This window comes from Rhizobium sp. WYCCWR10014 (assembly GCF_001657485.1).
In the GTDB taxonomy this organism is placed as follows: Bacteria; Pseudomonadota; Alphaproteobacteria; order Rhizobiales; family Rhizobiaceae; genus Rhizobium.
Genome location: NZ_LXFU01000051.1, coordinates 400,106 through 456,651, shown reverse-complemented (window position 1 = coordinate 456,651; position 56,546 = coordinate 400,106). Strand labels below are relative to the sequence as shown.

Below are 56,546 nucleotides of genomic sequence, written 5' to 3'. Positions count from 1 at the left end.
ACGGGGCGACGTCGATGACGATCTTTCCGTTGGCGGTGTGGTTTTCGATTTCGGCATAGGCTTCGCCGACAGTCTCGAAGCTATAGCGGCGCGGGTCGAGGAGAGGAGCGATCTTCGCGGCCTCGGCAAGGCGCTTTGCCTCGCGCAGGATTGCCCCGTGATGCGCGCGGCCCTCTCCGGTCAGGATCGGCAGAAGCGTGAACACGCCCGAGTAGCTTGCCGCCCGGAAGGATAGCGGCCCGAGCGAATGGGTGCCCCATCCGAGGCAACTGACGACGTGACCGAACCTGCTCACGGCGTTGAACGCGGTATCAATCCCTGCCCCGCCGACGGTATCATAGACGACATCGAAGCCGCGTCCGCCCGTGTGGTCCTTCACGTACTCCTCGACGGTCGTCTGATGGCGGTCGATCGCGGTCGCGCACAGCTCTTCGATCTGCCTCTGCTTCGAGCCCTTGTCTATAGCGAAGACCTCGGCTCCGAAGGCGCGTGCGATCTGGATTGCTATGTGACCGACGCCGCCCGCACCGATTACGAGTACCTTTTGCCGTGCCTGCACCGCTGCGCGATCAACCAACCCTTCCCAGGCGGTTATGAATACCAGGGGCAGTGCCGCGGCCTCGCGCATGGTGAGGTTGGTTGGCTTGGGAGCCAGAAGATCGGCATCGACCGAGACGAAAGTCGCCAATGAACCCTGCAGGCCACCAACGCCGCCAGTCAAGCCGAAAACCTCGTCCCGCGGCTTGAACGCGGTGACGCCAGGACCCACTGCCTCGACGACCCCGGCTAAGTCCATTCCAAGGATGGCGGGTAACGGGTGGCGGGCGTGCGGAGCCTGTCCGCTCTTGATCTTGAGATCGAGCGGGTTGACGCTGCTCGCCTTGACGCGGACGAGAACCTCCCCCGCCGCGGGAGCAGGACAGACCATGCGGGTCCGGACAAGGTCCGAGTTAGTCTCTGTGAGGACGAGTGCGTCCATTTCGGTAGGCGTGGTGGTCATCATCGGTCCGCCCTTCATGCGTTGCCGACAATCCGGCGACGGACACAAGATGGCAGAACACGACGGCCACCAGCCAGTGAATCGCCGTGAATTCTTGTGTAACGGTCAAGCAGGCGCCCGCGCAACGGCAAGCAAGTCCCGGTCAGGACAGTTCGGCCAGTATCGCCTTCGCCGCGCGCAGGTCCGCGGTATCGAAACCTTCGATGAAACGTTCATAGACCGTCGCCAGAAGGTCGCGCGCTTTAGTTCTTTCGTCCCGCCCCGCGACCGCTTGAGAAAGGCTCACGGCCGCTCTCAATTCCAAGGAAAGTGCGTCCTGATGTCGTGCCAGTTCCAAGGAATGGAGATAGCAGTGCTCGGCTTCGTCGCCATGTCCGCACCCAGCAAGGATTTCACCTTTCAGACGATAGAGCTCCGTAATGTACCAGAGCTCGTCCTTTTCCTCGCTTGCGGCAATGGCTGCCTCCACTAGAGCCCGCGCTTCGGCGTGCTCGCCGAGCGAGGCGAGACCCTCGGCCAGGAAGCAGACAAATCTGACGTTGTAAAGGTTGAAAAGCTTGACCTGCCGCAGTTCGTCCAGCCCGCTGCGCAGAAGCGCAACGCCTTTTTCGGGATGTCCCCGCTGGATCAGCAGGGCCGCTTTCCAGCAGCGGCCGAAGACCTCCCAAGGACCAAGGCCGTTCAGTTTGGCCAAATCAAGCAGCTCTGTGATCGCGCAATCGGCCGCCGTGAGGTCCCCAACATGAACCAGTATTGGACATGACCATCGGGCCAATGCTTCGCAAAGCGAAATCGCGTGGCCGGAGGTGCGTGCCGCTTCCACGGCGGCATCGGCGGCGCGCACGGCCTGATCAGGTAGGCCCTGCATCCACAGGAGCTGAGCGGGCTGTATTCGCGCCGAAACGGACTGACCAAATCTGAACCGGACGTACCCGCCGGGGGGAAGCTCGGTCGAGACATCGTGCTCCAGCATGAGATCGGCGTGGCGACGGGCACCCCGGAAATCTCCCATGCAGAAGAGCGTCATGCTCAGCATGCGGTCGCCGATAAACCTGTCGAGGCTGTTACGAGCAAGCCTCACGAACCGCTCGGCATTGTCGCGCGATGCCCGATATTCGCCCATACCCACCTGCGCGATCCACAAGCCCCACAGGGCTTCTGCCTGCGCGTCGACATCGCCCAGCTCTTCGGCAATCTCCAGTGCCTTTGCGAACGCGGCAGGAGCCTGTGGAGCGAACCCGACCTTGAAGGCCTGCGAGAGACCGAGCGCCCTATAGAGCTGCATGACCTGACGGCCGCGCCCATCCCGCTTTTCCCCTGGGTCGAAGGCAAGGAGTGCGCGGCGCACACACGTCAGGCACTCATCGACCAGCGACAATTGATACCAGAGCGGAATGGCCGAGACAGTGACGCCGACCCCTACCTCGGCGTCGCCGTTGTCGGAATACGCCCAGTCGAGGACGTGGCGGACGTTGTTGATTTGTGCCCCATACTTGAGCAGCCAATCCTCGCTTGACAGGGTTTCCACTTCCTCTGCCGAATGCTCGAGGGTCGCACACAGATATCTCGCAAGGCGCCGGACGACGAGGCTTACCTCCCCTTCCTCCTGCAATTTGCTTGCAGCGAAGGCACGTGTCGTATCGAGCAGTCGGTATCGTGCCGCCTTGCCGTGCGTATCAACAGCTAAAAGGGACTTCGCCACGAGTTGCGCGAGTTGCCCCGGTACATCGCGTTCGATTGCGAGTGGATCGAAAGCAACGGCTGCCGCTGCCTCCCGCCCGAATTCACCAGCGAACACGGCCAGCCCTCGCAACACCGCCTGCTCCTCGCGCGAAAGCGCACCGTAGCTCCAGTCGATCATGGCAGCAAGCGTCTGGTGCCGTGGAAGCGCGGTGCGCCGTCCACCCGTCAGCAATCGTAGCCGATCGTTCAAAAGCTCCGCTATTCCTCGGGTGCCAAATGCCTCGACCCGACCGGCAGCGAGCTCGATTGCCAGGGCAATTCCGTCGAGCTGACGGCATATGTGGGTGACAATCGGAGCTTCGTCGTCATCGAACGTGAACTCACTTCCGGACGAAGTTGCCCGGTCCACAAAAAGGCGGATGGCGGAAAATGCCAAGGCATCGGCAGCCGTAAGGCCCGAGCCAAGCGGGGGCATATCGAGAGCGGGAAGCCTGTAGACGCTTTCCCCCTCCACCCTCAATGCCTCTCGGCTGGTAGCCAGAATGCCGATACCCGGAGCCTCCCGGAGCAGGATCTCCGCTAGTCCTGCGACGGCCTCCAGAACGAGTTCGCAACTGTCGAACACCAGAAGCATACGCTTGTCACGCAGGTGGGCGGTCAACAGGGAAACGGTATCGCCCGTAATCTTCGGGAGCCGAAGCTGTGATGCAAGGACGGAGGGAAGCGACGAAGGATTCCCGAGCGGTGCCAGATCCAGGAAGCACACGCCATGCTCATACGACGAAGAGAGCTCTTCCGCCACACGGATGCCGACCGTTGTCTTTCCGATCCCGCCAGGACCGACAATGGATACAAGACGAGACCGTTGAACCCGTCCTTCAAGAATTTCGATTGCCTCCTCCCTTCCGATCGGTCGCGTCAGTTGCCTTGGGAGATTGTTCGGAGCTGCATCCCCGGCAGGCCCATTCGGCAGTTCAAGATGGAAAATTGGAGCGACGAACCGATAGCCCCGCGAAGGCACGGCGGCAATGTAGCGCGCGGTTGAGTGGTCTTCGCCGAGTGCCCTACGAAGCACTGCGATCTGCGCTCTCAGATTCGATTCCTCAACTATGGTATTCGGCCAGGCCCTCGCGATCAGTTCGTCCTTCGTCAGGAGTTCGCCAGGCCGCTCGGTCAGCGCGATGAGGATTTCGAGCGCCCGCGAGCCGACTGCCACCGGCTCCTGGTCTTTGACAAGGAGGTGACGCCCCGGGTACAGCCGGAATTCGCCGAAGGATGTCGCTAAATTCGGCGCAGCGGTTGCGTTAAGTAGTGCATTCCCTTCCATTCTGATCTGCCCTGACAACGGAGCGGCGCCGGCTTGAACACCGAGTAATGCCGCGCATTCTGATCGAACCAGTAGAGTTCCAGGATGACATCACAATACAAACATCGCTTGAAAAATGTAGGGTAACGGCGCAGCGGGCCGTCCATCTTCCTTTTATGGTGATCAGTACATGCCCATGCCGCCGTCAAGCACCAAAAGGCCCAGCGAGATACAACACTGTGCCTTCACGTTATTACAATATCTAAACCCGTCAACATCGCGCTCATTTGCCACAAGATTTCGGCCCTCTCCGGGTCGATCGCATACGGCCGCACCCCGAAGGGGCTATCGGTCTGAACGGACGCGATATCGCAGTTCTCGCAGTAGACCCCGCCTGATGAACTCAGCGCCGGGGAAGTTGCGCACCAGACTGACGTCGCCGCCCCCTGCTCCGGGGTTTTCTTATCCATCGTCGGATCGATCACGGGAGTCCCATCCGCTTCGAGCGCGCCGAAGGCGTCGAACTCGGATCGGGATAGATGGCGAATACCGGGGGTGACAATCATTCCGGGATGGACAGAAAAGGCACGAACGCCATGCCCACGCCCGCGCCTGTCGAGCGATACCGCGAAGAGAGCATTCGCTGTCTTGGATTGGCCGTAGGCCATCCACTTGTCGTAGGGACGGCGCGCGAAATCGATATCTTCGAGATCGACATCGGACATCTGATGGCCCCGGGACGACAGGACGACCACTCTGGATTTCCCGGCGGCGAGCAATGCTGGCCATAGCCGCACGGTGAGCTCATAGTGTCCAAGGTAATTGATCGAGAAATGGCCCTCCCTACCACGTTTGTCGCGAAAGAGCGGCTGTGCCATTATTCCTGCGTTTAGAACCAGAATGTCGAGCCGACCCTGGTGCTCAAGGAAGGTTTTAGCAAAGGCTTTAACCGATGCCTGATCCGCGAGGTCGAGCGGCCATACCTCAATCCCGCCGATCCCGTTCAATGCCGTGCGGGCGGCGACGGGGTCAAGAGCCGAAACATGTACGTTCGCCCCCGACATTCGAAGCGCGCGGGCTGTCTCCAGCCCAAGACCGGACGAACCGCCGGTGACTAGCGCAACCCGCCCCGTCAGGTCCAGACCGCGAGCGACCTCCATAGCCGACGCGGCGGCCCCGAAACCGGTCAGCAGTGGTTGTTGAACTCCTTGCATTCCGCCCCCACGATTTTAATCGCGACCGACGATCGGCGCTGGGGCACCGTATCTCTCTTGCTGCTCGCTGTCGCTAAGGTGAGGTGAAACGCAACAAGGCAGTCGTTGCTGGGGCTACGTCGGCTCCCGACTTTGGGCTGGATTACCCTCAACAAATCTTCAACGCTCGCCAATTGCCGTCGCAAGATCTCGGCTCGGCGCCAGGGTACAAACCGTGAGAATAATAAAAAAGGCCGGGGCGAATTCCCAGCCCCTAGCGGGAATGTGGAACACTGTCGCAAATCGAAAGTCAGGAGTTCTGGGACGGATCACGCCGGCAGTGGATCACGTGCAGTGCGAATTCGTCGAGTTCAGCCCCGATCTGATCTGGCCCTCAATGTACTGAGCTGGAAGATGGCGCGTTTACGCGCGTGGCGGCCAGCCCGACGTAAGTGCCGATCAGAACAGTCGCCATCTCCTCTAGCGAGCGACAGCCGTCGTCGTAGAGGTCGATCGCGGCATCGCACAAAAATGACGACGCTTTGTCGTCCCACTCCACCTTGTAGTGCCGATACCATTCACGGACCGCCTTCGAAATCAGCAGGTAGTCTTTCTCTATGCACCTGGACATGCGTTACCCCAGACATGGAGGCGGCAGGCTCGCGTGGCTATGACTGCTTCCTAACGAGATAGTGACGTCACCATGATCCCAGACTAGCAAAGCCAGGACACCCACGGGACCTGCCTCGTCCGTGGACGGGACAACGCCGTTCGGCCGTCTAACGGCGACCAATCTCCGCCTCGACCTTCTTCCGTGAGTTTCCAGCGCTCTTCACGGCCTTCTTAACCGCATCTTTCGAGACGCCTTGCTTCGTTGCTTCGTACTTGACCTCGTGATCCTGGCCGCCGGCCACGCGGGCTCGATCCTGTGCGCGGCCGCGGGATGTCGGTGTCTGTGCCATCGGGGCTTCTCCTTCAAATGAACGTCCGCAGTAGAAACTCATAACGATTCCGGTGGTTCCCGCGAGATAATGGATGATGATGATGCGCTTGAAGCAGTTGCGGAATCCCCTAAGCGAGGTGCCCGGCATGGTGCTGGAGGAAGGAGGTTACTGTGGCTCTCGAACTAAACAATCTCCACCGCTTTCCACTACTGCCGGGCGCAATTCGACCAGCGAAGACGGCGGAATCAATTTGGGAGAGAAATTCCGTAAAGTATTGAAAAATGATTCGTTTTGAGTCGGAACGAATCACCCTGACACGTCTTTGAGTCGCGGATTAGTGATTCGGAGTATTTGTCATGCCGTCAGGACAGCGTGCGCAGTGGAAAGGCTTTTTGAAGTTCGGCGAGGTAAGCTGCGGCGTCGCTCTCTACACGGCGGCCTCGACTAGCGAGCGCATCACCTTCAACACCATCAACAAGGCCACGGGCAACCGCGTCAACCGCATCTTCGTAGATAGCGAGACCGAAGATCCGGTGCCGAAGGAAGCCCAGACCAAGGGCTTCGAGATCGAGAACGGCCAATACATCATCATCGATCCCGAGGAAGTTTCCGCCGCTATCCCTGAGAGCAACAAAACGCTCGAGATCGAGGCGTTCATCCCGCGCTCCGACGTCGACGACGTCTACTTCGACAAGCCGTACTACCTGACGCCCGACAAGATGGGCGGAGACGCGTTCGCGGCTCTGCGCGATGCGATGAAGAAGTCGATGGTCGCGGCCATCGCCCGTACCGTCCTATTTCGTCGAATGCGTACGGTGCTGATACGGCCGCACGGCAAGGGCCTGATCGCCAGCACGCTCAACTACGATTACGAGGTTCGTTCCTCCGAAAAGGCTTTCGAGGAGATACCCAAGCTCAAGATCCAGGGCGAGATGCTCGATCTTGCCAAGCACATCATCAGCACCAAGAAGGGCGAGTTCGATCCGGCGACCTTCGACGACCGCTACGAAGCCGCCCTTGCGGAACTGGTGAAGGCGAAGCTGGAAGGCAAGTCGCTTCCGAAGCCGAAGAAGGTGCAGGTCTCGAAGCCCAACGATCTGCTGGCCGCGCTCCGCGAGAGCGCAGGCATGATGAAAACCGCTACTGACAAACCGAAACGCACTGCCGCCAACGCCAACACTGGCACCGGGAGGCAGCGCGCCGCGCGCGGGGCGGCAGCGAAGTCCGCCACTTCAAAGGCTGCCCCGCAGCGCAAAGCGAGCTAGGGAGATAGGTCATGGCTGCGAAATATTACTGGAAAGGCTATCTCAAACTCTCCCTGGTCACCTGCCCCGTGGCTATGACCCCGGCTACGAGCGAAAGCGAGAAGGTTCGCTTCCATACGCTCAACAAGGAGACGGGCAACCGCGTCGTCTCCCGGTACATCGATTCCGTCACGGGCAAGCCCGTCGGGGACGACAACGAAGCCAAGGGCTACGCTCGCGGGGAGAATGACTACGTTATCCTCACCGAGGACGATCTGGATGCCGTTGCGCTCGACACGGTGAAGACGATCGATATCGACAAGTTCGTCCCGGCCGACAGCATCGAGTGGATCTACCTTGAGAAGCCGCACTACCTGATGCCGGACGACGCCGTCGGCAACGAGGCATTTGCGGTGATCAGGGATGCCATGAAGGCCGACAAGGTTTTCGGCGTGTCGAAGCTCGTGATGGGCCGCCGAGAGCGAGCGGTCGTCCTGGAACCGCGCGGCGAAGGCATCGTACTCTGGACGCTGCGTTTCGGCGACGAGGTTCGACCGGAGGACAATTACTTCGAAGACATCGACGAGCAGGCCGATCCGGATCTCATTCCCCTTGTGCAGCAGCTTATCAAGAAGAAGACCGCGCGTTGGTCTCCGGACATGGTGAGTGATCCAATCCAGGAGAGCCTGCTGAAGCTCATCGCTGAGAAGAAGAAGGCGCTGAAAACGAAAAGAACGGCGAAGGGGAAAGCTGCCGAGGCCGCTCCGAAGTCGAATGTGGTCAGCATCATGGACGCGCTCCGGAAGAGCGTCGAGGCAGATCTTAAAGGTAGGAAGTCAGGGTAGTCACATGCACTTGCTGGAAACGAAGATTGTTCACGAGACAACCGGATGGCGGGTAGACTTTGTCGGCGACGACGGCGAAGCGGTGTCGATCAAGGTCGCGGACGGTCACGCTGCAAGCGAAGACGAGGCCATCGAGCGTGCGAAAGAGGTCATGGTTCAGTTGACGCCATATGGCACGCGTGGCGGGCGGCCGGAGCATCAACCCGTACGATGCCGCCAGCAATGGAAACTTTGACGACGACGAGCCGTTGCTGGATACTTGGCACTGATCCGCCCTGAGGGAACCCCAGCCCCTCAGCAACAAAAAGGCCGGGGCGAAAACTGCGCCGACCTTCCTCATCGAGCCAGTACATCCGTGGTCAAAAGCATTTCAGCGATGCGGCCTTGCGAGCAAAGAATTTCAGTGCTCATGCATCCTGAACAAGAAACCAGCCTAACCAGCCGGCGTGGTTAGTCTTGGGCAGCGGGTCAGTCGTTCGATAGTTCGTCGACCTCGTCGCCGGGATCGTCAGTTTGGATCCGGGTCGGCGTCGTACACAGCTCTCAGAGAGTCGACTTCCAGCGAGTCTGGTCCCATGCCCTCAATTGCACGAAAGAACGTCCCAATCAGCGTTACGCCCACGTCCCGAACGTGATGCTGATGTCACAGCACCCACATGCTCGACAACCTCACCTTCCTCGTCACTATCGCAAACCCAGCTCCCCACGCTGCGGCGTGACGTCTTGGACCTTCGCAACCATTCCCCTCGAAGCGACCGGGCGCGCTATGATAAGTCGATTGGTTTCGGCAGCCTTGCTGTTGCGCGGCGATTGAAGGGTAACGATACTAAGATCGAGGAGCGGATCCATCTCGCAGCAGATGACGCAGGGGCATGATGAGCGAGGCAGTTGCGCAGAACCGCCTGACGTCCCATCATTTGCCTGATACCCTGCCCCCGGCAAGCCGTTCCGCTTAGGCCGGCACCGCGATACCCCCGCCTCACCTGCCCGGCCGCGCCAGTGAGCGTGCGATATCGACGATGTCATCGCGCGAGGCGGTCGGATCCTCCTTGTTCCAGGCGACACCAAGCCCGATCCGGAAGTCGATGCCTCTCACCGCCTTCAGCTCGAAGGCCCGGTTCGGCAGGCCCTCGGTCCATTCCGGCGCAAAGCCGATGCCAAGGCCTGCCGAGACCAGCGACACCAGCGAATAGGTGTCGTCGCAGCTATAGGCGATATTACGGGTCAGATCGTATTCCTCGAACTTCTCGTTGAAGTACCGCTCTGTGTAGGAGAGGTTCTTGCGATTGAAGGCGATGATCTTCTCCCCGCGCAGGTCGTCGATGGCAATCTCGGTCTGCTCCGCCAGTGGGTTGGTCCTGGCCACCGCCAGCAGATAACGCTCATGGGCGATCGAGGAGAAGCGCAGCGAGCCGATGTTTTCCACCGGCCGGATGAAGCCGAGATTGATCTGGCCGTTTTCCAGGCCACGGATGATATCGCCGGTATTGCCGCTTGATATATGGATGCGGATATCCGGATACTTGCGGGCGATCTTTGAAAGAAACGCCGGCAGCACGCCGGTGGTCGCCGGATAGACGGTGCCGATCCTGATCTGCCTGATCGTCTTGCCGGCCACCGCCCTGGTGATCTCGGCACTCAGATCGACCTCGCTCAGGATCCCGACGCAGCGCTCGTGGAAGATCTCCCCTGCCCTGGTCAGTTCCACCCGCCTGGTCGAGCGGATGAACAGCGCACAGCCGAGTTCGCGCTCCAGCGCCTGCACGTGATTTGAGAGCGCCGGCTGGGCGATGCGCACCTTGGCAGCAGCCCGGCCGAAGTGCAGTTCCTCGGCCACCGCGACAAAGTAGGAGAGTTGGCGTAGTTCCATGGGAGCTACTTTCTGATCAATTCTAAAAAATGTGCGTTGCCGCTCGCTTTAATTTGCGTGCGGCCTCTTCAACAAGTTATGATCCTGCTGGAGTTATGGACTCATTAGATTCGTAGGGCAGACTGCGTTATTTACGCGGCTCCCGATCGGAACCGGCCTAAATGAACGCTGTCAGGTATCTCAGATTGCACGTCCACTCCTCGCTCACAGATCCGCCGTCTTGCAACCTTCTCTTATCGGAGCAGGACAGCAAATTCTGTACGACTACCGCAAGCAAAGCCAATGACGCACCGTGCGTCATCAATTCGATAACACACCGTGCGTCGTCTTCGCAAGGGAAAAGTGCTGAGGGGCGCGATGACTCGAGGTGACCCACATTTTCGGTTGCGAATCCCGGAAGATTTGAAACGGGAAATCGAGACTGCCGCACGCGCTAACTCACGGACCATCACATCTGAGGTTGTTTATCGCCTTGAACAGTCATTCGCCCGAAGTTCAACTTACCAGGGAAGTCTGGTAGAGGAGATTGAGGCTATTCGAGTGAGGCTGGCCTACGTGCAAGACCTGCTTGAAAAGCAGGAGTTGAGTACCCGCAGCCAAAATCGGGATGCCTAAATCAACGCTTAAGCAGCCGTCTACTCCGGCGCGGGAGAAATTGCATAGCGTTCCTCGATAAGGCTTGGAATCCAGGTCTCGCAGGCGGGCTATTTCAGACCGGCTTTTCGCTGCAAATCAGCGTTTGTCTCCCTCACCAAAAAGCGACGTCTTCTCAGGAACTTGGGCGATCTCGGCCACAATCTTTGAGGCCGTCCGCCGCCGGTCAGGGACGGGACAAACGTCTCCTCGCTCAGGTCTTTCAGATCGTCTTGCACGTCCTGCCTTCCACTCTCCATCAGTCTGCGCACCCTCCGGATCGCAAAGTAGCCGCACGCCGAATACGCGCGGCAACGTCGTCGCTTGCGTGTCCGTCTTCGATCTTGCCTTTCCCGGGAAAAGGTCGGGTGTCGGGAATACGCGTGATGGCGACAACACTACTTCGCGACGGTTGCGGTCGTATCGATCGCTCGATACGAGACACAGTGGCACGCAGGCTCTGAGCGCTGATTTCCTCCCCCTTTCTCGATCGCCAGCCGGCTTCTCTCAACAGAGCGGCAATCTGCTCCCAACTTGCGCCCTGGCTTCTCCACTCCGCGATGGTCGGCAGATGATCACGCAGCACGCGCGCGGCCGACAACGGCCCGAGCGGCGTATATGACGCGTCGACGATCACCCGCCCCTTTCGCATCTCGTTTCGCTTGTTCATCACGCGCCTCCTCCATCGAGGATGGGGCGGCACACGGTCGGCCGCAACGGGAAACAAACAAAACGCCTCAACCAACAGCGAAATGTTGCGGCAACGGTTCGGCAAGACCTTGGCCACGATTGACCACACATTCACGAACGGTCGTCTCCCGGCCATCCGCATACCGACGTTTGTGGGCTCGCCGATGGTGTTCCTTCGGAGAGGAATACATCGAAGTCGTCGAAAACTCGTTGTGAATACGTCTAAACATTTATTCAAATTGTAGCCTAATCGGCGGCCGATCCGGCCGATGCTTTTCCGCCGCATGCATGCCGCTCTCGTGCTCACGGCCGTTTCGAATTGTTTCGAAAAGCTGCAAAATGTTTCAATCACACCTGTGCACCTGCGGTACGATCTGGAACTTCCTTGATCAAAGCTCCACAGGACCTTGAAGGCGGCTCCATTCGGCAGTAAATAAGAGTGCATGCCGAGCTGAACATCCCGCGAGTGACGCGCGACGGCTCAAGCAAGATTTCGTTACTGTCACGAGTACGCCACCAAAACAGAATGTCACTTCACTGTTTCCCGTTACCTTCGTGTATCAAGGACCACGGACGAAGCCAAACCAAGCAGGTGCATGTATCAGGGCAGGAAATCGTAACAGGCCGCCGGCGAATTTTGTGTCATACCGCGGGCGCGCAGCGACGCGTCGGCCCCAGCATAGCCGGCCCTGAGCAGGAGGCGTTGCTCCTCAGGGGAGAACGGGTTCAGGCGGGTCCGCAGGGAAGCGGCGGCCACTGCCTCGTCAGCGGAAAGCGGGAGGGCGTCCGGCACGGCGTAGTGGGCGGGCGCCGCGTCGATGCTCCAGTAGGCCACCTGCCGCTGTCCCCGGTTGGCCATGCCGAACAGGATACGCCGCCGGGAATGCTCGGCCTGTTGCTGGATCAGACTGAGCGTGCGGAACATCTGGCCGATCCAGCGCCCCGAGGGGCGGCCGACTTCGGGGATCGTGCGGCCGGCATTGCTGACCAGGATGGTCCGGCACCGCTTCCAGACACGCTCGAGACCGAGATTGTCATAGATGCCGCCATCGGCAAGAACAGCGGTCGTGGTGAAGGGGGCCCGGTGGAGGTCGGCGCCGGCCGTGGGCCGCACGGACTCGCCCGACAGGTCGATACGCACCGGCGAGAGGATCGGGGGGAAGGCCGATGACGCGGCAACGACCCGCGCCAGCGGAATCACCGGCCTGTCAATCAGGCCCACGCGGTAGTCCGCCGCATAGCTCTTTCCGAAGCGCCAGCCGCTGCCCGTTTGCAGATTCGTGGCCATGAAGGTGAAGCGCGGTGACTCGGTGATGTCTTGCAGACACGCTCCTTGGAAAAGGTGCCGATCATAGGCGCGGACAAGGCTGTCGCCCGCGCTGAAGCCCGGCAGCAGGCCGTAAAGGGCGGCCTTGATATCGATTCCCTTGCCGGCAAAACGCAGCAAAGACGAGACGAACAACTCATCGAGATTGACCGCGCGGCCATCCTCATCGAAGCGCAGGGCGGGCCAGCGCAGCGCCAGCAGGCCGGCTGTGATCGAGCCGCCGGAGACGCTGGCGACCTCCGCGAGACGCGGCAGGAAGCCGAGCTGGTTGAGGCGAATGATAGCCCCGACGTGGTAAATCATCGCGCGGTAGCCCCCGCCTGAAAGGCACAGGCCGATGGTGTCTTCAAGCTTGCGGGCCTGCAGGAAATCATCCTGCGCGGCGTGGGCCGCGAACACGCTCTGGATGTCCTGCGCCAAGGTGAGATCGTTCATGCGGCATCTTCGCCGGGGAGCTGGATGTCCCTGCCCGCGAGCAGAACACGTAGCTCTCCGTGATCCCCCGCGATCGCCATCAGGGCGGGAACGCCCTCGCTCTCCAGCTCCTCGGTCAGCCAGCACAATTGCCGGATGTCGGTGGCGCTGGGGCGGGTGGACGAGCCCCGCGGATGGGAATGCCATTCGCCCACATAGCGGACCTGATGCAGCGACCGTTCGGCGGCCGCCGTGACTGCAGCCGCCAGCCCCGACACGCCGCGCTCGAAAGCCGTCACGCTCCCCGCGCTGTCCTGCGGTGCCGGTAAAGCAAAGACGAGGTGAACAACGCGGCGGCTCGTGTCGGTGATCCCGAGAAGAACGCCGCCGGTTTCACGCGGCAGGCCCGCCGCACGATGAGCAGCGATCTGGCGCGCGAGTTCCTGGTCGTAGGTCACGGTCCAGTCGCCGAGGGCGATCCGGCGCACGGGAGAACCGGGCTGTTCGGACAGGCTGACGGTATGGTTATCGCCCAGCGTCCAGACGCGGACGACCGCTTGCGGGGCGGAAAGCGCGTCGGTGATCGCCTGCGCAGCGATCGCACTCAGCAGCGCCGCCCGCGCCGCCGGAATGCGATTCGTCGCGGCGCGGCAAGAGCCGCTGTACCGGATGCCTGTCTCGGCCTGAAGGTGCGCCGCCAGCTGCGGATCACTCTGGACGAGGCGGTGATACTGCGCTTCCAGGTCGCGCAGCGTGATGTCCGGATCGGCCCCTTCGGCCAGGAGCACGACCGCCGTTCCGGCCGGGTTGAAAAAGACCGACAAGCGGCGCGCGCCGGGGCGCGGCAGATCGGCAAGATGCCGCGACACGGCCACGGAGGCCGAGCCATCGATGATGATCTCCGCGCCGGCCAGCGCGGCGTCGATATCCGCGGCCAGCTCTTCTCGCGGATGGAGGATATTCGCCTGAAAAAACCGGACCGGCTCGCCAAGCAAGGCGCCGACGCGGTGCGCCAGGCCCACGACCTTGGGCCTGCCGACATCGATCGGATAGAGCGCGTGGCGGGCAAGGTTGTGCGGCAGCAGGCTGTCATGATCGATCATCGTCCAATCAAACCGCCCCTCGCGCGCGAGGTTGACCGCCAGCTGCGATCCCAGCGAGCCAGCGCCGACCAAGACGCAGCGGCGCCTATCAGGCCGGGCCTGCCCGCTGATCATCGCGCCGACAGCGCGGTCAAATCCCAGATGCACGTCGGCGGGCGAGATGGGAAGGCCGGGCACGGCCGTGCCGGCGGCTACGCCGACCATCCTGACATAGCCGCTGCCCGAGCCCACATCGCTGTCATTGTGCGCGAGCACGCCGAGGGCGACACCGACATCCCCGGCGGAATCGTGGGTGACGAACGCGCGCAGGTCGTCGGCCTGACGGCCGCCGTCCCCTGCGACCGGGAAGGCGACAACGAGGGCGATCCGCGCCTGGAGGCGGCGGACGGCCGTGGCATCAAGCCCGGCCCATGCGATGACGCGGGCACGGAGTTCGGCGCTCAGGTCAATGCCGCACTCATGCAACTGCTTTGCGAGCGCGTTGAGTGTTTGCGGGGCGTGCTGCAGGCGCTGCATACCCTGCGGCGCGGCGCGCAAGGGGACGACCACGAACTGCGGATCAGGGCTGTCCGCACCCGGCCGCACGAACTCGGTGACGATGATCGTCTCCCGCTCGTTGCGGAGATGGCCGACCAGTTCGGCAGGATTGTCGGCCGGCGTCAGTGCCGCCGCCGGCAGGATTATGGTCGCCGGGTTGCAGAAGAAAAGGGGTTCCAGCGGCTGCGCCGTATCATGAAGCTCGCCGCGAGCCGCCTTGGCGAGCCAGAGCTGGATGCGGCGAATAAAGTCGGCGGGCGTGAAGGCCAGCCGCGCTTCCTCCCACGGCCGGTCGTCGATGCACAAGGCACGCGGCGTGTCGTCCGGCGTCCAGTTTTGGTGCATGGTTTCCGGGAAATCAAGACGCAGCGCCAGGACCGCCGGCTGCTCGCCGCCCGTCCCGAAGACCACGGCCACCGGCTCCAAGCCGCGGATGGGCGCTGCCAGGTCCTGCGGGCGCTCTACCTCGATGTTGAGGTGAAGCGCTGCCAGGGCGCCATCGTCGGATTGCCGCGCGGCGATCAGCGTGACGGACGGCGCGCGGCCGGACGAGACATGCGCGATAACCGCCCGCGCGGCATCGGGCGCGACCGCGTCCGGTGCCACCGACTGCCCGAAGGCCGACCACCAGGGATGAAGCTCTGCCCTCATCCTCAGCCCGCCCGCGCCGGGGTGGAGATGATGCTGGCCGCACCGGCCACGGCCGAGACGGTCAGGAGCTGCGCGCCGCGGCCCGTGATCTCGATGCTGAGCGGCTTCGGCCGGGCTGTCGAGGGAGATTCCATGGTCACCTTGAACGACCCGTCGGCGCGGCGCGCGACCCCCTTATAGTAGTTGCCTGCCTGTCGGTGGGGCGGCTGGACATCGGCGTCTTCGTCCGTCCCCTTGAGCGGCATCGGCTTGCTCGTCGACACCATGATGTGGCGTTCGCGCGCCTGCGTCTCGCACAGCCACTCGACGTGCTCGGTGGGCTCGGCCTCATCCTCGCCCTTCGTCCAGCCGATCGCCGTGTAGGAGCAGTGATGCGGGACCTTGAAAATGTCCCACAGCAGGCGGTCCTCGCGCCCATGGCGCTTGGTGGTCAGGACGATCTGGTCGATCGAGTCCGCGTGGATGTCCGACATGAACAGCGCATAGGTCTCGCGGCCGCCTTCGAGGAACGTGGCCTGGAAGACGACGCTGTCCTGATTCCGGTCAACAATCCCGTTCTCGTTCTGACGCCAGCCGAAGGGGCTGTGGATGAAGAATTCGGCCTGTTCCGTCCCGTACTTGGAAAAGCCGGGAACGGTCTGGCCCGCGTCGGTGATGAGGTGCGCCCGCGATTCCAGCGAGAGACCCTGCTTCGCCAGCCAGTCGGCCAGCTTTTTCGGGCGCGAGAAAACACGGATGCCGTAGCCCTGCCGCAGCCGGTGGCGTGCTTCCTGCCGGACAATCCGGGCGCTGTCCTCGCAGCCATCCTCCAGGATCGCCGCCGCGGGCACCCACAGTTCCTTGATCTTGATGCGGCCTTCGCCCTGGTATTTCGCAGCGTGGTTGAGCCAGAAGAAATCGCCCGCCCCGCAACAGTGATCGTCGTCCAGATGGGTAAAGCAGACGACGTCGTAGTTATCCCGGCCGGCGGCTCGAAGGTCGGCCTTCAGTTCGACGGGGAGGTCGATCCGCTTGTCATAGGGGTCGTTATCGTTCCGCATATCGGCATAGTCGACCAGCATCTTCTTGCCATCGGCAAAATCGATCCGGGTGCAGTCTGCATTGCCGAGAGGGTGGAAGGTCAGCTTCGCAGTCATATTCATCTCCTGTGGTCCGCAGCTCTGCCGGGACGGTTCGGTGTTGGTCGCGGCAGCGCCGGGCGGTCACGGGAAGGGAAAATCCCCGAATCCTGTTGACCACGGCCCGCTGATGGGATAAGAAACTATACGCGTCTAGTTTCGCTGTCAATATAGTTTCTATACCCTTTTATGGTGGTCACAATGGAGAATGAAAACCCCGGCATCCGATGGGGTGTGGAGCAGCGGCTCGAATTCATCGAGTTCCGTCTTTTCTGGGAGGGCGGGGTCAACCGGTCGGATATCATCGACGTGTTCGGCGTGTCTGTGCCGCAGGCCTCAAAAGACCTCTCGCTCTATCAGGAGCGCGCACCGGGGAATGTGGAGTACGACAAGAGCGGCAAGCGCTACGTCGCCGCCAAGGATTTCGAGCCGCGCTTTCTGAAGCCCGATCCAGATGCCTACCTGTCGCGGCTGCGTTCGCTGGGCGAAGGGCTGTCGATGCCCGTTGAGTCCTGGATCGCCAATCCGCCGAAGACCGACATCGCCCTTACCCCGAAGCGGGACATCAATACAGACGTGTTACGGGCCGTGCTCGAAGCGGTGCGCGACCACCGGTCGATCGAAATCCTGTACCAGTCCATGAGCAAACAGCGGCCCGACCCGGTCTGGCGCCGCATTACGCCACATGCCTTCGGCTATGACGGCTTTCGTTGGCACGCGCGGGCCTTCTGCCACATCGACAGCAAATTCAAGGATTTCCTACTGCCACGGGCGCTGGAAGCCCGCGCACCGGGCGAGTCAGGAGCGTCGGAGGGCCATGACAAGCTATGGAACGAGTATTTCAGCTTTGAGATCGTCCCCCATCCCAATCTCACGCCCAGCCAGCAGAGTGTTGTGGCTAAAGATTATGGAATGACAGATGGCAAATGTGTCCTGTCGGTTCGATACGCGATGCTGTTTTACGTTCTCCGCCGACTCGGTCTATTGGGAGATGCGTCCAAGGAGCCTGCGCGGCGACAACATATAGTTGTTTCAAGCTACAGCGATGTGCAATCGGCATTAGCACGCGCAGAATTCTTTGAGCAGGAGGGGTGGAGGCCGCAGGCTCTCGATGATGATCATGGTTCGGGTTGAAAAGGGTATCAAGGGATTGGCGAGAGGCTTTCGTTCGGCTTTCGACGGAAACGAAGCTGCGAGACTTACTTCAGATCAAAAAGCAAATTTATCCGCACCGTCGGAGTCCTTCTGATGAAATCTCGCAACTTTGAAATCCTTCGCGGAGCTTGGCCGGAACTCGCATCGCTTGGCGGCTTCGCCGAGGCGTACGCGCACGACGACCCCGTGAGCGCGCTCGTAAAACTGCGGCTTTTTGCTGAGAACCTTACTAAGGACATCTATCGTGACTTGAGTTTGCCCAAGCCCGAGCGGCCGGCCTTCGTTGATCTGCTGACCAACCAGTCTTTTGTAGCCATTACGCCGAAGGTAGTGCTCGACAAGCTTCACGCCCTTCGAATTCACGGCAACAAGGCTGCGCACGGTGAGCCCGCGACTGTTCGAAGCGCTCTCTGGCTACTTCAAGAAGCGTTCGACTTGGGCCGCTGGCTTTTCGTGCAGTTTGGCAAAGGCGATGCAGCCTTGATCCCAGCCTTTGTGCAACCGATGGCGGAAGCTGTCGATGAGAGCAAAGGTCAACTAAAGCGCGAGAAGCGCCAGGTCCTGGAGAAGCTGGCCGCTCAAGAAGCACAAATGGAAGCGCTTCTTCGCGAACTGGAAGCCGCGCGCGAAGCCGCCGTGACAGCGGAAAAGAGAGTTGAAGAGATTCAGTCGCTGGCGTCATCCGGCGCGGCAACTGCCAACCTGCTGGCGTTCAATGAGGCGACGACCCGTGTCCGTATTATCGATAGCCTGCTTGCCACTGCCAACTGGAGCGTTGGTCCTGCCAACGCCAGTACGGCGGAGGTCGGCAAAGAGATTGAGGTCAAACATCAGCCCACTGCCTCGGGCCTCGGCTATGCCGACTATGTGCTCTGGGATGACAACGGGAATCCTCTCGCGGTCATAGAGGCTAAGAAGACTGCTGTGGACCCGGAGCGGGGAAGGCAACAAGCCAAACTGTATGCTGATGGCCTTGAGAAGATGCACGGACGGCGCCCGGTCATCTTCTACACCAACGGGTACGACATCTGGATGTGGGACGACGTTCTAGGTTATCCGCCGCGGAAAGTGTTCGGCTACTATTCGAAGGATAGCCTGCAGTACCTCGTGAATTTTCAGCGGTCGAGCAGGAAGCCGCTCAACTCGCTTGAACCAAATGCCGCTGTCGTCAATCGTCTTTATCAGATTGAGGCGATCAAGCGCGTGTCAGAACGGTTTACCGATGGCCATCGGAAAGCGCTCGTCGTTCAGGCAACCGGCACCGGTAAGACCCGCGTTGCCATAGCGCTGGCGGAATTGCTTGTTCGCGCCGGCTGGGTCAAGCGCGTGTTGTTTCTTTGCGATCGTCGTGAATTGCGCAAGCAGGCCAAAAATGCTTTCGGCGATTTCCTGTCAGATCCCATTCGCATCGTCAACTCGCGAGTGAACACATCGGCGAGCGAGCGGATATTCCTGGCAACATATCCCGCCATGCAGAAGGTCTACCAGTCCTTCGATGTTGGTTTCTTCGACTTGATCATCGCCGATGAGTCGCATCGAAGCATCTACAATGTATATGGCGACATGTTTCATTATTTCGACTGCCTTCAGATCGGCTTGACGGCGACCCCGATTGATTTCGTGTCGCGTAATACATTCAGCCTGTTCGGCTGCGAAGCGCAATTGCCGACATCGAACTACGATCTCGAACAGGCCGTTCAGGACAGGTTCCTCACGCCGTTTGAAGTCTTCGAGCATACGACGCAGTTTCTGCGCGAAGGGATCAGGCTCGATATCCTGACGAAAGAGCAGATTCAGGAGCTTGAGGAACAGGGCGAGGATCCGGCACAGTACGATTTCTCATCAGAGCAGATCGACAAAATCATCTATAATAAGGACACCAACCGCGCGATTCTTCGCAATCTCATGGAAAACGGTCTGCGTGACGCTACTGGCCAGCTTCCAGGTAAGAGCATCATTTTCGCCCGGAACCATCAACATGCTGTGCTCATGCGACAGATGTTCGATGAGATGTATCCGCAGTACGGCGGGCGTTTCTGCCAGGTGATCGATAATTATGACCCGCGCGCAGAGCAGCTAATCGACGATTTCAAGGGCGACGGCGCAAACTCCGAGCTCACCATCGCAATCTCGGTCGACATGCTCGATACAGGCATCGACATCCCGGAAATCCTTAACCTTGTCTTCGCCAAACCAGTCCGTTCGCCTGTCAAGTTCTGGCAGATGATCGGACGTGGAACGCGCCTGAAGCCCGACCTGTTCGGTCCCGGCAAGGACAAGAAAATATTCCGGATATTTGATCATTGGGGGAACTTCGAGCGCTTTGAAATGGGCTTTCGCCCCGCCGAGCCCACCCAGTCAAAGCCGTTGCTTCAACTGGTATTCGAAGAACGGGTCCTACTCGCCGAGATAGCGCTTCGCACGAGCGAAGTTGCGATCTTTGACAACGTGATCGAACTCATCGCCAAGGACATAGAGGCGCTACCCGAGGAGTCAGTCTCAGTCCGTGAAAAGTGGCGCGAGAAGCGGGCGCTGTCAGATCCGGCGACGCTGAGATCTTTCGCGCCCGCGGCCGTTGCGATGCTTCGACAGGTCGTAGCACCGCTTATGCAATGGCGGAACATTCGCGGGTTGAGCGATGCCTATGCTTTGGATCTCTTGATAACACGCACCCAGATAGCAGTGCTGCGCAAGTCGGCGGACGTTGCAGATCTGAAAATCGAACTGCTCGACCGGCTTTCGGCTCTACAGATGCACCTCAACCCCGTCCGGGAGAAGGCGGAAGTTATCAAGCGGGTCAAATCCGATGAGTTCTGGAACGGCATGACCGTCGCCGACCTGGAATCGGTGCGCACACCGCTGAGGGAAATCATGCATCACCGTGACCGCCGGGGCGCCACGTCGCTGCCGGCGAAGGTCATCGACGTGAAGGAAGATGCCGCTGGCTTCCAGACAAGTCGTCGAGCGACGAGTCTCAAGACTGTTGACATGAGGGCATACCAGGAAATCATCGAGGCCGAACTGAAGCGGCACTTCGATACCAACCCCACTCTCAGAAAAATTCACGCGGGTGAGGCCGTTTCTGAAGCCGATATTCAGGCTCTTGTTTCGCTCATTCTGATACAAAGCCCGAACGCAAGCCGTGACGTGCTCGAAGAGTTCTTCGCCGGCACAGCGGTTCCACTTGAGTTCGCGATCCGGTCAATCGTTGGGCTGGACCCAGAAGCGGTTGCCGCCCGGTTCGCCGAATTTGCGCGCCGACATCCTAGCCTCACGGCGAAGCAAACGCGCTTCCTCGGGTTGCTTCAGAACCACATTGCCCGTTTTGGGTCTGTAACTGTGGACCGCCTCTATGAGCAGCCATTTACCGTTGTAGACGCGGACGGACTGGATGGCGTCTTCGAAAAGACAGAGGAGATCGACGATCTCCTCAAAATCCTGACCGCGTTCGCACCGCCTCCAGCGGGCGATGCGGCAACAAAAGACTCTCCTGAAAGGACGAATGACTAAATGATTACTGGAGACCTGAAGCGCAGGGTGGACGCACTCTGGACCGAGTTCTGGCAGGGCGGCATCACCAACCCGTTGACCGTGATTGAGCAAATCACGTTCCTCATGTTTGCGCGTCTGCTCGACATCAACGAAACGCGCGACGAGAACCGCTTGAAGCGTACTGGCACATCGTTTCAGAAGCGGTTCTCGGGTGACGAGCAGAGCCTGCGCTGGTCGCAGTTCCGGCACTTGGGCGCTGACGCCATGCTGCCTTTGGTCCGGGACAAGGTATTTCCGCATTTCAGGAAATCATCAACGAGTGGCACTGCCTTCGCGGAATTCATGAAGGACGCGCAGCTCATGATCCAGAAGCCGAGCCTTCTGGTGAAAGCGGTCAGCATGATCGACCAACTGCCGCTTACCGAAGGCGACGCTAAGGGCGATCTCTACGAGTACCTGCTCAGCAAGCTGACGACCGCCGGCATCAATGGCCAGTTTCGCACGCCGCGCCATATCATCCGGATGATGGTCGATTTGCTGGAACCGAAACCTACCGACGTGATCGGCGATCCATCGTGCGGCACCGGCGGATTCCTTGTCGAAACGATGCAGTATCTTCTGGAAAAATACACCTCGCCTGAGGGAGTTCTGGAAGAGACCGATCCCGAGACAGGCAAGACGGAAAAGACCTACACCGGCGACCTACTGGAGGATCACCGCGAGCATATTCGCAGCGGCATGTTCCATGGCTTCGATTTCGACGCCACGATGCTCCGTATCGCGGCCATGAATCTCATGCTGCATGGCGTCGATAACCCCGACATCCATTATCAGGACACGTTGAGCGCAGGCTTCACCGACAAGTTCCCGACGGCCGCTGCCGATGGCTTCAACGTCATCCTAGCGAATCCACCCTTTAAGGGTCAGCTAGATTTTGAGGATGTCCATGCCTCACTCTTGCGTAAAGTGAAGACGAAGAAGACGGAACTGCTTTTCCTCGTGCTCATCCTGCGCATGCTCAAGACCGGTGGGCGCTCGGCGACCATCGTGCCAGACGGTGTTCTGTTCGGCTCGTCTACTGCCCACGTTGCCCTGCGAAAGTTGCTCTTGGATCACAACCAGTTGGAGGCGGTGATTTCGCTGCCCTCAGGCGTGTTCAAACCCTATGCCGGGGTCAGCACCGGCATACTTGTTTTCACCAAGGGTGGGCGGACGGATGACGTGTTTTTTTACGATGTCGAGGCTGACGGCCTTTCGCTGGATGACAAGCGGGAACCCATATCGGCCAACGACCTCCCCGCATGTCTAGCAGCATGGCGGAACAAAGACGCGAGCCGCGATACCGACCGAACGCAGAAAGCCTTCTTCGTATCGGCCCAGGAGATCAGGGATTCGAATTACGATCTGTCACTGGGGAAATACAAAGTACGGGTTCATGTGGCCCAGACCTACGATGCCCCGTTGGTTGTCTTGGACCGAATGAAAAAGCTAAACGATGACATTGCGTCGGACTTGGCAGAGCTTGAGGAACTGCTGGGATGACGAAGACTAAGAAGCTCGGGGAGGTTTTCGACATCCGTAAGGGCAAGAAGGCCGCAGCGACTTCGGACACCTTTATCCCTGGATCGCATCCCTACATCCAGATTGACGAAGTTCGCGGTATGGCCCCTACCAAATTCGCTATCGATCCGAAGCCAGTGGTGGTTACGGGCGACGATCTTTGCATAATATGGGACGGGGCCAATGCTGGGACGGTCGGCTACGGTGTTGCCGGCGCAATCGGCAGCACTGTGTCGCGGTTGCGACTGAAAGAACCTGATCGTTGGAACCCTCGCTTCCTGGGCCGTATGCTTGATAGCCTCTTCCCAAAACTGAACCAAGAGGCGCAGAGCCGTGGGGCCACTATCCCCCACGTTGACAAGGCCAAGCTGGAGGATATCAACTTCCCACTGATTGATCCAATTGAACAACGACGGATCGCGGCGATATTGGATAAGGCCGACGCCATCCGCCGCAAACGCGAACAGACCCTCGCCTTGGCGGATGACTTCCTCGCGTCGGTGTTTCTGGAGATGTTTGGTGATCCCCTTACAAACGCCAAGAATTTGCCCAGCCAACCTTTGGGAAAATTTGGCAGGATCGTGACTGGCAACACACCGCCACGGTCTGATCCCGGGAACTTCGGCGATGCAATCGAATGGATCAAGTCCGACAACGTTAACACCAACGAGCACTTTGTGACCCGAGCTGTCGAAGGTCTTTCCGAAAGAGGGCGCACAATTGGCAGGATTGTCCCCAAAGGTTCAATCCTTGTAACATGCATAGCAGGAAGCCCATCGAGTATTGGGCGGGCTGCAATTGCAAACCGTCCGGTGGCGTTTAACCAACAGATAAACGCGATCATCCCCAATCCCGATGTGAATGTTTATTTTCTTTACGTGCAGTTCCTGATCGGAAAACAACTGGTCTTGAGGTCATCAACTAACTCAATGAAGGGGATGATAAGCAAAGGGGAGTTCCAGAAGATAGAATTCCTCAGGCCGGCCCCTGATGAGCAGACGAGGTTTGGGCAAATCTTTGAAAAGCACGTCGCGGCAAACAATCGGCTACTGGACCAGAAGGTTATGGCAAGTGACCTCTTTGCTGCCCTCTCCCAACGCGCCTTTGCCGGTGACCTGTAGGACCATGGCATGAGCATCCAGCCCCTTCCGGACGACCAGCCCCCTAGCGAGGCCACCACGGCGGCCAGCCTCCACCGCCTGACGCTTCCCGGCCCAATGCTCCAGCGAGGATTCTGGCTATATGTCTGGCGCGTCCAGACGCCCAAGGGAGAGCGGCTCTATGTGGGCCGCACCGGTGACAGCAGCAGCCCCCACGCCACCGCGCCCTACACCCGCATGGGACAGCACCTTGGGTTCTCCAAGGCCGCAAACAGCTTGCGAAGGCTGCTGACTGAAGCTGGGGTAGAACCCGAGAACTGCCATCAGTTCGAACTGATCTCATATGGTCCGATTTTTCCGGAAATCGGAATGACCAAGGACCAACTTCGTGCCGATCAGATGCTGCGGCACATCCCAGTTCGGGACAAGGTGGCTGCGCTGGAAAAACAGCTGCGAGATGCGCTGGTGGCGGCGGGTTATTCTGTACTGAACGTGGTCCACAGCAGAAAGAATTGCGACGCTGCCCAATGGAGCGCGGTACGAGATGCATTCACTGAGCACTTTCCAAATTTAGGGCATTTTGATCCATGAGGCTTTCCAGAATCGAAATCGAAAACTTCAAGGGGATTGGCGCCGCACAGGTCATCGATCTGAAGCCGATCACGCTGCTATTCGGCCCGAACAGCGCCGGCAAAAGCACGATCCTTCAATCGCTACACTATCTGCGCGAAATCCTTGAACGCCGAAACGCGGACCCAGACCAGACAATCGCTGGCGGCCTGATTGATCTGGGAGGGTTTGCGACGCTGGTACACGGCCATGACCTCAATCGCGCCATCAAGATGAAAGTTTGCATTGACCTGCGAGATGATCAAGGCAGCGAGCGCTTGCCGCTGAATTCCGGAGAAAGCCTTGACGACCCAAATTTTAAGAATCTTGGGATCCGCTACCTCGTCGGCGAGAATACAGAACTGAAAGAGTACGCGATCGTCCAGGAAATCGCCTTGGGCATCGAAGCTCGCTGGAGTGACTTGCTCCAAGCGCCGTTCATAGCAAAGGCATCAGTGGAGATTGATGGCTCCACGGTCGCGGAGCTTCACTCGCCAGCTCAGCAAGGCCGAGCACATTTGACGGCCTTCAATTTTGCGCATCCGCTACTGCAAGCGACCACCATCCCGGACGACGACGCTGAGTTCGTTGAGGAAGTGTACGATGAACTGGTTGAGGATGCAGAAGAAGGCTACTTTGACGATCCATTCTCGACGCCAATCGGCAATGAGATATGGGAACTCTCTCGTGAAACCTCCGCAGACGCGACCGAGAACGAGACTGTCGAATTCCGGATCGCCGTCGAGACAGTCCACGGCGCGCTGCCGGACTTGGATCGACCGCTCGGCCTTGAATTGGTTGAGATTGATCAGAGCCTTATTCGTCAACGCTATGCAGCCAGCGCAGCGATCTCGCGGCTGAACAAGGACGGAGAGCGCGCTGCGGTCGATAAATATGAACTTGAACGCCGCCGCAGGGCAGGCTTGAGCGCTTTGCTGGACGAACTGGTTCTTGGGCCCATCCGTATCGTCCGCGATTATCTCAGCGGGATGACTTATGTCGGACCGCTGCGTGAAATCCCGAGCCGGAAATTTCGTCCGCGCCTCTCACCGGATGAATCGCGCTGGGCGCAGGGCCTTGCGGCCTGGGACTTGCTCTATACCGAGCCTTCCGGCAAGCTTCTTGAAGAGGTGAACGCGTGGCTTGGAGGAGAAGAGCGGCTAAAGACTGGGTATCGGCTTGAAAAGTTCCAGTTCAAAGAGGTGCCGGTTCCAAGTCGATTCCACCAGCTTTTTGAGCGCGGGCTTTCCGAAGACGATCTGGGCGACCTGCAAGACCTATACGCGACGCTCAGCGGACGTTCTGAAATCACCCTGCGCGACTTCGAAAAGGGGATCATCGTCGCACCGAGCGATGTGGGTGTCGGCATTTCGCAGATGATCCCGGTGATTGTCGGTTGCCTTCGAAGCCAGCAGGGCATTCTTGCGATTGAGCAGCCAGAGTTGCACGTTCATCCCGCCATCCAGGTCGGCTTGGGCGATCTGTTCATCCAGGCTGTTCAGAAAAGCGAGAGTATCTTCGGCTCCGGCAAGTCATTGCTCGTCGAAACGCATAGCGAGCACATCATGCTTCGCCTGTTGCGACGCATCCGCGAGACGAGCGAGAATGAAGTACCGCCCGGGATGATAGGCCTCTCCCCGGATGATCTTGCCGTGATCTATGTCGAGAGCACCACTGATGGCGTCCGCTTCCGGCCACTTCGCGTTGATCGCGAGGGAGATTTCATCGACCGCTGGCCGAAGGGCTTTTTTGAAGAGCGCGCGGAGGAGCTGTTCTGATGCTCTACGAGTATGCAGTCGAGCCTCAGGCAATCGGTTCAAGCTGGAAAGATTTTCGATATCTAATAGAAAAATTCGGTTTTGATCGTGGGCGGCTGATATCCCAGTTCCCGAAGGCGTGGTTTAAGGAAGTCTATGCTGCTTCCGAGACCATGAAGCCGATCGAGCGTAAACGTCTTGAGGAAAGTCTTCAGCACGCAAAAAAGTCGAAGGTCATTCGGTCAGGTAGGCCTTATGATCCGACCGTCGGTGGATGGCTAACGAACGCGATTGCGCAACAAGCGATTTTGCCATTTCATGCGATTATTGCCGCGGAGAATCCGGGTCTGCATCAGCAGGTCCTGGTATTCGACGATGTTGATGAGGGACATCCGCTCATGACCGCGCCACACACTTGGGACGTTGACCGCATCGGCGCGTCAATGGCGAGTGCTATGAAACCACTATTGGTGTCGTCAACAAAGGTCCTCTTTGTCGACCGGTTCTTCGATATCAGCAAGGTTAGGTATCAGGAGACACTGAAAGCATGCCTTGACACAATACAGGCATCTGGCGGCGCTGGCGTAAATTGTGAGATTCATTTCTGTGATCATGACAACAGACCCCCACCTGAATTCGTTGAGCGAGAGGCTCACAAATGGATGCAGGGCCTAATACCAGACGGCATGTCGATTACGCTCTTTAGCTGGAAGGAACGCACAGGCGGAGCCGATTTTCATGCGCGCTATCTTTTGACGGATGTAGGCGGAATAAATGTGGAGGCGGGCTTTTCTGCGGAGGGTGGACATCAGAAGGTCCAAATCGGGCTCCTTCCCCTTGATCTAGCTCAGGAGAGGTTAAACTCCTTCGCGCGCGACTCAGTCGTTTATGATCTTGTTGGCCCCATCCTTGAAATTTGCTCTGACGGGAATGTCCGCCGAATTTGAGATTCTGTCTGAGGCGTATCTATGCTTTGCTCAACACAAATGCCGCCTTCAGGCAGTCATTTCGCCTCCCGAAACCACCGGCAAAAAAGGTCTATCGAAGAGTTCGCATGAACGCCTCGATATCGAGTTTGGGAAACAAGAGTTTGCCACGGTTCAATGCCTGCCAAGCGTGGGATCCCTTGGGAAGGCCGGCTGCCGGAGCGTCCCTATTGGATTCAATGAAGCCTGATCTCGAATTCACGACGGTGTCGCAATCTGAACCGACCGCTTCACTGAGCCTGCGCTGGAAATAGGTCTAAGGAGATCCCGGTAAGCTCTCGTAGGCTTCATCACTAAGCACGATCAGGAAGTCGTGGTCACTGTCCTGCGTCGCTGTTCCATACGCACGGCTGCCGTAGAGAAAAATCGCTATCGGATTCGAATTGCTTATTAGCCACTCACGTGCCGAGATTGTTATGTCATCCATGAAACTTACCAAAAGGCCTTTCTGAAGCGCATCAAAGCTTGCGTCTAGCAAGCCGCAATAGAATCCGGAAATTAGGTTTTGATATCAATAACAAAGAGGTTCGCATTTTCATCTCGGCTGGCGTGCCACTCTCTTTGAAATCGTTGCGTAATTTCGACGTGCGGGTCTGCCCCGCCGCACGGCATTTCGTGCCGCGTACAATCCGATCTCCTTTCAACTTTTGGCTACCGACACATCGTGTCGGCCTGTGTTATAGTCGCTTTGTCAGGTGCAGGATTTACCAGACACGCAAGGGGCGGCGATGGCGAGCGAAAGTCCTATCAACTCACCGAAGCACCCACGAAAATCGCCGGGCGGGGGCGCGCGGCCGGCAGAGCATGGCAGCGAGCGGCGCCTCATCACGGCGCTCTGCTACGATCTTGTCGGATCGACAAATCTATTCCATCAACTCGATATCGAGGACTTCCAGGAGCTGATTTCCGCCTTTCAGCAGGCGGTGCGGTCGGCGATCGTCGCACGTTCCGGCGTGATGCGGGTCGAGGCCGGTGACGGCGGTGTTGCCCTTTTCCCGACGGAACTTGGCTCGCGCGATGCCGCGTCGCTGGCGATTCGCGCTGGCTTCGACGTTATCGAGGCCTGCCGGCGCATCGGCCGCGAGGCGCGGCGCGGCGACATGCATGTCCGCGTCGGCATCGCCACCTCCATCGCGCTGGTCCAGGAACCGCGCGAGGAAGTCCCTTCGCAGGAGCCGGTGACGGGGGCGGCGCTCGCCATGGCGACGCGGCTGGAAGCGCTCGCGGCCCCTGACAGCATTCTCGTCTCGGAGGAAACGAAGACCCTCGCTGGACGCGCCTACGCCTTCATCTTCGAGGGCAGCCGGTCGCTAAAGGGATTTGCCGAGCCCGAAAGGGTTTGGCGGGCGCTCGAACATCGTACCGAAGTCACCCGCTTCTACGCCTTCGGACGGCTTGGCGGTTCCTTCATCGGCCGTGCCGCCGAGCTTGAGACAATTGGCCGTTGCTGGCGAGAGGTCTTGGCCGGGAAAGGCCAGATCCTGGCGATCGAAGGCGACGCCGGCATCGGCAAATCACGGCTTTTGCGGGAGATCCGCAAGCTTACCCGCAAGGAGCGATCGAGGGCCTTCCTGTTTCAGTGCGCGCCCGGCGGCGCGCGCTCCACGCTTCACCCGCTCATGCATGGCTTTCCCGGCACGGCGTCCAAGGCGGCTGGCCCCTCACGCCTGACGGCGACAACCGTCGCCGCCGCGTTCGCGCACCACGGCATAGAAGAGCCAGACGTCGCCGAACTGTTTTCGTATCTGCTCGGCGCTGCGGGCCGAAACGAGTCCCTCTCCGGCAGCAATCCCAAGGCAATCCGCGACAGGGCGCGGCGGGCGACCATCCATGCGCTGGAGACCGTCGGCGCCCGCGGTCCGCTGATCATGGCGGTCGAGGATGTTCACTGGATCGATCCGACGTCGCAGGACCTCCTTGGGGAAATCGTCCGCACAGTTTCACGGCTTCCCATCCTTCTCGTCGTCACCTTGCGCCCCGGCGCCGCGATGGATTGGGCCGACGGTGCCGACGTGGTGCACCTGTCGTTGAATCCACTCAATCGCGACGAGACGAAGCAGGCGATCGAAGCGAGTTGGCCGGCACACAAGCGCACGGCACTTCCGGAACTTCTGGAGGCGACGGAGCGGATTTCCGGCGGCGTTCCGCTGTTCATCGAGGAGATCTGCCAGTGGATCACGGAGATCGCGCCTGCGGATGCGGCGAATATTCCTGAGGCAATCGCGCATGACGGCGAGGCCAAGGTCTCTCACACGCACGCGCTTGCCTTCGAAGGGATTCTCGACGAACGGCTCGCGCGCCTCGGACCGGCGCGGGACGTGGCGCGAGCCGCGGCTATCGCCGGCGGCCGTACGACGCTGCCGCTGCTTCACGCGCTTTTGCCGGATCTCGCCAGGCGGTCGCTGGCGAGTGCGGCGGATGTGCTGTGCGAAACCGGCTTTCTGACGCGTGGCCGAACCGGCGGAACCGTGATCTACCGCTTCCGACACGCCCTGATCCAGGAAACGATCTACAAGGCACTGCTGCGCAAGCAACGGCAGGTTCTGCACCGACGGCTGTTCAACGCCGTCAGCGACGACCGTGGGCTGGCGGAATGGATCGACACCGGCGGGCTCGCCGACCAGGCGGAACGCGCCGGGCTCACGGAGGAGGCAATTCGGCTGTTCATCGCCGCCGGCTCCGAGAGTGCCGGCCGCTCGGCGATGATCGAGGCGCGCCACCATCTGGAACACGCGCTGGCCCTTTGCGCCGAGATGGACGAAAGCGAGGCGGTCGACGCCTTGCGGCTTTCCGCCTTCACCAGGCTCGGCCCGATCCTCACTGGCCTCGTCGGCGCCAATTCTCCGCCCGCCCGCAAGCTGTACGAAGACGGCGTCGCCATCGCCCGCCGCCAGCCGAAGGAAGACCAGCCAAAGTGGTTTCCGATCTATTGGGGCTGGTGGCTGACCGGGCCTGACTTTCTCGTCATGCACGACCGCGCACTCGAAGTGCAGATGATGATGCTTGGCACCGAAGATCGCGAAATCGCCCTGCAGGTCAAGCATTGCATCTGGGCGATCGACTTCAATCTCGGCTGGCACAAGGAGACGCAGGAGGCGATCACGGCGGGGCTTGCGCTCTACGACGAGCGATCGGCCGAAACCGCGCGAACGCTCTATGGCGGCCACGACGCCAAGGTCTGCGGCCTCGGACAACTCGCTCTGTCGCTCTGGCTGACGGGACAAGGCTCGGCCTCGGACACAGCACTTGCGGACATGGTCGGCCTGGTCGAGCGCATCGGCCATGTTCCGAGTACCGCCCATTCGCTCGACACCGAGGCGGTCTCGGCCTTCTACCGCGACGATTTCGAGCGGCTGGCGGATGTTTCGAGCCGGATGCAGCTCTTTGCCCAGCAACATGAGATGCAGTCGCTCGCTGGCATGTCGCTGCTTTTCGGCGGCTGGGCCAAAGCCCACAGCGACGACCTCCTCGCCGGCCATGAGATGTTCGGCGAGGGATTGGCGCTGCTCAAGGATCTCGGCGCCGTCGCCGACCTGCCGATCTATCTCTACATGCACGCGACCCTCCTCGGCCTTGCCGGCAAGTATGAGCAGGCCATCGACGTCGTCACCGACGCCATCCGGCAGGCCAAGGAAACCGGCCATGCCTACTGGCTCGCCGAACTCTACCGCTGCCGGGCTGTGCTGCGCGCTCGGGGAAACGTGAAAACCAATCTTGTCGCCGCCGAACTGCTGACAGCCGTGACCATCGCCGAAAGCCAGGGTGCGATGGCTCTGATGCAAAGGGCGAGCCGCTCAACCCGGGAGCTGGGCGTTGTTATCGGACGCTGACACGGCCGAAGGCCTGACCCCTGCCCCGCCGGCGATCGACGGACGGATTGCCGACTTTCGCGACGAGCTTGCCGCCGGCTTGAGGCAACCGCTCGATACGCCGGCCGACCCCGGCGCCGCCGAGGCATGTTTTCGCAGGCTACTCCCTTTCAGCCGCCGGGCCGGCATCACCCGTCTCGCCGACCTGACCGGGCTCGACCGTCTCGGTCTGCCGGTGGCGCAGGCCATCCAGCCGGCCGCGCTTTCCGAGGTGACCTCGCTTGGCCGCGGCCTCACCCTGATGGAGGCGGCGGTCGGGGCGATCATGGAGGGTCTCGAGCGTTTCTTCGCCGAGCGCATTCCCTCCTCGGACTGCTTTCTTGCGACCGCCGACGAGCTTCGGATCGACGCGGCCCTGCTCGAAAACCTGCTGCTTCCCCACGCCGGCACCGCATGGCGATCGCTGCCAATTCCCTGGACCTTGGCTGTCGATGTCGCGAGCGGAGCGCCGCAGCCGGTGCCGCTCGAACTCGTTCATACCTGCTATACCGATCCCGAGCCACAGGGCGACGGATTGTTCATCCGCACCACCACCGGCCTTGCCTGCCACAGCACGGCGCGCGATGCCTTCGCGCATGGACTGTTCGAATGCATCGAACGCGACGCGATCGCGCGGGCCTTCACCACCCACGGCTTTTTCGATCGTCGCCGCATAGCGACATCGCACATCGGGCCGAAGGTCGAGCATATTCTTTCGGTCACCCGGACGCAGGGCATCGCTTTCGCGCTTTGGCACGCCCCCTCGCCCACCGACCTACCGGTGATCTGGTGCCAGGCGATCGAGGCCGGCGCGGCTGAGCCGACCCTGGCGTTGCCGACGGAGGGCCATTCGGCGGGCTTTACCGTCGAGACAGCCGCGGCGAGCGCGATGCTGGAGGCATTGTCGGCGCGCGCCGGGGCGATTTCCGGCGCGCGCGACGACCAGACGCGCGAACACTATCGCAAGAGCACCGATCCGCTCGTCGCGGACGCCCGCCGCCTGATCCTCGAAGCCACGGCTGCGGGCACGGCAGCGTCGCCCTTCGCCCCAACATGCCTGCGCGACGTCGTCGACCGGGTTGCCGCCTGCGGGCTTGGACCTGTTCTCGCCGTACCGGTCGGAGCGGACGCCGAAGCAGGCGTGGCCTGCGTGCGAACCATTCTTGCGGGTGCGCGGCCGTTTTCAATTTTGCGTTGAGGGGTTGCCGATGACGAATGCCGGCAAGGAAGGTCCAATTCTGGTATTTCTCGGCCCCACGCTGCGTCTCGACGAGGCGCAGGCGGTGCTCGACGCGACCTATCTTCAGCCCGTATCCCAGGGAGACGTCATACTCGCCGCCCATGCCTTCCGCCCACGTGCGATGGTGCTGATCGACGGACAGTTCGAGGACCGCCCCGCCGTCCGCCACAAGGAAATTCTCTGGGCGATGGCACAAGGCATCGTCATGATCGGCGCGGCCAGCATGGGAGCCTTGCGGGCGGCCGAGCTTGCGCCCTATGGCATGATCGGCGTCGGCCTGATCTATAGGTGGTACCGGCGCTGGCCGTTGACGGCGGAGGATGCGGTCGCCGTGCAGTCGGGGCCCGCCGAACTCGGCTTTCTGCCGCTCACGGACGCACTGGTCGACCTTCAACGGACGTTCTCGACGCTTGCCCGCCGAAATATGATGACATCCGATGAGCGCGACCAGCTCATCGCATTGGCGCGCGGGACGAACTTTCGCAATCGCTCGCTCGCAGCCCTATTGCGCGCTGGGGGATTTTCCAGTGACCGTATCTCGGCATTGCGGAAAGAAATGACCGGGCAAAAGCGCCAGGACGCCCTCCTTACGTTACGTAAGGCGCCTTCACTAACAGTAGAGCGGCAGGGCCGCGACGTTGATCGCGCCTGGGTCGCGACCAATACTTTCATGAGAGATTTGGAAGCCTCGCATATTGACATCGACTTGATACGAAATTACTAATTAAACGTGTGGTTGCTCAATCCTTCTTCTTCGAAAGCGATTGTGCCATGGAACTGTATCCGAACAATGTGACGGAACGCGTGAACCCACGCATCGGAACACGATTCTGGATTTTCCCCCAGCCTCCCTTCATCCCCGGCTACGAAGAGCCCGATCGCGTCTGGCTCTCGATCCTGCCCGACGAGATCCGTGACGGACCTAGCGACCAGTGGGTGTACGTGGTCGATCCGTTGATCGAAAAACAGCCCTATGGTCCCGACGATCTGCCGCCGTTCGAAGGCGAGCGGCGACCGGCGGCACGATCTGGCCCGGATCGCAACTTCGACAATATGGACCCGAAATCGCGGGCCTACCTCGGCGTCCACGTCTATGCCTGCGTACATTTCGTGCTCGACATCTGGCACAGCTATCTCGGTCATCGCATCCGCTGGTTCTTCGACCCGGCCTTTCGCCGCCTGGAAATCATTCCCCTGGTCGACTGGGACAACGCCCATGCCGGCTACGGCTATCTGGAGCTGGGAGCCTCCGATGTCGGCGGCGTGCTGCGGCCCTATGCGCTGAACTTCGACACAATCGCCCACGAGGTCGGCCATTTCATCAGCCTGTCGGAACTCGGCATCCCGATGATCACATCGCGCGAGGCCGATTTCTTCCCGTTTTCGGAAGCCTTTTCCGACTGTGTGTCGCTGATCTCGCTGCTGCATTTCGATTCCGCCGCCGACCGGCTGCTGCGTCGGACGCAAGGCAATCTTCTGCTCTCCAACGAGCTCAACCGTTTCGCCGAGACTAGTCCCGAGACGCAAATCCGGCTGGCTACCAATTTCCGCCGCATGTCGGAAACCACCCGCGAACCGCACGACCGCTCGCTCCCCTTCCTCGGCGCGATCTTCGACAGCATCGTGGACGTCTACCACCGCCAATTGGTTCGCGAAGGGTTCGCCGACCCGCGCCTGCTCGACGTCGATCTCCGTGAATTGACGCTCGACCAATTCGAAGAGTTTCGCGGCTTGACCGAGCGATCGTTCCGCGACCGGCCGCTCTATTTCAAGCTGGCACTCGAAACCGCCCGCGACCAGGTCGGTAGCGCGCTCGCGGGGTCGCTGCGCTCGCTCGACCCAAACACCATGACGCTTGATCAAGTCGCAAGGGCGGTGGTTGCAGCAACGGTCGACGGGGTCGCGGCCGAACGGCTCAAGGCAAATTTTGTATGGCGTGAAATCATCAGTTGAAACCAGTCCATGATAGGAGGGGAACATGAGCGACTGCTGCTGCCATCCCGGTGTAGGTCCAAACGCAACAGGCCTAACGCCTCCCAACTATAGCGCCTATAGACCAGGCGAAGTGCGATTATATGGGCGCCCGGCTCCTCACGCGCCCATCTTTGTATATTCCGAGGAAGAGGTACTAAAACGACTCGAAAATGACCTACACGTCAACAACATCGAGGGCGATACAAAGAAAATAGCAGAAATCGCAAGAAAAAGCCTGGCATACAGCCTTGATCCCAATAACTTCCTTGGGATTTTTAAGGAAAAAATCACACTCGCGGGCCTGCTGGGTTTCGATGTTTATGCTCTCCCGGTGGAGATATCCTCCAAGAAATGCTGCGACGATGACAAAGGCAGGAGCATCGGCGTCATATACGGCTACTCCTATGAAGGGCACTGCTATGATTTGCCAAAGCCGTTGATCATGTTCCTGCCATGTCTACCCCACCAGCTTACATCCGGCTATTGCGAATGCGATTGCGGATACGGTCCAGGCCTCGGCTATGCCGTATGGCAGATCGACAAGCTGGAGGATGTCATCGTAATCGATATTCGCGTCGACGATGTGAAGACACTCATCCTTGACGCCAATCTTCCGGGCAACCGTTCACCGCTCGCCTACTCACAGACCATGAGGCTTGCACCGTCGCGACCGCCGATCAGCGGCTGACTCCGGTATCACGCGGCTAGTGTGGCCGAAGCTATCGGCCACACGCCGTTCATGCGTCTCAAACACACCTCAATTCATCTCGGTCGAGAACCAGGCCATCAGTTCCGCAGCGTTCCTGATCCCGGTGGAGCGCATCATTCTCGCGCGGTGCGCCTCCACCGTGCGCCGCGACAGGTTCAGCTCCTCGGCGATCTCGCCGCTCGTCTTGCCCTGCGCCATCATCGTCAATATCTGCCGCTGCCGGCCGGTAAGCGGATTTTCCGCGTCTGCCAGCGGCCGGTTCCGTGCTTCGAAACAGTAGAGCGCCTCGGCGAAAGGGCGGAAGAGGAATATCTCAGGCTGCCGCCAGTATTGTCTCCGTGCTGGCATTTGTCTGCCGGTGTTCTTCGCCGTTAGCACAGCAAGCCATAAAGCCATCTCGCCCCGGATCAGACTCGCCAATATGTCCTTTCGGAACTAGACTTTTTCGGATTGCAGCATAGCGCCACTACACTGCAGTGCCGAGCCCTCGTCACTGAAATGGCGAGGTGACAGCTTATGGCTCCGCTGCGACCGGGTGTTTTCACCACGTAATGTCCGCTTTGCGGCGACGTCGACCGGTGGCTCGATGACCACTTTGGAGGCGCAAAACTGCCGTGAGCCTTTTAGCCGCCTCGCCGCAAACATGAGGCCCGAAAGCGGAAATTATTGCCGTTAGACCGTCCAGTTGACTGATGCCCAGGGCACAAAGGTGGCATCCACGGTCGCTCGCGATTGGAAAACAGAGGGAATTTCAAGGCTTTTACACTAAGTCATTGAAATGATGTGAGAATACAGGTTCCCCAGCCAATTCTTATTTTTCGTTAGTTGCGGGCTCGAGTTGTCAGGACCTGCGGCGACAGAAATCTACCTGCATCAATTTCCCAGATCATCGTCACGTTATCGTGGGAAAAAATCATGGATCGCGTCTTTGCTCCTGGAAGCTCTTCATTCCAGTTTGACGCATCCCGCTGGGACGAATTTGCGGTCGCTCAATGCAAGTTGCGGCCACGAGCACCAGCGCTGTAAAGCAAAAAGGGCGCTCGACCCTTGCGGGGAGCGCCCTTATCCTGTCGGACACGAGCAGCTCGACAACGTCGATACCGCGCGCATCCATTTTTCAGGCAGGACGGGTATATGGACCCTTTCCGCCGGGGTTTCAAGAGGCGGTTCAGCGGTTCTACACGATAATTGACCGTAGTCGATCAGGAGGCGACCCCGGTGATCGGATTGACCGCGGGTCGTTCGCTTTTGTCCCTGACCCCAGCCGGCTGCACCACCGGCGGCGCCATCGATTCCGCGTCGGCGGGCTCCGGCTTTTCGGGAACGGCGCCGACATCCCTAGGGCGCCGTTGCTCGGGCTTTACGTTTTGATCATTCGTCGACATTGTCAGTCTCCTTTCAAAGAAAAAGTCACGGCTGTCGACTTGGTTCCGGCGATGGGATGGAGGATTACCGATGCTTGACAAGTTTCTGCTGCAGGGGCCCGAGGATGCGCGCTTCACGATCCTTCTTGCGCATGGCGCGGGCGCGCCGATGGATTCGGCATCGATGACAGCAGCGGCAAATGCGCTCGCCAGCGTCGCCTTCCGCGTCGCCCGTTTCGAATTCGCCTATATGGCCGCCCGCCGCACCTCGGAAGGCCGCAAGCCGCCGCCGCGCGCCGAAACGCTCAATCCCGAATACGAGGCGGCCATTGAAGGGCTCGGTGCCAGCAGCCCTTTGATCATCGGCGGCAAGTCGATGGGCGGCCGGGTCGCCAGCATGGTCGCCGACGATCTCCATGGTCGGGGAAAGATCGCCGGCCTGCTCTGCCTCGGCTATCCCTTCCATCCGCCCGGCCAGCCGCAGAAGCTGCGCACCGGCCATCTCAGGGGGCTGACGACGCCGGCGCTGATCTGCCAGGGAACACGCGACGAATTCGGCACGCGGGACGAGGTGCAGGGTTACGATCTGTCCGACAGGATCGAGATCCTCTGGCTCGAGGACGGCGACCACGACCTCAAGCCGCGCAAGACCATCTCCGGCTTCTCAAGTGCCGATCACCTCGCTACGATGGCGAAGGCGGCGATGGCATGGGCCGAACGACTGCCGGTTTGAGTGTCACCATATCTCCGGTGTCGGCAGCCTGCCGCGGTCAGGCCGCAAGCTTCCTGACATCGATGCGTCGGTCGGCGGCGGAAACGGTGATTTCGAAGTGGTCGGCCTGCAGCACGCCCTGAATATTGCGCGGCCGATGGGCGACGATCGCCACTCCACCTCTCAGCCGGACACTGTCATAGAGGATACCGGCGCCGCCGCTCGAGCGCACCTCTTCCCCCAGCATTTGCGACGCCGCATAGCTCGTGCCGTCATAGACATCCGGCCGTAGCGTCTGCTCTCCGCGAATGTCGAGGTAATCGCCAATCAGAGCGGCCGAATAGCTTCGATAGGTGCGCGCCATCGTCGCGACCCCACGCGCGACGGCCTCGCGCCTGAGATGATGGCCAACCTCGGCGGCGGCTGTGCGGAGATCGTCGGCGGCATACCAGGCGCCGAGATCGGGGCCGTTGAAGCGCATTCCTCCCGGCGCAACATGCAGGAATGCCGCCATGACAATGCTGGCATTGGCAACGCCGTAAACCCATTGGTCCTCGGGAAGCCGTTGGATGCGGTCGGCGACGAGCCGGTCGTTGGTCCAGCCGACGAGCTCCATCACGGCTTCGAGATCGGCCGCCCGCGTTACCGTCTCGAAAAGCCCGATCGGGGGAAATTGCGACGGGATCAGCCGGTACGACGGACGCGGCGCCCCAGCAAAACGGTCGCTCACCGGAAGACGATGTCCGCATCTTCGTAGGGCGTGAAGGCTTCGTCGAGCGCATTCGGCTGCATGTAGAGACCACCTCGGGCGCCGTCGAGAAACCGGCGGACGGTCATCAACCCGTCCTGGGTCCCATTCGTCACGATATCAAGCGGCGGATGGCCGCCGAAAACCGGCGCCTGATGCGGCGTGCGCAGCCAGGCGACGCCGGCGCGTTCATCGGAAAACAGCACGCCGAGCGCCTGATGGATGCCGAGCACGGCCGAGATGCGGGTCAGCGTATCGACATCGAGCGTGAACGCGCCATGCTCGCGCGCCTGTTTGGCCCAATTGTGGTAGGTCGACCGAGAGGGATAACCGAGCATGAGCAGACGCTGCTCCTCGCTCAGCCCCCAGAGATCGGCGATCGCCAGAAAGGTTCGCAGGGCCGGGGCGCTCAGCCTCTTGCGGTTGGCCGGAGCAAACCGTTCCATGTCCAGCCGCTGTGGCCCCTGGTCTTCCCGTTGCTCACGTCGCGCATGCTGCATGAAAGCCTCCTGTCTTGAATTAGACTTAGTCCAAATCTAGGCATTCATCAAGCGAATTTAAAGGGCCGCCTCGCCTGCCGCCTCGCGGATCGTCTGCATAAGGATCGATTGCGGCAGAGACGGCACGGCATCGGCGCGCATCGTCAACCCGACAGGCCCCTTGGTCTCGCCGGTATCGACCGGCAGAAGCGCCAGCCGCCCGTCGGCGACATCGCCGGCCACGACGCCGTTGGAAATGATCCAGATCGCGTCACTTGCCCTGAGGAATGCGCGGCCGAAGGAATCCGACACCGTCTCGATCTGGTTCGGCAGGCTGGAGACGCCGTTGGCGATGAGGAAATTTTCCACCACCGGCCGGATGATCGAACCGCGCGTCGGCATCAGCACCGTATAGTTGCCAAAGCCCGCAAACAGCGATTGCCGGCTGTCGAGCAGCGGATGGCCGGCGCGCACGGCAAACACCACCTGCTCGGAATAAAGATGTTCGAAGGAAAAGCCGGCCATCATCTCGGCGCCGGCCAGACGTCCGACGACAAGGTCGAGATCACCGACGCGAAGCTGCTCGAGGAGCACCGCGTTCTCGCCGGTGACGATCTTCACCCGGCTCCAGGTCTTTTCCTTGAGGAAGAGTTCCATCGCCCGCGGCATGATGCGCGATGACACCGTCGGCAGCGCGCCGATCCGGATCGGCGGCGCATCGGCGAACTGCTCCTGCGAGACGGAATCGAGACCCTGGCGCAACGCCGTCAGCGCCGCACCCGCGTGCCGCAGGAAAACCTCGCCATAGCGGGTGATCTTGATGCCGCGGCCATCGCGCTCGAAGACATCGACACCCAGGACCTGTTCCAGTTCACGGATCGTCTTGGTGACCGCCGGCTGGCTGACATGCAGCAATTCGGCGGCCTTCATGACGCTCTTCTGCCGCGCCACCTCGACAAAGGTTTGCAGATGGCGGAACTTGACCCGGCTGTCGATCATCGCTCGCATAACTCCAGGGTTATCGAAACGCCAATAAATATCATTTTACTTAACCGGATCAACCAGTCAATTTCACCATTCAGGAGGAGAGTGACGTGCAATTCGCCCGCATAAACGACGTGACGATCCACTATCAGATCATTGGTGCCCCTGCCGACAGGCCGGTGATCGTCTTCGCCAACTCGCTGGGCACGGATTTCCGCATCTGGCGCGACGTCGTGGTGCGGCTTGCCGGTGAATTCGCCATCGTGCTTTATGACAAGCGCGGCCACGGCCTTTCCGATGTCGGCCAGCTCCCCTCATCGATCGAGGACCATGCGACGGATCTCGCCGGCCTTCTCGATCTGCTGTCAGTCAAGGAGGCCGTCATCTGCGGCCTCTCCGTCGGCGGCCTCATCGCCCAGTCGCTCTATCATCGCCGGCCGGATCTGGTTCGCGCGCTGATCCTCTGCGACACCGCCCACAAGATCGGCACGGCCGAGAGCTGGAACGCCCGCATCGCCGCCGTCGAGCAAAACGGCATCGCCAGCATCGTCGACGCAGTCATGGAGCGTTGGTTCACGCCCGCCTTCCGCCGGCCCGAGAGCACTGCCTATGCCGGCTATTGCAACATGCTGACGCGCCAGCCCGTCGAGGGCTATGTCGCCGCCTGCGCCGCGATCCGCGATGCCGATTTCACCGAGGTCGCAAAAACGATCACCGTCCCGACAATCTGCATCGTCGGCGACCAGGATGGCTCGACGCCGCCCGATCTCGTGCTCTCAACCGCGAAGCTGATATCAGGCGCCCGTTACGAAGTGATCCCCAATTGCGCGCACATTCCCTGCGTCGAGCAGCCCGAGGCGCTGACGGCGATCATCCGCGCCTTCCTCACATCCATTCCGCCTGGAGAAGTCAGCCCATGAATGAGACCGCGTCCCCTTCCGAGCGCTATCGCCAAGGCATGGCGACCCGCCGCGCCGTGCTCGGCGACGCCCATGTCGACCGCGCCGCCGCCAAATCGACGGAGTTCGACCGCCCCTTTCAGGAGTTGATCACCGAAGCCGCCTGGGGCCATGTCTGGTCGCGCCCGGCACTGACGAAGCGAGAGCGCTCGATCATCACCATCGCTCTGCTTGCCGCGCTTGGCCAGGACGACGAGGTCGCCATGCATGTGCGCGCCACCGCCAATACGGGGGCGACCCGCGAGGATATCTGCGAGGCCCTGCTGCATGTGGCGATCTATGCCGGCGTTCCCGCCGCCAATCACGCGATCAAGATCGCAAAGCAGGCTTTTGAACAGATGGACGCCGAAAAGGCGGCCTGAGGGAGGAACATGTCCGAACGACCGAACCGCAAGCCCGAGACCGGCGGCTTCTTCGCCCGCGACCGCGCCTGGCATGCGCCGGCGCTGACCCCCGGCTACAAGACCTCCGTGCTGCGTGCGCCGCAGCGCGCGCTGCTGTCGCTCGACGGCACGATTTCCGAAACCACCGGCCCGGTCTTCGGCCATTCGATGATCGGCGAACTCGACAACGACCTCATCCTGAACTACGCGCAGCCCGGCGAAAGCGCCATCGGCGAACGCATCATCGTCCATGGCCGGGTGCTCGACGAACGCGCCAGGCCGGTTGCCGGCGCCTTGGTCGAGTTCTGGCAAGCCAATGCCGGTGGCCGCTATCGCCACAAGAAGGAAACCTATCTGGCGGCGATCGACCCGAATTTCGGCGGCTGCGGCCGCGCCATCACCGACGAGGACGGCCACTATCATTTCCGCACCGTCCGCCCCGGCGCCTATCCCTGGCCGAACGGCATCAACGACTGGCGTCCCGCCCATATCCATTTCTCGATCTTCGGCCATGGCTTTGCCCAGCGCCTGATCACCCAGATGTATTTCGAAGGCGATCCGATGATCTGGAAATGTCCGATCGTCGGCACGATACCCGATAAGGCGGCGATCGAGCAGCTGATCGCGCCGCTCGACTGGGGCAACACCATCCCGATGGATTCACGTGCCTATAAATTCGATATCGTGCTGCGCGGCCGCCGCTCGACGATGTTCGAAAACAAACCGGAGGGTAACTGACCATGCAGCAGCTCGGCTACCTCAAGGAAACCCCGTCGCAGACGGCAGGCCCCTATGTGCATATCGGCCTGACGCCGAATTTCTGCGACATCTCGGGCGTCTACGACACCGATCTCGGCATCGGGATGGTCAACGACAAGACGCTCGGCGAACGCATCACCGTCACCGGCCGTATCTTCGACGGCGCCGGCGCATTGGTGCGCGACGCGGTCATCGAGATCTGGCAGGCCGACAGCGCCGGCCTCTACAACAGCCCGTCGGAAATGCGCGGTACTGCCGATCCCAATTTCACCGGCTGGGGCCGCTGCCCGACCCGCGCCGAGGACGGCGTCTACAGTTTCGAGACCGTCAAGCCCGGCCGCGTCCCCTTCAAGGACGGCCGCAGACAAGCCCCGCACATCACCTTCTGGATCGTCGCCCGCGGCATCAATATCGGCCTGCACACGCGCATGTATTTTCCGGAAGAGACGGAAGCCAACGCCGCCGACCCGCTGCTTTCGCGCATCGAACATCGCGAGCGCGTCGCGACTATGATCGCCACTCGCGACGGCGCATCCTGTCATTTCGACATCCATCTGCAGGGTCCAAAGGAAACGGTGTTTCTCGATATCTGAGGACGGGCGTCGCGATCGGCTTGCTGGGGCGGTGATGTGCGGGTAGCGTCCCCTTACCCTCCCCGCTCCCCGAGGGAGAGGGGACGTGCCCAGCGCCTGATCACCTGCCCATAAAGCGCGGACGCCGCCTTGAGTCCCTTCTCCCCCGCCGGGAGAAGATGGCGGCGGCCGGATAAGGGGCCACAACCACGAACCGAGACGATCATGACCGCATCGCCCTTCGACCATCCTTTCCTTTCCGGCCTGCTCGGCGACGACGAAATCGCGCCCTATTTCTCTGCCGAGACGGATATCCGGGCCATGCTCTCCTTCGAGGCCGCACTCGCCAAGGCTGAAGCCGCTCATGGCCTCATTCCCGCCGAAGCGGCAAGGCGCATCACCGACACCTGCGCCGCCTTCTCGCCCGATGTCTCCAGTCTTCGATCGGCAACGGCGAGGGACGGCGTCGTCGTTCCCGATCTCATCAAGCAGCTACGCACGGATGTCGGCGAGGAAGCGGCAAAAAGCCTGCATCTCGGCGCCACCAGCCAGGATGCCATCGATACCAGCCTGATGATCCGCCTGAAGGCCGTCGTCTTCCTGCTTGCCGGCCGGCTTTCCACTATTGCCGCAGGGCTCGATGCGCTGGACGGCCAGTTCGGCCGCAACCAGCTGATGGGTCATACCCGCATGCAGGCGGCCATTCCGATTACCGTCTCCGACCGCCTCCGTGCGTGGCGGGAGCCGCTGACAACCTATCGCGACCGCCTGACCGAGCAGGGTTTTCCCGTCCAGTTCGGGGGTGCGGCCGGCACGCTGGACAAGCTCGGATCGCAGGCCGCGGCCATCCGGGCCTCGCTCGCCCAGGAACTCGGCCTCACCGATGCACCGCAATGGCAGAGCGGGCGTCTGCCGATCGCCGATATCGCCGGGCTGTTTGCATCGATATCGGGCAGTCTCGGCAAGATGGGCCAGGATATCGCGCTGCTTGCCCAGGCCAGCGATGAAATCGAAATCTCGGGCGGCGGCACCTCGTCGGCGATGGCGCACAAGCAAAACCCCGTTTCCGCCGAGGTCCTCGTCGCGCTCGCCCGCTTCAACGCCACTCTTCTATCGGGCATCCACCAGTCCCTCGTCCACGAACAGGAACGCTCGGGTGCTGCCTGGACGCTCGAATGGCTGCTGCTGCCGCAAATGACGATGGCAACCGCCGCCAGCCTTCGACTGGCGAAGGAGCTGACGGGGAATATCAAGAGGCTTGGAACGACTTGATTCAGCGCCTTTGCATCTGATGCCGGAAACCGGCTATGCAGAGTGCAATGAAATCAGGAGCAGCCTCGTGACCTTCCCCCTTTTCGATCTCTCCGGCCGCCGCGCCCTCGTCACCGGCTCCAGCCAGGGCATCGGCCGCGCAATGGCGGTCGGGCTTGCCGAGCATGGCGCCTCGATCATCATCAACGGCCGCAACGCCCAGAAGGCGGAGGCCGCCGCCGAGGATATCCGTCGCAGCCATCGCCATGCCGTCAGTGCCGCCTTCGACGTCACCGACGCGGAAGCCAGCCGCACCGCCATCGCCTATATCGAGGCGGAAATCGGCCCAATCGACATCCTCGTCAACAATGCCGGCATGCAGTTCCGCGCACCGCTGGAGAACTTCCCGGTCGACAAATGGGACGAGATCTTCAAGACCAATGTCTCCAGCCTGTTTTATGTCAGCCAGCCGGTCGCCCAGGCGATGATATCGCGCGGCCGCGGCAAGATCATCAACATCGCCTCCGTCCAGGCCGAACTCGCCCGTCCCGGCATCGCGCCCTATACCGCGACCAAGGGCGCGGTGAAGAACCTGACGCGCGGCATGGCGACCGACTGGGCGAAATACGGCCTGCAGGTCAATGCGATCGCGCCCGGCTATTTCCGCACGCCGCTCAACCAGGCGCTGGTCGACGATCCCAAGTTTTCCGGCTGGCTGGAAAACCGCACGCCGGCCGGCCGCTGGGGCGAGGTCAAGGAGCTCGTCGGCGCCGCCGTCTTCCTGGCCTCGGATGCCTCATCCTTCGTCAACGGCCATATGTTGACCGTCGACGGCGGCATCACGGCCTCGCTCTAGAGCGGGATCGTTTTAGATCCGAAAGTCTCCCAAGCCATCGTGAGGGACTTTCTGAAAGTCCGGCGGTCCGAACTAAGTTTCCGATATCTCGACCGACAGATCCGGGCCGAGCGCCTGCAGGAAGCTGGCGGCATTGAAAATCTCTGCCGGCGGTTTTGCGCCGATATCGCGGATGTCGCCTGACAGGATGCGCTGAACCGCTTCGCAGATAATCGGGGCCGAAACGGCGTAGATGTCTTGTCCCTGCGCGATGATCCGACGGCGCACGCCTTCTTGCGTGACAATCACCTCTACGGCGAAGCGCTGCGCCGAACGCCCGAATTCGTCGACCGCCTGCGGCGGAGGCGTCGACGGATCGCGGACATCCCGCAGAGCGACTGTGCTCAAGAAGGTGTGCAGTTCCTTCGTCCGGACGTGCCGCGCGATCAGCGGCACTTCCGAAAAGGGAATCTCGACGAAAGTCTGCTGGCCGAACGGGGCCGGTAAAGTCGAAATCCTTTCGGCAGGCGGTTGATGCACCGGCTCCAGCTGCCCACCGCTGACGGCCAGGCGCCGCACAGTGTTTCTTTCTCCGGTAACGCGTGTGCCTCTCGTCGGGAGCCAGCTGTCGAGCGCAATTCGAATTTCGATGTCGTCGGCGTGCTCCCACTCGGCCATGACGGCTGCCACGAGCAGGTCCGCCAATCCGCCATAGAAACCCATGGCCGGGATGACGGCTACGCCCGCTTCCCGGGCCGTAACCTCGTGCCTCTCGAACGTGGCCTGCACACTCGGTTGCTCGGCCGTCACGTCGAGATAATGGATCCCCACTCGCAACGCTGCACGCACCACTGCGTCGGCGGTGTCCATGAACGGGCCGGCGCAGTTGATGATTGCCGCCGCGCCGGCTAGCGCCCTGTCGAGTTCCTCGTCATTCTCGACCGCTGCTTCGCGGCATTCAATGCCACGCTCCATAAAGCCCGCAGCCGCCAGCCGCTCGGCGTTCCGTCCAATCGCGATGGGCTTGAGACCGCGCCGCAAAAGTTCGGCTACGACAAAACGACCGGTATGGCCGTTCGCTCCCAAGACCGCGACAGATTGGGGCGTCTTCATGATATCAGCTTCGTAGATGGTCATTGTTCTCTCCCGCGCTACAGACCTGTCTGTATCTAAAACATACAGGTCTGTAGCGTGTCAATGGATTTTCTGCTACTGTGGCGGAAATGGAGATATGCGAATGACAAAAACCTCCGCAAACGCCCCTGCACCCGCCACCAAGGAGGTGCGGGACAGAATTCTCGAGACGGCATCAGAACTCTTTTACCGGCGCGGCGTGCGCGCTGTCGGTGTCGATCTTGTGGTCGAAAAATCCGGCGTCGCCAAAACCAGCCTCTACCGCCATTTCGGCACGAAGGACGACCTCGTCGCCGCCTTCCTCAAGCGCGAAGACCTGGACTTCTGGAGCACATGGGATCGCGTGACGGAACAGCATCCGGACGATGCCGAGGCCGAGCTCGATGCACACTTTGAGTGGATCGGCGAACGGGTCGGGCGGGGAAATTACCGGGGCTGCCCGCAGATCAACACCGCGGCCGAGTTCCCTGAGGTAGATCACCCCGCCCGGAAGGTCGCCGAAGCCCACATGCGCGAGATGCGGCGTCGTCTCAAGACTATCGCCGAGGCTCTGGCGGTTGCCGCGCCCGATCGCCTCGCCGGTCAACTCGCGGTTCTGATCAACGGTGCCTTTGTCAGCATGCAGCTCTTTGAACACGGCGAGGCAACCGGATTGCTCCGCGATGCATCGCATGCCCTGATCGCCGCCAGCCGTAGCTGATCACATCGGAAAAGCGCGTCCAGATTTTGGCTGAAGCGAGTTTGACGAGACCAAGGTCGTCCCAAAACCGCTCACACCTTACGGCATCTTGCTCTAAATTCGGCATCATCCGAGTTTGGCGATCGCCCGCAGATTGTCGGCCGTCGTCGTCGGGAATTCGAAGAATTCGAGATAGGCGGGGATCTGTTCGAACAACATGTCCGTCCCAACCTGAAATGCACAGCCGCGCGCCCGCACGGCTTCGAGAAAAGGGGTTATCTCCTTCGTCATCACGACTTCGCCGACGAAGGTCGACGGAGAAATGCGATCGATATCGATCGGCAGCGGGTCGCCCCGTCGCATTCCGAGAGGTGTCGCGTTGACGACGATGTCGAAACCATCAGGATCGGTGGAGCCGACCGTCACTTCAAGGTGCGGATAATATTTCTTCAGCCTGTCCAGCAGCGCGGCGGCGGTCGCCTCGTTGGCGTCGAAGATGGCGAGATGGGCGACACCCGCCTGTGCCAAGGACGCCGCGATCGCCGAGCCGACGCCGCCGGCACCGGCTATGAGCGCATGGGCTCCCTCGACCTTCTTACCCTTGCGCAAGACGCCGCGAACGAAGCCCTCGCCATCGAACATGTCACCGATCAGCGCGCCGTCGGAACCGAGACGGACCGCATTGCACGAACCTGCGACTTTCGCGTTGGTCGACGTTTCGTCGAGAAGCGCCATCGTAGAAATCTTGTGCGGCATGGTGATCAGGGCACCGTGGATATTGGATAGCCGGAACAGAAGTTTCAGAAAAGCCGGATAGTCCTCCGGCCTGCAGCCCATCGGCACGACGACGGCATCAATTCCGTTCTTCTCGAAGTACGGATTGTAGATCAGCGGCGCCTTGAAGGACTCCGTCGGATAGCCGAGATGCGCGATGAGTTTGGTCGTCCCGGTGATCATGTGGTCAGACTTTCTGGGGGTCGGAAATGGCGCGGGCGTCAGCGAGGTGGATCATCTGTCCCCAGCGCGCCGATCTCTTGATTGCTTCGACGACCCTGAGCGTGGCGAGGCCCTCCCGCCCACTCACCAGAGGCGTGGCATCACCACGAATGACGTCGCAAAAATGTCCGAGCTGAACGGAAAGGGGATCGGCCGCTGCGTAGGGCACCCGCTCCTCGGCAAGCGGCTCCAGCCAGTCGGGCCTCGAGGGGCTCGTCCAATGCGTCGGATCGGGAATTCCGAGCGAACCCTTGGTGCCGCCGATCTGGTAGCAGAACTGATCGTAGCGGGGAAAAGCGGGATTCTCACCGGTGGTCGTCTCCCAGCTCCAGGGCGCGGCCACGGCATCGCTGCCGTTGAGGGTGGCAAGCACCCCGCTTGCGAAACGCAGTGTGACGACGGCCGTATCCTCGACGGCATGGTTCCGCACGGCATGCGATTCCATCGCATGGACGGACTCGACCTCGCCGAAGAAATATCGGAAGAGATCGACATCATGGATCAGGTTGACGAAGACCGGGCCGGCGCCCGCTTCGCGCCGCCAGGGGATATCGAAATAGTCGTCGGGCTTGGCGACCCAGAACGTGCCGTGCACCGTGACGATCCGGCCAAGCCTTCCGCCGTCGACGATCTGCTTGACCGCCTGGATCATCGGGTTGTGGCGCCTGTGGTGGCCGACCAGCAGCGGTATGCCCGCCTTCTCGCCGGCGGCGACCAGCGCGGCGGCGGCATCGACGTCGTCGGCGATCGGTTTCTCGATCAGGACAGGGATGCCGGCGGCGACGATCTCCATTCCGTTCTCGACGTGAAGCTGGTTCGGTGTTGCCACGATGACGCCGTCAGGCCTGTCCTCGACCCGAATGTCCGAAAAGCTCCGGTACCATCGGGCACCGACGGTCTCGGCAAAGTCGCGACCGGCGGCGGAAGGATCGACCACCGCCGAGAGAACCGTTCCGGGCTCGGACATGACACGCTCGACGTGGCGCCTGCCGATGAGGCCGGCTCCCATGACCGCAATCCCTAGCGGCTTCATTGCCGGCTCCTGGAATCTGCTAGAGGTATATTTGCCAGACGCATCGACTTGAGCCCCTTACTTCCGCAGGATTTCTCCGAGGAATTTCCTGGTTCGCTCATGCTGTGGGTTCGTGAAGAATTCGGCGGGCGGGGCTTCCTCGACGATCGCGCCGCTGGCCATGAAGATCACGCGATCGGCGACCTGGCGGGCAAAGCCCATCTCATGCGTGACGCAGATCATCGTCATGCCCTCATCGGCCAGCGCGATCATCGTATCCAGCACCTCCTTGACCATCTCCGGATCGAGCGCCGACGTCGGCTCATCGAACAGCATGACTTTCGGCCGCATGCAAAGCGCGCGGGCGATCGCCACGCGCTGCTGCTGGCCGCCCGAAAGCTGCACCGGATATTTGTCGGCCTGCTCCAGGATCTTGACCCGCTCGAGCAGCCCGCGTGCCCGTTCCTCGGCCTCCGCCTTGCCGACGCCGGCTGCCTTCATCGGCGCCAGCATGCAGTTCTGCAGCACGGTCAGATGCGGAAACAGATTGAACTGCTGGAAGACCATGCCGACCTCGCGACGGATCGCATCGATGGTCTTGGCCTGATTGCCGAGAAGAATCCCGCCGACGCGGATTTCACCTTTTTCATAGGTCTCGAGATGGTTGATGCAGCGAATAAGCGTCGACTTGCCGCTGCCGGAGGGTCCGCACAAGACGATCCTCTCGCCGCTGCGAACCGATATGTTGATGTCGCGCAGGGCTTGAAAAGCGCCATACCACTTCTCCACCCGCTCCATGGTGATCATGGTTTCTTCGCCTTGAGCGGGACTGGGACTGGTCATCGGTAGAACTCCATATTGGCGGGCTGGACCGCGTCGAGGACGAGGGACGGATCAGCGCGCAGAGGCGGCGAACTTTCGTTCGAGGCGGGCGCCAAGAATCGTCAGTGGGCAGCACATCAGGAAATAGAGAATGCCGACGATGCCGAAGACCGTCAGCGGTTGGAAAATCTGGTTGGAGATGATGTTGCCGGCCCGCGTCAGCTCGGTGAAGCCGACGATCGATGCAAGCGAGGTGCCCTTGATCAGTTGCACGAGGAAACCGATCGTGGCGGGCAGCGAAATGCGCAGCGCCTGCGGCAGGATGACATCCTTCATGCGCGAGACGTATCTGAGGCTGAGAGCCTTTGCCGCTTCCGTCTGGCCGCGCGGAACCGCTTCGATCGATCCGCGCCAGATCTCGCCGAGATAGGCGCTGGCATGCAGCGTCAGTCCGATGGCGACGGCCACCCAGGAATCGAGCATCAGCCCCACCAGCGCCAGGCCGTAATAGACGACGAACAGCTGCATCAGCAGCGGGGTTCCCTGGAAGACGGCGATATAACCGGCCGTGACGCGTTCCAGCAGCGGTATGCCCGAGGCACGGGCAAGGGCGACGCCGAGCCCCGCTATGCCGCCGCAGACAAAACCGACGGCGGACAGGAGCACGGTCCATTTCAGGCCGATCAGGAGGAAGACGAATTCTTCGTGACCCATGGAATTCCTCCTACTTGACCGGATATTTGAAGTAGCGCGCCGAAAACAGCGCGAAGATGCGCATCATCAGCCAGGAGATCACGAAATAGAAAACCGTGACGGTGAAGTAGACCTCGAAGCTGCGGAAGCTCTCCGACTCGATGCGCTGCGAAACGGACGTCAGCTCGTAGGCCGAAATCGCCGATGCAATGCTGGTCGTCAGCGTCAGCAGGACGAACTGGCTGGTCAAGGACGGATAGATCGCCCGTAATGCCGGCTTGAGGATGATCAGCCGGAAGACCTGAGCCTTGTGCAGACCAAGCGCCAGACCCGCTTCCATCTGTCCCTTCGGGATCGACTGGACGCCACCGCGAATGATCTCGATTGCGTAGGCGCCACCGTTGATGCCGAGCGCGATAATCGCCGTCGGTGTCGGATCCAGCCTGATGCCCGTCAGTGGAAGCGCAAAATAGATGAAGAAGATCTGCACCAGAAACGGCGTGTTGCGGATCAATTCGACGAAGGCGATGACCAGCCATCGCGCCGGCTTCAGCGCAGAGTCGCGCAAGGCAACACCGCCAATTCCGATCACGATCGCCAGCAGCATTCCACAAATGGCAAGCAAGAATGTCCCCAGGCAGCCGAGCAGTAGGCTCGGCAGGCCATCTATGACCGGGGTGAAATCCAACTTATAGTTCATGGCGATCCTTCTGGTCCGACTTCCGGAAAATTCAGTCGCGCTTGACCATTCCAGCCATCGCCTGGACAGCCAGTTCGTAGCCATCCGCTCCAAAGCCGATCATGATGGCCGTGGCAACGCGCGAGATCAGCGAATTGTGGTAGATGCTTTCGCGCGCATGAACATTCGAAATATGCAGCTCGATCTTCGGCGGGTCGAACATTTTCAATGCATCGAGAAGAGCGATCGATGTGAAGGTATAGCCGGCGGGATTGATGATGATGCCGCAGGCGTCGGTCCGGGCCTGGTGCACGCTCTCGACCAGTTCGCCCTCGAAATTGGTCTGGCGAAACTCGACGTCGAATCCGAGCGCCTTTGCCTTGGTCACGCACCGTTTCCTGATGTCGGCCAGCGTCGTGGTTCCATAGATCGCCGGCTCGCGCTGACCGAGAAGATTGAGGTTCGGCCCGTTGAGCACAAAGATTGGTTTGTTCATGATCGCGCTCCTGGATGCGGGCAGAGCCTTAAGCATGGCGGTTGCGTTGCCGGGCATCGCATGCCCGGCCTCGGCTCGTGAGGTTTGCCTCTATGAGGACATCATCCTCGGCGTTCTGCCGGGGATCCGCCGCTGTGGATGCTCGGGACGAGCCCGAGCATGACGGAAGAGCGGTAGGCCGGCCCTATATCAACCGTAAGACCGGGCCTCGTCCGGCTTTGCCGTTCGCTCAGTTCGCCGCGAACGGAATGCCTTCCAGCGTTTCCGGGAATTCCGGGACCGGAACCTTCATCCACTTGTCGTAGACTGCCTTGAGTTCGCCGTTGGCCTTGATCTTGTCGATGAAGGTGTTGAGCGCCGCATTGATTTCCTTTTCGCCGAGACGCGTGCAAGCACCGTTGTAGAGCTTCTGGAACTCAAGCTTGTTTTCGAATTCGCCCGGTCGGGCCTTCTCCACCCGGTCCATGTAGAAGATGTTGCCGCCAAGCGTCTCGACTTGGCCGGACACCAGCGCCTGGACGCTCGCGGCGTCGCCATCATAGCGCCGGATGGTCGTGCTCGGCGGTGCGTTCTTGGTGACCTGCGTGTCCTGGGCAGCACCCTTGGCGACGCCGACCGTGAACTTGGCCATGTCCTCATTCTTCTTGATCTCAGCCGACTTCGGACCAATCAGAACGATGGCATTGGCAACATAGGGCTTGCTGAACTGCACGGCCTTTGCGCGATCCGGCAGCATTGCCATCGTCGCGAAGAGAACGTCAACTCGGCCGGCCGTCAGTGCGGGAATGCGGTTGTTGACTTCAAGCGGCACGAACTCGACCGAAACACCCAGTTCCTTGGCAAACAGCGTTGCGATGTCGGCGTCGAGGCCGTCCTGTTTGCCGCCGCTGGTCACAAAGCCCCAGGGCGGGTTGTCACCCTGAATTCCGACGATGATCTTGCCGCGAGCCTTGATCTCATCAGGCGTGATGGCGGCGGCCGGTTGCGCCAGGGTGACGGCAGCCACCAGGGCCGCGGCTCCGAGCATCGCGTTTCGGCGCGTCAGCATAGATTTGAACATGTGATTCCTCCTCCTTTGGCGGTCACTCGACCGGACAGCCACCTCACCTTTTGACTGTGAGGAGAATGATTGCCAGAGACCCGCGCTCAAATCAACAGAGTTTTTCAAAATCATATGAGAATTTATAATAAGACACGCTATTTGAATTCCTCACGACATTTGCCATAATAGTAGCGAGCGGCTTTCCGGGACACATCGTCGTACTCGGCGCTCGTTTAATCTCGCACGGATATCGGAAGGGCTTTGACATGAGGACCTCGATTGCGACTGTAACGATCAGCGGCGAACTGCCGGAGAAGCTCGAGGCGATCGCCCAGGCGGGCTTCGACGGCGTCGAGATCTTCGAAAATGACTTCCTCGCCTTCGACGGAAGCCCGGCCGATGTCGGAAAACTCGTCCGCGACCATGGCCTGGAGATAACCCTGTTTCAGCCATTTCGTGACTTCGAGGGCATGCCGGAGCCGTTGCGAAGCCGCACGTTTGACCGCGCGGAGCGGAAGTTCGACGTGATGCAGCAGCTCGGAACGGATCTGGTGCTCGTCTGCTCCAACGTCTCGCCGGCAGCCGTCGGCGGCATCGACCGGGCCGCGGCGGACTTTCATGAACTTGGCGAGCGTGCCGCCCGGCGTGGACTTAGGGTGGGCTACGAGGCACTTGCCTGGGGCCGCCATATCAGCGACCACCGCGACGCCTGGGAGATCGTCCGTCGCGCCGATCATCCGAATATCGGTCTTATCCTCGACAGCTTCCACACCTTGTCGCGCAAGATCGACGTCAATTCGATCCGCTCGATTCCCAAAGAGAAGATCTTCATCGTCCAGCTTGCCGATGCCCCGCTGATCGACATGGATCTGCTCTATTGGAGCCGCCACTTCCGAAACATGCCGGGTGAAGGCGACCTTCCCGTCACGGCGTTCACCGAAGCCGTCGCGGCGACAGGTTATGATGGCTATTTCTCCCTGGAGATCTTCAACGATCAGTTTCGAGGTGGTTTGTCGCGTGCCATTGCGGCCGATGGCCACCGCTCCCTGATCTATCTCGGTGATCAGGTACGCCGCCATCTCGGCATCGGCAGCATGACCGGGGCGGCGATGCCGGAAAGGCCTTCCGTCAAAGGCGTCGGCTTCGTCGAGTTTGCCACGGACGAACAGGATGAAGTCGAGCTGGTCGCATTGCTGCGCACCCTCGGATTCAAGAAGACGGCAATCCACCGCACGAAGAAGGTCTCTCTTTTCGAGCAGGGCGAGATACGGATCCTCGTCAATGTCGATCAGGCAGGATTCGCCAATGCGGCCTACGCCGTTCACGGTACCTTCGCCTATGCCATGGCCCTGGTCGTCGACGATGCCGCCAAGGCCTATGAGCGCGCGCTCGCCCTGGATGCCGAGCCATTCACCCAGCCTGTCGTAGACGGTGAGCTAGAGCTGCCTGCCATTCGGGGCGTGGGAGGCGGGATCATCTATCTCATCGACGACAAGAGCGCATTGGGTCGCTTCTCGGAAATCGACTTTCAGCCGGTCACCGATGACAGCGACGCGCCGTCGGCAGGCCTCTTGCGCGTTGATCACGTCGCCCAGACGGTCGGCTACGATGAAATGCTCACCTGGCTTCTGTTCTACACGTCCATTTTCGAGACGCGGAAGACCCCGATGGTCGATATCATCGATCCGTCAGGGGTGGTGCGCAGTCAAGTCGTCGAGAACGACACCGGGGCGCTGCGCATTACCATGAACGGCGCCGAGAATCGCCGGACGCTGGCGGGACATTTCATCGCCGAGAAATTCGGGGCCGGTATCCAGCACCTGGCGTTTTTGACCGACGACATCTTTGCGACCGCCGAAAGCCTTCGTGTTTGCGGTTTCCGGTCGCTGCACATTTCGCCGAACTACTACGACGACGTCGAAGCACGCTTCGGCCTCGATCCTGCATTGACCGAGCGGCTGAAGGCGGAAAACATCCTCTATGACCGCGACGAGCATGGCGAGTATTTCCAGCTCTATAGCGGAACCTATGGAGAGGGCTTCTTTTTCGAGATCGTCGAGCGCCGCGGCTACCGCGGCTACGGCGCGCCGAACGCAATTTTCCGGATCGCCGCCCTGAAGAAACAGATGCGTCCGGAAGGAATTCCGAAAGACGCCTTTTGAGATCCTGCTTTAGGTAATCCGGCCGCTCTTCAGCACATGGTCCACGCCGCTTTGAACGTGCCGTCTGACGACGTCGGTCGCGCCGGCGACGTCGCGCTGAATGGACAGCTCAAACAAAAGCTTATGGTCATCGACGACCGGCTTTCCGCGAAAACTTTCGGCCAGCATATGGTAGCGGAGAAAGCGGTCGAAGACGGACGACAATGTCGCCATCAGCGTCGCCGAATTGCAGGCCGAGACGATCGCCTGATGGAACTCCCAGTCGTATCGGACCCAGTCGACTGTCCGCGAGACGTCGCCGGCAAGGAGCTTGCGTTCAGCGGCAGCCAGCCGGTGATGGGCGGCGACGATGCGCCCCTCCCATTCAAGATTTCCCGCAGCGAAGGCAAGGCCGATCGCATGTGTTTCCAGAACGATCCTGAGGTCGGCGAGCTCGAGGAGTTCGCGGCGCGAAGCGGGGCTGACTTCAAAACCGCGCTGCCCCTCGGCGACGACGAGGTTTTCCGTGGTCAGGCGGCTCAGGATTTCACGCAGCGATGAAATGCCGATGGAGTAGCGCTCCTTTGCCTGCTCCAGCTTGATCTTGGCCCCCGGCGGCAATGTCCCCGATATGATATCCTCGCGGATCTGCCGAAAGACAACATCGCTTACTGTTTCAGCTGGGTCGTGGACTTGCTTGAGCATGGCTTTTCCTGGTTTCGCCGAAATGTGATTTACGTGACGGACCTAAAGCTCGAAGAGAAACGTCCGGACCATTTCTATCTCAGCGTTCCTCTTGCCAGTGCGTGTTCGACCCCGCCTTGAATATGCAGGACAAGCACCCGCTTGGCCGTCTCCGCGTCCCGTCGCAAGGCCGCATCCAAAAGCTGCTGATGTTCATTGGCTGCGACATCGCCTCGATAGGACAAGGCAACCATCTGATATCTGAGATATCTGTCGAAGATTACCGAATGCGTCTCCATCAGCAGTTTCGACCCGCAGGCGGATATCAGGGCTTGGTGGAACTCCCAGTCGTAGCGCTTCCAGTCCTCGGCCCTGCTGGTATCACCGGATGCCATCACCTGTTCCATCCGCGCCAATTTGTAATGCGCCGATACCAGCGGAGCCTCCCACTCCACGTCGCCATGCACGAACGACTGCTCCAGCGCATGTGTTTCCAAGAGAAGCCTCAGCGCCGCCGTCTCCTTGAGGTCTGAAACCGACACTGGCGACACTTCGAACCCTTTTTGCCCCTCGGCGAGGACCAGCCCCTCGGAGGAGAGCCGGTTCAGCACTTCTCGAAGTGTGCTGATGCTGGTCTCGTAGGTCTCCTTCAGGCTTTCCAATTTCAGCTTTTGTCCGGGAGGCAGCCGGCCAAAAATGATGTCGGCTCGAATGCGCCTGTAGCTGCTCTCGGCGATGGTCTCGTTGATAGTCGGCGGCAACATCGCGAGTCTCTTATATTTCCCGTATCGTCGGATATATCGCTTTCTGGCATCCTAAAGCAAGGAAACATTCCCACAATCGGATGCACAAATTTCTCATATGATGGTGGTTTTCCCGGAGAACAGGCGAACGGGGGTAAACGCAATACACGCGCCATAAGTCGTTTCGGCTGGCTCTTCGCGTAACCCGCAAGATCACATGGCATTAACCGGGAATATCTGGGAATTACCGGGACTGGCGGTGAACGCTTTGCCTGGAGACGGCCTCTGCCCCGCGAGTCATCAAATAGTAATACAAATATTGCGGAACCTAAGGCTGGCGCCTTCGTTGTGCCATCATGTCTGAAACGTATGGGACAACCACAGCAGGAATTATCCAGCGCGATACCTTGAAGCGCTTGGGACCACGTTTGCGTGGGCTGCCAGAGTTCTCATTGCCCACCGACTGCGAAGATGTTTTCGGCGACTTACTGAAAAAGCTGGACGCTGCGGCGAGAGAAAACCAGGGCACCAAGGCATTGAGGTTGGACCGCCTGACGCCTTGATCAATCTGATCAGACAGCATCCGAGTTAGTGTCGTCCACCCTCATTCTACCGCCTGTGCGACGATGGCGGCGCTCGATCCACACTTTCAGGATGGATCGCCGACGGCGCTGGCACCGAGGAACTTCCCGTCGCGACGCCGGTTAACCAGGATGCCGTATCTCGTCGAAATCCTCCTTCCAGTTTCACACCCTCGTGGGAGCCGGACGAACGTCGACCTTGTCCGCGACGAACTCACGGCGAAGTTCGGCGGCGTCACTCTTCACGTCAACTCACCCGCCGAAGGACTGTGGCGCGACGACGGCGAAATCGAGCAGGACCGCATCGTTGTCGCCGAGGTAATGACCCCCGATCTCGACCGCGCCTGGTGGTCGTCCTACCGAAAGAAACTGGAGGCGCGGTTCCGTCAGGAGGAGATCGTCATTCGCGTGATTGAAATCGAACGTCTTTGATTTTCTTCGGATCCATAATCGTTACTCGGCCTCGTTTGCCGATCGAACGTGAAAACGCATGCGCGAATATTGCCGCCCATGATAGTCCCCGGAATCGTTAAACAGAACAGCACGGTAGGTGAGCCGGGCCCCCGCTATGCTCGACAGACCACCTGAGTTCGACCGCCGCTTTGACGCCCTGGCCGCCGGTCCCTACTGTCCGAGCCACTGATACTCGGCAATGGACGCCTTGCCCGACTTCTTGTCGTACAGGCAGATGAGGTTCACGAGCTTCTTCGACTTCGAGCTCTTCTCGCGGAGAAGAATTGCTACCTTGCCAGTCGCATCGTCAAAGACCACCGGCGCGGTCGCTTCCGGTGACACCATTCGCGACTGACC

52 protein-coding genes and 1 pseudogene (2 of these 53 running past the window's edge) are annotated in these 56,546 nt (G+C 60.5%); 27 read left to right on the top strand and 26 right to left on the bottom strand.

What is annotated here, in order from left to right; genetic code table 11:
- From A6U98_RS32115 to A6U98_RS32095, 5 genes are all read right to left on the bottom strand, one after another.
- Nucleotides 1-1,003, bottom strand: partial view of a zinc-dependent alcohol dehydrogenase family protein gene (locus tag A6U98_RS32115; RefSeq protein ID WP_156667916.1) — the 5' portion only. The gene continues 2 nt to the left of window position 1, outside the view; the window shows 1,003 of its 1,005 coding nt (coding positions 1-1,003); its start codon is at nt 1,001-1,003; the stop codon is cut by the window's left edge — 1 of its three bases falls inside, at nt 1.
- 139 nt (nt 1,004-1,142) lie between these two features.
- Entirely contained in the window at nt 1,143-4,010 is a 2,868-nt protein-coding gene (locus A6U98_RS32110; protein ID WP_064655245.1) for a winged helix-turn-helix domain-containing protein, read from the bottom strand.
- A 224-nt stretch (nt 4,011-4,234) separates the two neighbouring features.
- Nucleotides 4,235-5,203 carry an SDR family NAD(P)-dependent oxidoreductase gene (locus tag A6U98_RS32105; protein ID WP_064655244.1) on the bottom strand — a complete coding sequence of 323 codons (969 nt, stop codon included), beginning with the start codon at nt 5,201-5,203 and terminating at the stop codon, nt 4,235-4,237.
- 373 nt (nt 5,204-5,576) lie between these two features.
- The gene (locus A6U98_RS32100) at nt 5,577-5,813 is read right to left on the bottom strand and encodes a hypothetical protein (RefSeq protein ID WP_064655243.1); all 237 of its coding nucleotides are present in this window, start codon (nt 5,811-5,813) and stop codon (nt 5,577-5,579) included.
- A 148-nt stretch (nt 5,814-5,961) separates the two neighbouring features.
- Entirely contained in the window at nt 5,962-6,144 is a 183-nt protein-coding gene (locus A6U98_RS32095) for a DUF3606 domain-containing protein (RefSeq protein ID WP_064655360.1), read from the bottom strand.
- Between the two features lie 73 nt (nt 6,145-6,217).
- Here A6U98_RS32095 and A6U98_RS36985 point away from each other — a divergent pair, with 73 nt between their 5' ends.
- The 4 genes and pseudogenes from A6U98_RS36985 (at nt 6,218) to A6U98_RS32080 (ending at nt 8,484) form a co-directional block, all read left to right on the top strand.
- Nucleotides 6,218-6,421, top strand: a complete 204-nt coding sequence (locus A6U98_RS36985) for a hypothetical protein (protein WP_156667915.1) — start codon at nt 6,218-6,220, stop codon at nt 6,419-6,421.
- Between the two features lie 61 nt (nt 6,422-6,482).
- Complete coding sequence (locus A6U98_RS32090; protein WP_064655242.1) at nt 6,483-7,391, top strand: Ku protein; 909 nt, start codon at nt 6,483-6,485, stop codon at nt 7,389-7,391.
- Between the two features lie 11 nt (nt 7,392-7,402).
- Nucleotides 7,403-8,215, top strand: coding sequence for a Ku protein (locus tag A6U98_RS32085; RefSeq protein WP_064655241.1), 813 nt, complete (start codon nt 7,403-7,405; stop codon nt 8,213-8,215).
- 4 nt (nt 8,216-8,219) lie between these two features.
- Nucleotides 8,220-8,484, top strand: a pseudogene (locus tag A6U98_RS32080) (hypothetical protein).
- A gap of 710 nt (nt 8,485-9,194) precedes the next feature.
- On the opposite strand, the gene A6U98_RS32075 reads toward A6U98_RS32080, so the two are convergent.
- On the bottom strand, nt 9,195-10,085 hold the full coding sequence (locus A6U98_RS32075; RefSeq protein WP_064655240.1) for a LysR family transcriptional regulator: 891 nt from the start codon (nt 10,083-10,085) through the stop codon (nt 9,195-9,197).
- 357 nt (nt 10,086-10,442) lie between these two features.
- On the opposite strand from A6U98_RS32075, the gene A6U98_RS32070 reads away from it, so the two are divergent.
- A complete protein-coding gene (locus A6U98_RS32070) occupies nt 10,443-10,700 on the top strand; it encodes an Arc family DNA-binding protein (protein ID WP_064655239.1) in 258 nt (85 codons plus the stop codon).
- 277 nt (nt 10,701-10,977) lie between these two features.
- On the opposite strand, the gene A6U98_RS32060 is transcribed toward A6U98_RS32070, so the two are convergent.
- The 4 genes from A6U98_RS32060 to A6U98_RS32045 all read right to left on the bottom strand — a co-directional run bounded on the left by A6U98_RS32060 (nt 10,978) and on the right by A6U98_RS32045 (nt 16,576).
- Nucleotides 10,978-11,388: a hypothetical protein gene (locus tag A6U98_RS32060; protein ID WP_064655237.1), complete on the bottom strand. Its 411-nt coding sequence runs from the start codon at nt 11,386-11,388 to the stop codon at nt 10,978-10,980.
- A gap of 621 nt (nt 11,389-12,009) precedes the next feature.
- Nucleotides 12,010-13,170 (bottom strand): patatin-like phospholipase family protein, encoded by a 1,161-nt coding sequence (locus A6U98_RS32055; RefSeq protein WP_064655236.1) that lies wholly within the window; start codon nt 13,168-13,170, stop codon nt 12,010-12,012.
- Nucleotides 13,167-15,440: a Mov34/MPN/PAD-1 family protein gene (locus tag A6U98_RS32050; protein ID WP_064655235.1), complete on the bottom strand. Its 2,274-nt coding sequence runs from the start codon at nt 15,438-15,440 to the stop codon at nt 13,167-13,169. Before A6U98_RS32050 ends, A6U98_RS32055 begins: the two co-directional genes overlap by 4 nt.
- Before the next feature lie 2 nt (nt 15,441-15,442).
- A complete protein-coding gene (locus A6U98_RS32045; protein ID WP_064655234.1) occupies nt 15,443-16,576 on the bottom strand; it encodes a hypothetical protein in 1,134 nt (377 codons plus the stop codon).
- 183 nt (nt 16,577-16,759) lie between these two features.
- On the opposite strand from A6U98_RS32045, the gene A6U98_RS32040 reads away from it, so the two are divergent.
- The 12 genes from A6U98_RS32040 to A6U98_RS31985 all read left to right on the top strand — a co-directional run bounded on the left by A6U98_RS32040 (nt 16,760) and on the right by A6U98_RS31985 (nt 34,967).
- On the top strand, nt 16,760-17,692 hold the full coding sequence (locus A6U98_RS32040; protein WP_064655233.1) for a WYL domain-containing protein: 933 nt from the start codon (nt 16,760-16,762) through the stop codon (nt 17,690-17,692).
- A 114-nt stretch (nt 17,693-17,806) separates the two neighbouring features.
- Entirely contained in the window at nt 17,807-21,223 is a 3,417-nt protein-coding gene (locus A6U98_RS32035) for a DEAD/DEAH box helicase family protein (RefSeq protein WP_064655232.1), read from the top strand.
- Complete coding sequence (locus A6U98_RS32030; protein ID WP_064655231.1) at nt 21,224-22,747, top strand: class I SAM-dependent DNA methyltransferase; 1,524 nt, start codon at nt 21,224-21,226, stop codon at nt 22,745-22,747.
- Nucleotides 22,744-23,886, top strand: a complete 1,143-nt coding sequence (locus A6U98_RS32025; RefSeq protein ID WP_064655230.1) for a restriction endonuclease subunit S — start codon at nt 22,744-22,746, stop codon at nt 23,884-23,886. The genes A6U98_RS32030 and A6U98_RS32025 overlap by 4 nt, the downstream gene beginning before the upstream one ends.
- Nucleotides 23,887-23,895: 9 nt before the next feature.
- Nucleotides 23,896-24,456 carry a hypothetical protein gene (locus A6U98_RS32020; RefSeq protein WP_156667914.1) on the top strand — a complete coding sequence of 187 codons (561 nt, stop codon included), beginning with the start codon at nt 23,896-23,898 and terminating at the stop codon, nt 24,454-24,456.
- Nucleotides 24,453-26,252: an AAA family ATPase gene (locus A6U98_RS32015; RefSeq protein WP_064655229.1), complete on the top strand. Its 1,800-nt coding sequence runs from the start codon at nt 24,453-24,455 to the stop codon at nt 26,250-26,252. Before A6U98_RS32020 ends, A6U98_RS32015 begins: the two co-directional genes overlap by 4 nt.
- On the top strand, nt 26,252-27,178 hold the full coding sequence (locus A6U98_RS32010; RefSeq protein ID WP_064655228.1) for a hypothetical protein: 927 nt from the start codon (nt 26,252-26,254) through the stop codon (nt 27,176-27,178). Before A6U98_RS32015 ends, A6U98_RS32010 begins: the two co-directional genes overlap by 1 nt.
- Before the next feature lie 767 nt (nt 27,179-27,945).
- Entirely contained in the window at nt 27,946-31,047 is a 3,102-nt protein-coding gene (locus tag A6U98_RS32005; protein ID WP_064655227.1) for an AAA family ATPase, read from the top strand.
- Complete coding sequence (locus tag A6U98_RS32000) at nt 31,031-32,263, top strand: YcaO-like family protein (RefSeq protein ID WP_246807872.1); 1,233 nt, start codon at nt 31,031-31,033, stop codon at nt 32,261-32,263. The genes A6U98_RS32005 and A6U98_RS32000 overlap by 17 nt, the downstream gene beginning before the upstream one ends.
- A 10-nt stretch (nt 32,264-32,273) precedes the next feature.
- Nucleotides 32,274-33,029 (top strand): TfuA-like protein, encoded by a 756-nt coding sequence (locus tag A6U98_RS31995; RefSeq protein WP_064655226.1) that lies wholly within the window; start codon nt 32,274-32,276, stop codon nt 33,027-33,029.
- A gap of 47 nt (nt 33,030-33,076) precedes the next feature.
- On the top strand, nt 33,077-34,258 hold the full coding sequence (locus A6U98_RS31990; RefSeq protein WP_064655357.1) for a hypothetical protein: 1,182 nt from the start codon (nt 33,077-33,079) through the stop codon (nt 34,256-34,258).
- A 25-nt stretch (nt 34,259-34,283) separates the two neighbouring features.
- Nucleotides 34,284-34,967, top strand: a complete 684-nt coding sequence (locus A6U98_RS31985) for a hypothetical protein (protein ID WP_064655225.1) — start codon at nt 34,284-34,286, stop codon at nt 34,965-34,967.
- A gap of 69 nt (nt 34,968-35,036) precedes the next feature.
- Here A6U98_RS31985 and A6U98_RS31980 read toward each other — a convergent pair whose 3' ends face one another.
- Both A6U98_RS31980 and A6U98_RS31970 read right to left on the bottom strand, forming a co-directional pair.
- Nucleotides 35,037-35,336 carry a helix-turn-helix transcriptional regulator gene (locus A6U98_RS31980; RefSeq protein WP_064655224.1) on the bottom strand — a complete coding sequence of 100 codons (300 nt, stop codon included), beginning with the start codon at nt 35,334-35,336 and terminating at the stop codon, nt 35,037-35,039.
- An 854-nt stretch (nt 35,337-36,190) separates the two neighbouring features.
- Nucleotides 36,191-36,373 (bottom strand): hypothetical protein, encoded by a 183-nt coding sequence (locus A6U98_RS31970; RefSeq protein ID WP_064655222.1) that lies wholly within the window; start codon nt 36,371-36,373, stop codon nt 36,191-36,193.
- 70 nt (nt 36,374-36,443) lie between these two features.
- Here A6U98_RS31970 and A6U98_RS31965 point away from each other — a divergent pair, with 70 nt between their 5' ends.
- Nucleotides 36,444-37,085, top strand: coding sequence for an alpha/beta family hydrolase (locus tag A6U98_RS31965; protein WP_064655221.1), 642 nt, complete (start codon nt 36,444-36,446; stop codon nt 37,083-37,085).
- Nucleotides 37,086-37,122: 37 nt separating this feature from the next.
- Here A6U98_RS31965 and A6U98_RS31960 read toward each other — a convergent pair whose 3' ends face one another.
- Genes A6U98_RS31960 through pcaQ form a run of 3 tightly spaced genes read right to left on the bottom strand, consistent with a single transcriptional unit; the run spans nt 37,123 to nt 39,290 of the window.
- Nucleotides 37,123-37,794 carry an RES family NAD+ phosphorylase gene (locus A6U98_RS31960; protein ID WP_064655220.1) on the bottom strand — a complete coding sequence of 224 codons (672 nt, stop codon included), beginning with the start codon at nt 37,792-37,794 and terminating at the stop codon, nt 37,123-37,125.
- Entirely contained in the window at nt 37,791-38,312 is a 522-nt protein-coding gene (locus A6U98_RS31955) for an MbcA/ParS/Xre antitoxin family protein (protein ID WP_003548468.1), read from the bottom strand. Before A6U98_RS31955 ends, A6U98_RS31960 begins: the two co-directional genes overlap by 4 nt.
- Nucleotides 38,313-38,369: 57 nt before the next feature.
- Nucleotides 38,370-39,290: a pca operon transcription factor PcaQ gene (gene pcaQ / locus A6U98_RS31950; RefSeq protein WP_064655219.1), complete on the bottom strand. Its 921-nt coding sequence runs from the start codon at nt 39,288-39,290 to the stop codon at nt 38,370-38,372.
- A gap of 95 nt (nt 39,291-39,385) precedes the next feature.
- Between pcaQ and pcaD the strand changes: the two genes are divergently transcribed.
- The 6 genes from pcaD to A6U98_RS31920 all read left to right on the top strand — a co-directional run bounded on the left by pcaD (nt 39,386) and on the right by A6U98_RS31920 (nt 44,055).
- Nucleotides 39,386-40,195 (top strand): 3-oxoadipate enol-lactonase, encoded by an 810-nt coding sequence (gene pcaD, locus A6U98_RS31945; RefSeq protein WP_064655218.1) that lies wholly within the window; start codon nt 39,386-39,388, stop codon nt 40,193-40,195.
- A complete protein-coding gene (gene pcaC, locus A6U98_RS31940) occupies nt 40,192-40,596 on the top strand; it encodes a 4-carboxymuconolactone decarboxylase (RefSeq protein WP_064655217.1) in 405 nt (134 codons plus the stop codon). The genes pcaD and pcaC overlap by 4 nt, the downstream gene beginning before the upstream one ends.
- Nucleotides 40,597-40,605: 9 nt before the next feature.
- On the top strand, nt 40,606-41,355 hold the full coding sequence (gene pcaH / locus A6U98_RS31935) for a protocatechuate 3,4-dioxygenase subunit beta (protein ID WP_064655216.1): 750 nt from the start codon (nt 40,606-40,608) through the stop codon (nt 41,353-41,355).
- A 2-nt stretch (nt 41,356-41,357) separates the two neighbouring features.
- The gene (pcaG, locus tag A6U98_RS31930; RefSeq protein WP_064655215.1) at nt 41,358-41,969 is read left to right on the top strand and encodes a protocatechuate 3,4-dioxygenase subunit alpha; all 612 of its coding nucleotides are present in this window, start codon (nt 41,358-41,360) and stop codon (nt 41,967-41,969) included.
- A gap of 204 nt (nt 41,970-42,173) precedes the next feature.
- Entirely contained in the window at nt 42,174-43,220 is a 1,047-nt protein-coding gene (locus A6U98_RS31925; RefSeq protein ID WP_064655214.1) for a 3-carboxy-cis,cis-muconate cycloisomerase, read from the top strand.
- 67 nt (nt 43,221-43,287) lie between these two features.
- Entirely contained in the window at nt 43,288-44,055 is a 768-nt protein-coding gene (locus A6U98_RS31920; RefSeq protein WP_027687731.1) for an SDR family oxidoreductase, read from the top strand.
- Between the two features lie 72 nt (nt 44,056-44,127).
- On the opposite strand, the gene A6U98_RS31915 is transcribed toward A6U98_RS31920, so the two are convergent.
- Nucleotides 44,128-45,171, bottom strand: a complete 1,044-nt coding sequence (locus tag A6U98_RS31915; RefSeq protein WP_064655213.1) for a saccharopine dehydrogenase NADP-binding domain-containing protein — start codon at nt 45,169-45,171, stop codon at nt 44,128-44,130.
- 100 nt (nt 45,172-45,271) lie between these two features.
- Here A6U98_RS31915 and A6U98_RS31910 point away from each other — a divergent pair, with 100 nt between their 5' ends.
- Nucleotides 45,272-45,868, top strand: a complete 597-nt coding sequence (locus tag A6U98_RS31910; RefSeq protein ID WP_064655212.1) for a TetR/AcrR family transcriptional regulator — start codon at nt 45,272-45,274, stop codon at nt 45,866-45,868.
- Between the two features lie 105 nt (nt 45,869-45,973).
- Here the strand turns inward: A6U98_RS31910 and A6U98_RS31905 are convergent, their stop codons facing one another.
- The 7 genes from A6U98_RS31905 to A6U98_RS31875 form a co-directional block, all read right to left on the bottom strand.
- Nucleotides 45,974-46,804 carry a shikimate dehydrogenase gene (locus tag A6U98_RS31905; RefSeq protein WP_064655211.1) on the bottom strand — a complete coding sequence of 277 codons (831 nt, stop codon included), beginning with the start codon at nt 46,802-46,804 and terminating at the stop codon, nt 45,974-45,976.
- A 4-nt stretch (nt 46,805-46,808) separates the two neighbouring features.
- Nucleotides 46,809-47,876: a Gfo/Idh/MocA family oxidoreductase gene (locus A6U98_RS31900; protein ID WP_064655210.1), complete on the bottom strand. Its 1,068-nt coding sequence runs from the start codon at nt 47,874-47,876 to the stop codon at nt 46,809-46,811.
- Between the two features lie 57 nt (nt 47,877-47,933).
- Nucleotides 47,934-48,698 (bottom strand): amino acid ABC transporter ATP-binding protein, encoded by a 765-nt coding sequence (locus tag A6U98_RS31895; RefSeq protein ID WP_064655209.1) that lies wholly within the window; start codon nt 48,696-48,698, stop codon nt 47,934-47,936.
- Between the two features lie 51 nt (nt 48,699-48,749).
- The gene (locus A6U98_RS31890; protein WP_028743840.1) at nt 48,750-49,391 is read right to left on the bottom strand and encodes an amino acid ABC transporter permease; all 642 of its coding nucleotides are present in this window, start codon (nt 49,389-49,391) and stop codon (nt 48,750-48,752) included.
- Between the two features lie 10 nt (nt 49,392-49,401).
- On the bottom strand, nt 49,402-50,070 hold the full coding sequence (locus A6U98_RS31885) for an amino acid ABC transporter permease (protein WP_003548451.1): 669 nt from the start codon (nt 50,068-50,070) through the stop codon (nt 49,402-49,404).
- 31 nt (nt 50,071-50,101) lie between these two features.
- Nucleotides 50,102-50,545, bottom strand: coding sequence for a type II 3-dehydroquinate dehydratase (locus A6U98_RS31880; RefSeq protein ID WP_064655356.1), 444 nt, complete (start codon nt 50,543-50,545; stop codon nt 50,102-50,104).
- Between the two features lie 229 nt (nt 50,546-50,774).
- A complete protein-coding gene (locus tag A6U98_RS31875; RefSeq protein WP_064655208.1) occupies nt 50,775-51,605 on the bottom strand; it encodes a transporter substrate-binding domain-containing protein in 831 nt (276 codons plus the stop codon).
- Between the two features lie 248 nt (nt 51,606-51,853).
- Here A6U98_RS31875 and A6U98_RS31870 point away from each other — a divergent pair, with 248 nt between their 5' ends.
- A complete protein-coding gene (locus A6U98_RS31870) occupies nt 51,854-53,749 on the top strand; it encodes a sugar phosphate isomerase/epimerase and 4-hydroxyphenylpyruvate domain-containing protein (protein WP_064655207.1) in 1,896 nt (631 codons plus the stop codon).
- Between the two features lie 9 nt (nt 53,750-53,758).
- On the opposite strand, the gene A6U98_RS31865 is transcribed toward A6U98_RS31870, so the two are convergent.
- Together A6U98_RS31865 and A6U98_RS31860 are read right to left on the bottom strand one after the other, a co-directional pair.
- Nucleotides 53,759-54,433, bottom strand: a complete 675-nt coding sequence (locus tag A6U98_RS31865) for a GntR family transcriptional regulator (protein WP_064655206.1) — start codon at nt 54,431-54,433, stop codon at nt 53,759-53,761.
- A gap of 74 nt (nt 54,434-54,507) precedes the next feature.
- The gene (locus A6U98_RS31860; RefSeq protein ID WP_064655205.1) at nt 54,508-55,176 is read right to left on the bottom strand and encodes a GntR family transcriptional regulator; all 669 of its coding nucleotides are present in this window, start codon (nt 55,174-55,176) and stop codon (nt 54,508-54,510) included.
- 692 nt (nt 55,177-55,868) lie between these two features.
- Here A6U98_RS31860 and A6U98_RS31855 point away from each other — a divergent pair.
- On the top strand, nt 55,869-56,168 hold the full coding sequence (locus tag A6U98_RS31855; RefSeq protein ID WP_064655204.1) for a hypothetical protein: 300 nt from the start codon (nt 55,869-55,871) through the stop codon (nt 56,166-56,168).
- A gap of 192 nt (nt 56,169-56,360) precedes the next feature.
- Here the strand turns inward: A6U98_RS31855 and A6U98_RS31850 are convergent, their stop codons facing one another.
- Nucleotides 56,361-56,546: the 3' portion of a hypothetical protein gene (locus tag A6U98_RS31850; RefSeq protein WP_064655203.1), read on the bottom strand. The gene runs 117 nt beyond the window's last position; only the last 186 of its 303 coding nucleotides appear in the window; the start codon falls outside the window, past its right edge; the stop codon is at nt 56,361-56,363.

What these genes read in the sequence shown, in the direction of transcription:
- A6U98_RS36985 (WP_156667915.1), top strand. Translation starts at nt 6,218, where the DNA reads ATGATGATGATGCGCTTGAAGCAGTTGCGGAATCCCCTAAGCGAGGTG.
- A6U98_RS31860 (WP_064655205.1), bottom strand. Translation starts at nt 55,176, where the DNA reads ATGTTGCCGCCGACTATCAACGAGACCATCGCCGAGAGCAGCTACAGG.
- A6U98_RS32045 (WP_064655234.1), bottom strand. Translation starts at nt 16,576, where the DNA reads ATGACTGCGAAGCTGACCTTCCACCCTCTCGGCAATGCAGACTGCACC.
- A6U98_RS32010 (WP_064655228.1), top strand. Translation starts at nt 26,252, where the DNA reads ATGCTCTACGAGTATGCAGTCGAGCCTCAGGCAATCGGTTCAAGCTGG.
- A6U98_RS32100 (WP_064655243.1), bottom strand. Translation starts at nt 5,813, where the DNA reads ATGTCCAGGTGCATAGAGAAAGACTACCTGCTGATTTCGAAGGCGGTC.
- A6U98_RS32020 (WP_156667914.1), top strand. Translation starts at nt 23,896, where the DNA reads ATGAGCATCCAGCCCCTTCCGGACGACCAGCCCCCTAGCGAGGCCACC.
- A6U98_RS31855 (WP_064655204.1), top strand. Translation starts at nt 55,869, where the DNA reads ATGCCGTATCTCGTCGAAATCCTCCTTCCAGTTTCACACCCTCGTGGG.
- A6U98_RS31985 (WP_064655225.1), top strand. Translation starts at nt 34,284, where the DNA reads ATGAGCGACTGCTGCTGCCATCCCGGTGTAGGTCCAAACGCAACAGGC.
- A6U98_RS31890 (WP_028743840.1), bottom strand. Translation starts at nt 49,391, where the DNA reads ATGGGTCACGAAGAATTCGTCTTCCTCCTGATCGGCCTGAAATGGACC.
- A6U98_RS31980 (WP_064655224.1), bottom strand. Translation starts at nt 35,336, where the DNA reads ATGCCAGCACGGAGACAATACTGGCGGCAGCCTGAGATATTCCTCTTC.
- A6U98_RS32060 (WP_064655237.1), bottom strand. Translation starts at nt 11,388, where the DNA reads ATGAACAAGCGAAACGAGATGCGAAAGGGGCGGGTGATCGTCGACGCG.
- A6U98_RS32105 (WP_064655244.1), bottom strand. Translation starts at nt 5,203, where the DNA reads ATGCAAGGAGTTCAACAACCACTGCTGACCGGTTTCGGGGCCGCCGCG.
- pcaH (WP_064655216.1), top strand. Translation starts at nt 40,606, where the DNA reads ATGTCCGAACGACCGAACCGCAAGCCCGAGACCGGCGGCTTCTTCGCC.
- A6U98_RS31895 (WP_064655209.1), bottom strand. Translation starts at nt 48,698, where the DNA reads ATGACCAGTCCCAGTCCCGCTCAAGGCGAAGAAACCATGATCACCATG.
- pcaC (WP_064655217.1), top strand. Translation starts at nt 40,192, where the DNA reads ATGAATGAGACCGCGTCCCCTTCCGAGCGCTATCGCCAAGGCATGGCG.
- pcaG (WP_064655215.1), top strand. Translation starts at nt 41,358, where the DNA reads ATGCAGCAGCTCGGCTACCTCAAGGAAACCCCGTCGCAGACGGCAGGC.
- A6U98_RS31865 (WP_064655206.1), bottom strand. Translation starts at nt 54,433, where the DNA reads ATGCTCAAGCAAGTCCACGACCCAGCTGAAACAGTAAGCGATGTTGTC.
- A6U98_RS31905 (WP_064655211.1), bottom strand. Translation starts at nt 46,804, where the DNA reads ATGATCACCGGGACGACCAAACTCATCGCGCATCTCGGCTATCCGACG.
- A6U98_RS31900 (WP_064655210.1), bottom strand. Translation starts at nt 47,876, where the DNA reads ATGAAGCCGCTAGGGATTGCGGTCATGGGAGCCGGCCTCATCGGCAGG.
- A6U98_RS32090 (WP_064655242.1), top strand. Translation starts at nt 6,483, where the DNA reads ATGCCGTCAGGACAGCGTGCGCAGTGGAAAGGCTTTTTGAAGTTCGGC.
- A6U98_RS32015 (WP_064655229.1), top strand. Translation starts at nt 24,453, where the DNA reads ATGAGGCTTTCCAGAATCGAAATCGAAAACTTCAAGGGGATTGGCGCC.
- A6U98_RS31965 (WP_064655221.1), top strand. Translation starts at nt 36,444, where the DNA reads ATGCTTGACAAGTTTCTGCTGCAGGGGCCCGAGGATGCGCGCTTCACG.
- A6U98_RS32035 (WP_064655232.1), top strand. Translation starts at nt 17,807, where the DNA reads ATGAAATCTCGCAACTTTGAAATCCTTCGCGGAGCTTGGCCGGAACTC.
- A6U98_RS32050 (WP_064655235.1), bottom strand. Translation starts at nt 15,440, where the DNA reads ATGAGGGCAGAGCTTCATCCCTGGTGGTCGGCCTTCGGGCAGTCGGTG.
- A6U98_RS31915 (WP_064655213.1), bottom strand. Translation starts at nt 45,171, where the DNA reads ATGACCATCTACGAAGCTGATATCATGAAGACGCCCCAATCTGTCGCG.
- A6U98_RS32075 (WP_064655240.1), bottom strand. Translation starts at nt 10,085, where the DNA reads ATGGAACTACGCCAACTCTCCTACTTTGTCGCGGTGGCCGAGGAACTG.
- A6U98_RS32040 (WP_064655233.1), top strand. Translation starts at nt 16,760, where the DNA reads ATGGAGAATGAAAACCCCGGCATCCGATGGGGTGTGGAGCAGCGGCTC.
- A6U98_RS31870 (WP_064655207.1), top strand. Translation starts at nt 51,854, where the DNA reads ATGAGGACCTCGATTGCGACTGTAACGATCAGCGGCGAACTGCCGGAG.
- A6U98_RS32005 (WP_064655227.1), top strand. Translation starts at nt 27,946, where the DNA reads ATGGCGAGCGAAAGTCCTATCAACTCACCGAAGCACCCACGAAAATCG.
- A6U98_RS31925 (WP_064655214.1), top strand. Translation starts at nt 42,174, where the DNA reads ATGACCGCATCGCCCTTCGACCATCCTTTCCTTTCCGGCCTGCTCGGC.
- A6U98_RS31955 (WP_003548468.1), bottom strand. Translation starts at nt 38,312, where the DNA reads ATGCAGCATGCGCGACGTGAGCAACGGGAAGACCAGGGGCCACAGCGG.
- A6U98_RS31910 (WP_064655212.1), top strand. Translation starts at nt 45,272, where the DNA reads ATGACAAAAACCTCCGCAAACGCCCCTGCACCCGCCACCAAGGAGGTG.
- A6U98_RS31880 (WP_064655356.1), bottom strand. Translation starts at nt 50,545, where the DNA reads ATGAACAAACCAATCTTTGTGCTCAACGGGCCGAACCTCAATCTTCTC.
- A6U98_RS32110 (WP_064655245.1), bottom strand. Translation starts at nt 4,010, where the DNA reads ATGGAAGGGAATGCACTACTTAACGCAACCGCTGCGCCGAATTTAGCG.
- A6U98_RS32055 (WP_064655236.1), bottom strand. Translation starts at nt 13,170, where the DNA reads ATGAACGATCTCACCTTGGCGCAGGACATCCAGAGCGTGTTCGCGGCC.
- A6U98_RS32085 (WP_064655241.1), top strand. Translation starts at nt 7,403, where the DNA reads ATGGCTGCGAAATATTACTGGAAAGGCTATCTCAAACTCTCCCTGGTC.
- A6U98_RS32025 (WP_064655230.1), top strand. Translation starts at nt 22,744, where the DNA reads ATGACGAAGACTAAGAAGCTCGGGGAGGTTTTCGACATCCGTAAGGGC.
- A6U98_RS31885 (WP_003548451.1), bottom strand. Translation starts at nt 50,070, where the DNA reads ATGAACTATAAGTTGGATTTCACCCCGGTCATAGATGGCCTGCCGAGC.
- A6U98_RS32070 (WP_064655239.1), top strand. Translation starts at nt 10,443, where the DNA reads ATGACTCGAGGTGACCCACATTTTCGGTTGCGAATCCCGGAAGATTTG.
- A6U98_RS31990 (WP_064655357.1), top strand. Translation starts at nt 33,077, where the DNA reads ATGGAACTGTATCCGAACAATGTGACGGAACGCGTGAACCCACGCATC.
- A6U98_RS32030 (WP_064655231.1), top strand. Translation starts at nt 21,224, where the DNA reads ATGATTACTGGAGACCTGAAGCGCAGGGTGGACGCACTCTGGACCGAG.
- pcaQ (WP_064655219.1), bottom strand. Translation starts at nt 39,290, where the DNA reads ATGATCGACAGCCGGGTCAAGTTCCGCCATCTGCAAACCTTTGTCGAG.
- A6U98_RS31995 (WP_064655226.1), top strand. Translation starts at nt 32,274, where the DNA reads ATGACGAATGCCGGCAAGGAAGGTCCAATTCTGGTATTTCTCGGCCCC.
- A6U98_RS32095 (WP_064655360.1), bottom strand. Translation starts at nt 6,144, where the DNA reads ATGGCACAGACACCGACATCCCGCGGCCGCGCACAGGATCGAGCCCGC.
- A6U98_RS31875 (WP_064655208.1), bottom strand. Translation starts at nt 51,605, where the DNA reads ATGTTCAAATCTATGCTGACGCGCCGAAACGCGATGCTCGGAGCCGCG.
- A6U98_RS31970 (WP_064655222.1), bottom strand. Translation starts at nt 36,373, where the DNA reads ATGTCGACGAATGATCAAAACGTAAAGCCCGAGCAACGGCGCCCTAGG.